We start from the raw sequence: 52,583 nt of genomic DNA, 5'->3' as shown, positions 1-52,583 counted from the left end.
GGCATCATCGCGTTGATCATCGGCGGGCCGATCCTCGGCGCGATCGTGCTCATCGCCGCCCTCGTCGTCCTCGCCGACACGCTCTACAAATACTCCAAAGGCCAAGCCTCCCTGTGGGACGTGGCGTTCGCCGCGCTGGACTGCATACCCGGCGGCAAGGGCATCACCAGCCTCGGCAAGATAGCCAAGGGGCTGAAGGAGATGAAGAACCTCCGCGGCGGCATGAAGGCCATGAGCCTCGCCGTCCGCGGCCTGGGCAAGAACGCGCGCGGCATGCTGGAGGACGGCGCCAAGGGCGCGTACAACCGGCTGAAGAGCGCGGTCCGTTCGAAGGGCAGCGACCCGATCGACTGGGCCACCGGCACGATGTTCCTGCCGGAGACCGACGTCACACTGCCCGGGAGCCTGCCCCTCGCCTTCACCCGCCGGGCCGCCTCCGACTACCGCTGCGGCTGGTGGTTCGGCCCCAGCTGGGCCTCCACCATCGACCAGCGGCTCGAAGTCGACGAGGACGGGATCGTGTTCGTCACCGAGGACGGACTGCTCCTCGGCTTCCCGCACCCGACGGCGCCACACGCTCCGGTGCTGCCCGCGGCCGGTCCCCGGCTCCGGCTGAGCCGTCTCGACGACGGCGGCTACCGCGTCGAGGATCCGCAGACCGGGGTGGCCCGTCGTTTCGGCCAGCCCAGGGGCGGCATCGCCCTCCTGGAGCGAATCTCCGACCGCAACGGCGACGCCGTCGACGTCGACCACGCGGACGACGGAACCCCACTGGCCCTGCGGCACTCCGGCGGCTACCATCTCCGGCTCACGGTCGACGACGGGCGGGTCACGGCCCTGCACCTGGCCGGCGCGGGCCGGGACGGCACGGACGTCCCCCTGCGCACGTACTCCTACACGGACGGCTGTCTCACCGCGGTAGCCGACGCCTCGGGCCGGGTCATGCGGCTGGCCTACGACGACCGGCACCGCATCACCTCCTGGACCGACCGCAACGGCCGCGGCTACGCCTACACGTACGACGCGGCCGACCGCTGTGTGGCGGAGGGCGGCGAGGCCGGCCACCTCACCCTGGCCCTGGCGTACGACGGCACCGACCCGGCCTGGCCCGGCGCCAGGATCACCACCGTCGCCACCGCCGAGGGCGCCGTCAGCAAGTACGTGGTCGACGACGGCTGTCGGGTCGTCGCGGAGGTCGACCCGCTCGGCGGGACGGCCCGCAGCACCTGGGACGAGCACCACCAGCTCGTCTCCTGGACCGACGAGTCGGGTCACACCACCGTGCGCGCCTACGACGGCGACGGCCGTCTGCTCAGCGTCGTACGCCCGGACGGCACGACGGCCCGCCTCGTGTACGACGAGGTGGGCGGGCCCGTCGAGCTGACCCGCCCGGACGGGCAGGTGACGCGCCGCGCGTACGACTCCCGGGGCAACTGCGTCGCGATCACCGCGCCCGGGGACGCCACGAACCGCTACACCTACGACGACGCGGGACACCTGTCGTCGGTCACCGACGCGACGGGGCTGGTGACCCGGGTCAGGTGCGACGCGGCCGGACGGGCCGAGCAGGTCACCGACCCGCTGGGCGGTGTCACGCGGTTCGTCCACGACTCCTTCGGCCGCGTCACCGCGATCACCGATCCACTGGGGCGCACGACCCGGATGGACTGGGCCGCCGACGGCGAACTGCTGCGCCGGACCGGGCCGGACGGAGCGGCGGAGGAGTGGACCTACGACGGCGAGGGCAACCGGACCAGCCACACCGACGCCGCAGGCGCGGTGACCCGGTTCGAGTACACCCACTTCAACCTGCTCGCCGCACGCACCTCCCCCGACGGTGTCCGGCATGTCTTCGACTACGACCCCTCACTGCGGCTGACCGGTGTGAGCCGCGCGGACGGCCGGCGCTGGACGTACACGTACGACGCCGCGGGACGGCTCCTCGCCGAGACCGACTTCGACGGCCGCACCCAGACGTACGGCCATGACGCCAGGGGCCAGGTCGTGGTGCGCGCCAACGCTCTCGGCGAAGAGGTCCGCCTCACCCGGGACGTGTTCGGGCGAACGGTCGGCAAGGACGCGGGCGGCAGGATCAGCACCTACGCCTACGACCTGAACGACCGGCTGATACGCGCCGAGGGTCCCGACGCGACCGTCACCCTGCTGCGGGACCCGGCAGGGCGAGTGGTGTCGGAGACGGTCAACGGCCGCACCAGCACGTTCGCCTACGACGCGACGGGCCGGCCACTGAGCCGTACCACTCCCACGGGGGCGACCAGCGCCTGGACGTACGACGGTCGCGGCGACCGGGCCCGCACGCGCACCGCGGGCCGGACCCTGGCCCACCTGCACGACGCGGCCGGACAGCCGCTGTCCGTCGGCGTGGACGACGTCCTGTCGCTGACGCGTGCGTACGACAGCGCCGGCAGGGTCACCGCACAGTCGGTCGTCACGGGCGACGGACGCACGGTGCGCGACCGCTCGTACCGCTACCGGGCCGACGGGCATCTCCTCGGAATCGACGGGCCGGACGGAGTGACGCGCGCCTTCGAGCTGGACGGGGCCGGACGCACCACCGCCGTCCGGGCGGAGGGCTGGACGGAGTCGTACGTCTACGGCACGGACGGAGGCCAGACGGCCGCCGAATGGCCGGACGGGCACCCCGGCAACGAGGCCGTGGGTCCGCGCGAGGCCGAGGGCACCCGGGTGCTCCGGGCCGGTGCCACCCGGTACCGGTACGACGAGCAGGGCCGGCTGGTGTGGCGGCAGCGCACACGGCTGTCCCGCAAGCCGGACAGCTGGGCGTACACGTGGGACGCCGAGGACCGTCTGACGTCCGTGCGAGCGCCCGACGGCACCCTGTGGCGCTACCGGTACGACCCAATGGGGCGCCGGATCGCCAAGGAGCGGCTGGGCGCCGACGGGACCACGGTCGTGGAGCGGACCGACTTCACGTGGGACGGCACCACACTCTGCGAACAGCTCACCACCGACGGGGCGCAGCCGCATGCCGTGGCGGTCACCTGGGAACACGACGGGATACGGCCGCTCAGCCAGTGCGAGCGCCTGCTCACCGCCTCGCACGAGGAGATCGACGCGCGGTTCTTCGCCATCGTCACCGACCTCGCGGGCGCGCCCACCGAACTCGTCGACGAAGAGGGCCGGATCGCCTGGCACACCCGCAGCACGCTGTGGGGCGTGACCGCCTGGAGCGGCGGCAGCAGCGCGTACACGGCGCTGCGCTTCCCGGGGCAGTACTACGACCCCGAGAGCGGCCTGCACTACAACTTCCACCGCTACTACGACCCCGAGACGGCCCGGTACCTCTCCCCCGACCCGCTCGGACTCGGCCCGTCGCCGAACCCGTTCCTCTACTTCCTCGACCCGCTGCTCTCCGCCGATCCGTACGGGCTCTACGAGATCGGAAAGCCGGACGCCGCGAGCCAGGCCGGCAATCTGCCGCTGATCGCGGACAAGATCGCGGCGCACGGCGACATCAAGAAGCGGGGCATCCCGGGCGTCGACGACCTGGACGTGCCGGAGCACCTAGAGGACATGATGACCGGCTCCCCGGGGCTGCGGATGCGCAGCACCCCGTCGGGCGTCCCCCGCTTCGCCTGGTGGGACGATGCCACCGGGACGATGCTGATCCGCGAGGGCGACAAGGGCACGTTCATGCAGCCGGACGACGGCTACGACTACTTCCTGAAACAGCTGAAGGAGTGAGTGGGCAGTGAGTGACGTGTTCTGGGGCGCTCCCGAGAGCAGGGCCGCGTGGCAGACGCTGCCGCAGCCGGTGCTGGAGGCGGTCGAGCGGATCGACGCGCAGCGGCTGGAGGTGGAGCGGGCGCGGGTCGCGCCGCATCTGCGGGAGCGGATCACGCGGCCCGTGTACTCGGTCGCGGACCGCTTCGCGTCCTGGGAACGCCTGGTACGCCGGATGGAAGCCGACCGGCCGAGCGGCGACGACTTCTACCCGATCAGCGCCTACGGCAACGACCTCGACTCGCGGGACAACCTGGACGAGGTGATGAACGCCCTGCCCGCGGCGGCGCGTGAAGGAAACCTCGGCACGCTGCTGGACGCGCTGGACGCCCGCTTCGACGCGGCGAGCGTCCCCGACCCGGAGGGTTCCCTGCGCCCCTGGGTCCGCCCGACTAAGGACCACTCACAGCTCCCGGACCGGTGGTGCCGCAAGCCCGTGCACACCCCTTGGGACGACTGAACGGCCCTAGAACCCCAGCCGCCGCAACTGCTTCGGGTCCCGCTGCCAGTCCTTCGCCACCTTCACGTGCAGGTCGAGGAAGACCGGGGTGCCGAGGAGTGCCTCGATCTGCTTGCGGCTCTTGATGCCGACCTCCTTCAGACGCTGGCCCTTGGGGCCGATGATGATGCCCTTCTGGCTGGGGCGTTCGATGAAGAGGTTGGCGTGGATGTCCAGGAGGGGCTTGTCGGCGGGGCGGTCCGGGCGGGGGAGCATCTCCTCGACCACGACGGCGATGGAGTGCGGCAGCTCGTCGCGGACGCCTTCGAGGGCGGCCTCGCGGATGAGTTCCGCGATCATGACCTGCTCGGGCTCGTCCGTGAGGTCGCCCTCGGGGTAGAGGGCCGGGCCCTCGGGCAGCAGCGGGATCAGGAGATCGGCCAGCAGGCTCACCTGCTTGTCGCCGACCGCCGACACCGGCACGATCTCCGCCCACTCGAAGCCCAGCTCCTTGCCCAGCTGGTCGATGGCGATCAGCTGCTCGGCGAGGGTCTTGGAGTCGACCAGGTCGGTCTTGGTGACGATCGCGATCTTCGGGGTCTTGCGGATCCCGGCCAGCTCCTTGGCGATGAAGCGGTCACCGGGGCCGAGCTTCTCGTTCGCCGGCAGGCAGAAGCCGATCACGTCGACCTCGGCCCACGTCGTGCGGACGACGTCGTTGAGCCGCTCGCCGAGCAGGGTGCGCGGCTTGTGCAGACCGGGGGTGTCGACCAGGATCAGCTGGGCGTCGGGCCGGTGCACGATGCCGCGTACCGTGTGCCGCGTGGTCTGCGGCTGGTTCGCGGTGATCGCCACCTTCTGCCCGACCAGAGCGTTCGTGAGGGTGGACTTGCCCGCGTTGGGGCGTCCGACGAAACAGGCGAAGCCCGCCCGGTGGACGGCCTCCGACGATTCCGACGGCTCGGTTGACTGGCTGCGAACGCTCATGACCCCCATTCTCCCTGATCCACGACGCCCCGCCGCACCGTGAGATATCGGTAACCACAAGGCAACGAAACGTCACGGAAACACACCCGTACGGAATCGGAAACCGGAAACGGTGACCCTCTGACGAGCCCCCACGACGTTGGAGACGCCCGTGATCCTCGCCGCCGCGCACGCCGACACCGGCGACACCGCCTGGCTGCTCGCCGCCACCGCCCTGGTCCTGCTGATGACCCCGGGCCTGGCCCTGTTCTACGGCGGCATGGTCCGTACGAAGAGCGTCCTCAACATGCTGATGATGAGCTTCGTGTCGATCGCGCTGGTGACAGTGGTGTGGCTGGCGGGCGGGTACTCGCTGGCGTTCGGGGCGGACGCGGGGGCGGGGCTCATCGGCGGGCTTGCGCACGCCGGCATGCACGGGCTCGGACCGGACAGCGTGCAGGGCACGGTCCCCACCCTGCTCTTCGCCACCTTCCAGCTCACCTTCGCGATCATCACCGCCGCGCTGATCAGCGGTGCGGTCGCGGACCGGACGAAGTTCGGGGCGTGGCTGGTGTTCGTGCCGGTGTGGGCGGTGCTCGTATACGTTCCGGTGGCGCACTGGGTGTGGGGTCCGGGTGGCTGGATCCTGCACGACCTCGGCGCCCTGGACTTCGCGGGCGGCCTGCCCGTCGAGATCACCTCCGGCGCCTCCGGCCTGGCCCTCTGCCTGGTCCTCGGCCCGCGGCTCGGCTTCAAGAAGGACGCGATGCGTCCGCACAACCTGCCGATGGTGATCCTGGGCGCCGGTCTGCTCTGGTTCGGCTGGTTCGGCTTCAACGCGGGCAGCGCGCTCGGCGCGAACGGTCTCGCGGCCGCCGCCTTCCTCAACACCCTGGCCGCCGGCTGCACGGGCCTGCTGGGCTGGCTCTTCGTCGAGCAGAAGCGCGACGGCCACCCGACCACCCTGGGCGCGGCCTCCGGCGCCGTCGCCGGCCTGGTCGCGATCACGCCGTCCTGCGGCTCGGTCTCCCTGCTCGGCGCGCTCGTCGTCGGCCTCGCCGCGGGCGTGGTCTGCTCGTACGCCGTCGGCTGGAAGTTCAGGTTCGACTACGACGACTCGCTCGACGTCGTCGGCGTCCACCTGGTCGGCGGTGTCATCGGCACCCTCCTCATCGGCCTGTTCGCGGAGAAGGCCATGACCGGCGGCGCCGAGGGCCTCTTCTACGGCGGCGGGCTCGCCCAGTTCGGCAGGCAGGCGGTGGCGGTCGTGGCCGTCGCGGCGTACGCGTTCGCGGTGACGTACGGCATCGGCAAGCTGCTCGACAGGACGCTGGGCTTCCGGGCGAGCGAGGAGCAGGAGCACACGGGCCTCGACCTTACGGTGCACGCCGAGTCGGCTTACGATCACGGGGTCCTGGGCCATGGCGCCCCGGTCGCCCACTCCGTCCTTACCGCTCAGAAGGTCAAGGCCCAGCCATGAAGCTCATCACCGCGATCGTCAAGCCCTACCGCCTCGACGCGGTGAAGACCGCCCTCCAGGAGATCGGGGTGCACGGCCTGACCGTGACCGAGGCCAGCGGGTACGGCCGGCAGCGCGGCCACACCGAGGTGTACCGCGGCGCCGAGTACCAGGTCGACCTGGTCCCGAAGGTCCGTATCGAGGTCGTCGTCCAGGACGCCGACTCCGAGGCCGTGATCGAGGCGACCGTCAAGGCCGCGCAGACGGGGAAGATCGGGGACGGGAAGGTGTGGGCGCTGCCGGTGGAGACGGTCGTACGGGTGCGGACGGGCGAACGCGGGCCGGACGCGCTCTGACGGGTGACTGGTATGTGCTCGTCGAGACGAACGCCGCACCCACCCACACGCCCCCGCCCACCCGAGTCAGCAATCCCCCGCCCCTCAACTGAGGGAGTCAATCAGGCCTTCGCCTCTCCGCGGACCGGGTCGGGCGGGCGGGCATAACCCCTAGGCGACGACAGTGACCCGCACCTCTCCGTCCGGCCCCGCCAGCAGCACCCGCGTCCCCGGCCCCCCAAGATCCCGCACCGCGGCCAGGTCCCCGGCGTCAACCCCTTCGGCCCCGCTCACAACCGCCGCCGCCTCCAGAGACTCCGCCCCCGACGCCACCGCCATCGCCACCGCCGTCCGCAGCGCGCTCAGCTTCAGCGAGGCCAGCTCCACGGTCCCCGCCACATAGGTCCGCCCCGTCGAGTCCCGTACGGCCGCCCCCTCGGGCACCCCGTTACGGGCCCGGGCCGAACGGGCCAGGGTGACGATCTTGCGGTCCTCGGGATCAAGCGCGCTGCTCTCGGTCATGCCCCGAGCATACGAACAACGTGACTCGGTCAGACACCCCGGTCCATCCGCTTCACGGCCGGTCCAGCCGCAGCCGCTCCGCTCTCGGCAGGCCGGCGACGACAAGGTCGTACGAGTCCTCGATCAGCTCTTTCACCAGCCGGGCGGGGAGGTCGCCGTCCACGGTCACGGTGTTCCAGTGGCGCTTGTTCATGTGGTATCCGGGGATGATCAGGCCCTCGTGGTCGGTGCGGAGGCGGATCGCGTCCTCCGGGTTGCACTTGAGGTTGATCGTCAACGGGCGGGCGTCCAGGCGGCTCAGGGCGAACATCTTGCCCAGCACCTTGAAGACCGAGGCGTCCGGGCCGAACGGGAAGTCCTCCTCGGCCGCGTTGAAGGAGAGGCAGAAGGCGCGGAGCCGGCCGGGGGTCACTCGGGCTCCTCCTTTTGGTCGTCGGTCACGGGCACCGGTTCCACCAGCACGGTCACGATCTTGTTTCGGCGGCCTGCGGCGGCCTCGGCGGTCAGGGCGAGCTTGCGGCCGTCGGGGAGTTCGACCTGGGCGGAGGCACCCGCGATGGGCACCCGGCCGAGCGCCTTGGCGAGCAGTCCGCCGACGGTCTCCACATCCTCGTCGTCGTACTCGTCCAGGCCGTACAGCTCGCCGAGGTCGGTGATGTCGAGGCGGGCGGTGACCCGGTGGCGGTCGTCGCCCAGGTCGGTGACGGGCGGGAGTTCACGGTCGTACTCGTCGGTGATCTCGCCGACGATCTCCTCCAGGATGTCCTCGATGGTGACGATCCCGGCCGTGCCGCCGTACTCGTCGATGACGACGGCGACGTGGTTGCGTTCCTTCTGCATCTCGCGCAGCAGGTCGCCGGCGTTCTTGGTGTCGGGCACGAAGAACGCGGGCCGCATGGCGGTGGAGACCAGGTCGGACTCGGCGTCCCGGCTGATGTGCGTCTTGCGGACCAGGTCCTTGAGGTACACGATCCCGACGATGTCGTCCTCGCTCTCGCCGGTGACCGGGATGCGGGAGAAACCGGAGCGGAGGGCGAGGGCGAGGGCCTGCCGGATGGTCTTGTACCGCTCGATGACGACCAGGTCCGTCCTCGGGACCATGACCTCGCGGACGAGGGTGTCGCCCAGTTCGAAGACCGAGTGCACCATCCGGCGCTCGTCGTCCTCGATCAGCGACTCCTTCTCGGCGAGGTCGACCAGGGCACGCAGTTCGGCCTCGGAGGCGAACGGGCCGCGCCGGAAGCCCTTGCCGGGGGTGAGGGCGTTGCCGATGAGGATCAGCAGATACGGGATCGGGCCCATGATCCTGGCCAGCGGCAGCAGCACGTACGCGGCGGCCGTGGCCGTGTTCAGCGGGTGCTGGCGGCCGATGGTGCGCGGGGAGACACCGACGGCGACATACGACACGAGCACCATCACGCCGATCGCGGCGAGCAGCGCCTCCCAGGTGGTCGGGATCGCCTGGAGGCAGGCGTAGGTGACCAGGGCCGCGGCGGCCATCTCGCAGGCGACGCGGACCAGCAGCGCCACATTGAGGTAGCGGGTCGGGTCGGCGGCGATCTGGGCGAGCTTGGCGCTGCCGCGCCGCCCGGACTTCACGGCCTCCTCGGCGCGGAAGCTGGAGACGCGGGCGATACCGGCCTCGGCGCAGGCGGCCAGCCACGCCACGACGACCAGCGCGATCGCTCCGGCGACGATCTGCGGACTCATATGAAGACGACCACCCGGCTAGGAGACCGTCGGCGCCGGGGAGGGACCGGTCAGGCCCCGCTCCGTGCGCCAGCCGTCCACGATGGCCGCCTGGAGGCCGAACATCTCGGCCTTCTCGTCGGGCTCCTCGTGGTCGTAGCCGAGCAGGTGCAGCACTCCATGGACGGTGAGCAACTGGAGCTCCTCGTCCATGGAGTGCTGCGTGTCGGCCTCGGACCCCTGCTTGGCGGCGACCTCCGGGCAGAGCACGACATCGCCGAGCAGCCCCTGCGGCGGCTCGTCCTCGTCCTTCGACGGCGGCCGCAGCTCGTCCATCGGGAAGGACATGACATCGGTCGGCCCGGGCAGGTCCATCCACTGGATGTGCAGCTGCTCCATGGCGTCGGCGTCCACGACGATCACCGAGAGCTCGGAGAGCGGGTGGATGCGCATCCGTGCGAGGGCGTAGCGGGCGATGTCGAGGATCGCCTGCTCGTCGACCTCGGTTCCGGACTCGTTGTTGACGTCGATCGACATGGCGCTGTGCTTGTCTACTTCCCCTTGTGCCCGGACTTCGAGCGGCCGCCCTTGTGCGTGCCGTTCTCCGTGCCGTGCTCGCTGTCGTACTGCTCGTACGCGTCGACGATACGGCCCACCAGCTTGTGCCGTACGACATCGCGGGACGAGAGCCGGGAGAAATGCACGTCGTCCACGCCCTCCAGGATGTCCTGCACCTGGCGCAGACCCGACTTCGTCCCGTTGGGCAGGTCGACCTGGGTGACGTCACCCGTGATCACGATCTTCGACTCGAAGCCGAGACGGGTGAGGAACATCTTCATCTGCTCGGGCGAGGTGTTCTGGGCCTCGTCGAGAATGATGAAGGCGTCGTTGAGCGTACGGCCGCGCATGTACGCCAGCGGCGCGACCTCTATCGTCCCGGCCGCCATCAGCCGCGGGATCGAGTCCGGGTCGAGCATGTCGTGCAGCGCGTCGTACAACGGACGCAGGTAGGGGTCGATCTTCTCGTAGAGCGTGCCCGGCAGGAAGCCGAGCCGCTCGCCCGCCTCGACCGCCGGCCGGGTCAGGATGATGCGGTTGACCTGCTTGGACTGCAGGGCCTGCACCGCCTTGGCCATGGCCAGGTAGGTCTTTCCGGTACCGGCGGGCCCGATGCCGAACACGATGGTGTGCTTGTCGATCGCGTCGACGTACCGCTTCTGGTTGAGGGTCTTGGGGCGGATGGTGCGGCCGCGCGAGGACAGGATGTTCTGTGTCAGAACCTGGGCCGGGGTCTCCTCCGGGCCCTCCCCGTTCTCGCTCGCCCGCAACATGGCGATCGAGCGTTCCACTGCGTCCTCCGTCATCGGCTGCCCGGTGCGGAGCACCAGCATCATCTCGTCGAACATGCGCTGGATGAGGGCGACCTCACGGGCATCGCCGACCGCGCTGATCTCGTTGCCCCGGACATGGATGTCGGCCGCCGGGAAGGCCTTCTCGATCACGCGCAGCAGGGAGTCGCCGGATCCCAGCACGGTGACCATGGGGTGCTGGGCGGGAACCTCGAACTGAGCTCGGGCCTGCGGCTGCGCGGGAGTGTGAGCTGTGGGTGTCTGAGTCATGGGCCGGCGCTTAAGGCCTGCGGTTCCTCCTCTTCACGGCCGCGTAGCTGAGGGCGGCCTCGCGGTATCAAGGGTACGACGCGGGGCCGACAACGCCGTAGGCCTTTTCACCGGGAAAGGCGCCCCTGGTGCAGCGGTGAGCCCTGCATGCGCTCCAGGACGCCGGGGCAGAATCCGGGCCGTCACTGCCACGCCTGGTCGGGGAGCCGCGTCCGCTCCACGCCACCTGTCCTTTCAGAAAGCAGGTCGCCGTGCTGTTGCGTCTGCCCACGTCGGTGTCCGAGGCCCGGGAATGCCTGGCCGAGGGGGCGATACCCGTCGGCGGCGCGACCCTCATATGGGCCGCCTGGCAGCGGGACGGCTTCCCGGAACAGGCGGTGTCCCTGCGGGAGGTGCCCGAGGCGACGGCGATCGGTAAGGGCGTGCTGGGAGGTGCGGTGCTGCTCCACCAGGTGGACGACCGGGTTCCGGAGGTCCTGCGGAAGGCGGCGAAAGGGGTCGGCACGGGGGCGGTGCGCCGGACGGCGACGGTGGGCGGGAACATCGCCGGGTCGAGCCTGCGGGACCTGCTGCCGGCGGCGATCGTGCTGGACGCGAGGGCCGAGGTGCTCACGGCGGACGGGGTGGACGAGGTGGACCTGGCCGAGCTGCAGGCCAAGTCGCCGCTGCTGCTCTCCCTGCGCTGGCGGGAGCCGGTGAAGGGGGCGTACGCGAAGGTGGCGGACCCGGCGGGCGGCGAGGTGCCGACGATTGTCGCCGCCGCGGTGGACACGGAGGGTGTGCTGCGGGTCGCGGTGCGGGAGGGGTACGTGGTCAGCGGCGGGAGTGCGGGGGCTGGGGGCGGGGTGGAGGAACTGCTCGCGGGTGCGTTGTCGGGGGTGTCGGAGGCGGGACGGGAGCTGGTGCGGGAGCGGGTCGCCGAGGTGCTCGGGGAGTAGGCGCGGGGTGACTGCCGGTTGTGCGAGTGCGGCCGAGTGGGGCTGGTCGCGCAGTTCCCCGCGCCCCTTACGGGGCACGTCGCAGCCGCGGGCAGTCGTGCAGCCGGCACCCTGCCGGCGCCGGTGAGCGGCCCCACCCCCGGGCCCCACTCACCCGCACCGCTCACGCGGACCGGCCGAAGCCGATTGTCGGTACCGCTCTCCGCAGTGGCCATGGCCGGGCCAGTTCCTCCGGCACCAGGGCCTCCAGGAACGCGTACCTCCGCAACGCCGCCGGATCCTGGCCCTCCACCGACTGGACCTTCCGCCACCACGCCCCGATCTCCGACCAGCCGGGCGCGGACAGGGAGCCGCCGAACTCCTGGACGGAGAGCGCTGCCGTGAGGCCTGCGAAGGCGAGGCGGTCGGCCAGCGGCCAGTCGGAGAGCGTGCCGGTGACGAAGCCGGCGACGAAGACATCGCCGGCGCCGGTCGGGTCGAGGGCCTCCACGGCGATCGCCGGGACCTCCGCGGACTCGCCGGTGCGTCCGTCGACGGCGTAGGCGCCCTCCGCCCCGAGAGTGACGACGGCGAGCGGCACGTACTCGGTGAGGGCATGGGCCGCGGCGCGCGGGCAGTCGGCGCCGGTGTACCGCCGCGCCTCCTCCGCGTTCGGCAGGAACGCCTCGCAGTGCTTCAGGTCGGCGAGGGCCGCCAGGTCCCAGGCGCCGCTGTCGTCCCAGCCGACGTCGGCGAAGATCCGGGCGCCCTCGGAGGCGGCCTTGGCGATCCAGGGGTTGGGTTTTCCGGGCGTGAGGGAGGCGACGGCGGCACGCGCGCGTGCCGGGTGGCCGGGGGCGTTCTGCTGGCGGAACAGGGTGCCGGCGGGTGGCTCGTGGCCGTGCGAGACCATGGTCCGCTCGCCCTCGTACGCCATGGAGACCGTGACCGGGGAGTGCCAGCCGCGCACGGTCCGGGACGGGGAGAGGTCGATGCCCTCCCCCTGGGCGAGTGCGTCCCAGCAGTACTCGCCGTAGTGGTCGTCTCCGAAGGCCGCCGCGAGGGAGGTCCGCAGGCCGAGCCGGGCGAGGGCGGTGGCCATGTTGGCGATGCCGCCGGGGCTGGAGCCCATGCCCCGGGCCCAGGACTCGGTGCCGCGCACGGGGGCGGAGTCCAGGCCGGTGAAGATGATGTCGAGGAAGACGGTGCCGGTGAGGTAGACGTCCCAGGGCGGATCGTCCGGCCTGCGCAGGGCGGCCAGCGGGTCGACCTGCGCGGCGCAGTGCGGTCCTGTTGCTCCCCTGTCGTCGTCGAGGTACTCCGGTTCCTCTCCGGCGAACGCGTTGGACGCGGTCACGGTGCGCTCCCTGGACGTGGTGCGGATCCGGCCAGTCTGCACCATGCCACCGGAGCGGCGGCCGCTCTCGCCGTACGACCGCCCGAACCAGGGCGCCTACCAGCGCGGCACGGCCGGTGTGGTCCACCCCGGCTCGGCCACCCGCATCGCCGCGGCGTCGTCGCGGTCGCGCAGCGTCCCGTCGTCGTCCAGCCACCGCTGGTGCAGCGGTCGTACCTTCTCCGGGTCCAGCTCGACGCCGAGTCCCGGCGCGTCGGAGACGGCGACCCGGCCGTCCTCGAAGGCGAGGCGTTCGGTGAGGACGTCCTCGGACTGCCAGGGGTAGTGGGAGTCGCAGGCGTGGTGGAGGTTCGGGACGGTCGCGGCCACGTGGGTCATCGCGGCCAGGCTGATCCCGAGGTGGGTGTTGGAGTGCATGGAGACGCCGACGCCGAAGGTGCGGCAGACGGCGGCGAGTTGCTGGGTGTTGCGCAGCCCGCCCCAGTAGTGGTGGTCGGAGAGGACGACCTGGACGGCGCCGCGGGTGAACGCCTCCTCGATCTCACCGAACGTCGTCACGCACATGTTGGTCGCGAGCGGCACCTGGGTGCCCGCGGCGACCTCGGCCATGGCCGGGGTGCCGAGCGCCGGGTCCTCCAGGTATTCGAGGATGTCCCCGAGTTCCTTCGCGACCTTCAGGGAGGTCTCCACGGACCAGGCGCCGTTGGGGTCGAGGCGCAGCGGGTGTCCCGGGAACGCCTGGGCCAGCGCCCGTACGGCCGCGATCTCCTCGTCGGGCGGGAAGACCCCGCCCTTGAGCTTGAAGGAGGTGAAGCCGTACCGCTCCGTGAAGCGGCGGGCCTGTTCGACGACCCCGGCCGGGTCGAGCGCGGCCCCCCAGCCGTCCGGCTCCGCCGGCACCCCCTGCGGGTGTGCGGCCCACTTGTAGAACAGGTACGCGCTGTACTCGACCGAGTCGCGCACCTTCCCGCCGAGCAGCGTGTGCACGGGCAGCCCGAGCGCCTTGCCGAGGGCGTCGAGGCAGGCGACCTCGAAGCCGGAGAGCACGGACAGCCGCAGCTTGTCGGCGGTCTGCACCCCGCGCAGCCCGCCGACGTCGACCTGCCCGGAGACCCGGGCCGTGTCCACGGCGACCTCGTCGGCGACGGTGAACAGCCCGTTCAGGTCACTGACCTGCCGGCCCCGCAGCCGCTCGGCGAACGGCCGGGCCAGCTCCAGGTACTTGGTGTCGCCGTAGGTCTCGCCGACCCCGGCCACTCCGTCGGCGGTCACCACCTCCACGATCAGCCGGGGCGTGTACGGCTGGTGCACGCCCTGCGTGTTCAGCAGCGGCGGGTCGGCGACCAGGATCGGCGTCAGGCGGACGTCGTTGATCGTGAGGTTCACAGGGACGCTCCCACCAGGTCGAGTCCGGTGGTCAGCAGGGCCTTGAGGTCGGAGAGGTGGGCGTCGGAGGGCTCGGTGAGCGGGGCACGTACCGGGCCGACGGGCCGGCCGCGCAGCCGGGCCGCCGCCTTGACGAGGGACACGGCGTATCCGGGGACGCGGTCACGGAGTTCGACGAACGGCACGTAGAAGTCACGCAGCAGCTTGTCGACGGTGCCGTGGTCGCCGTCGCCCAGGGCGGCGAAGAAGGCGTCGGCGATCTCGGGGGCGAAGGCGTGCACGGCGGAGGAGTAGGCGGGGACGCCGACGGAGGCGTAGGCGCGGGCCTGGATCTCGGCGGTGGCGGCGCCGTTGAAGAAGAGGAAGCCCTCCGGGGCGGCGAGGGTGAGCCGCTGGAGCCGGTCGAGGTCGCTGTGCCCGTCCTTGAGCCCGATGACGCCGGGGATGCGGGCGATACGCGCCAACGAACCGGCCGTGTAGGCGACCTGCCCGCGCTGGTAGGCGATGAGCGGAAGGGACGTCCGGGCCGCGATCTGCTCCAGCTGGGCGACCAGCCCGTCCTGCGGGGCGGCGACGAGATAGTGCGGCAGCACGAGCAGGGCGTCGGCCCCGGCCTCCTCGGCGACACGGGCGAACCGCACGGCCTGCGCCCAGCCGTACCCCACCCCCGCGACCACGGGCACCTTTCCGCCGGTCTCCGCCACGGCCGCGGTCACGACCTGCCGGTACTCGTCCTCGTCCAGCGAGAAGAACTCCCCCGTCCCGCAGGCCGGGAAGAGGGCACCGGGCCCGGTGGCCAGCTGCCCGGCGACATGCTCCCGGAATCCGCCCACGTCGAGAGACCCGTCGGCGTGAAAGGCGGTGAGCGGGAACGACAGCACCCCGCCCGCCATGCCGTCCCGCAGCCTCCGCACGACGACCTCCGGCTGTCCGCTCACTCGACCCATCTCCCCATGTAGACGTCATCCACGTATGAAGACAGAGACTAGATAGGCGAACCCTCCCCGTCAACGGCCCACACCGCCCCCAACCCTTTACGATCTGCACATGTCCCAGACAGCAGGCGTCCGCGAGGTCAAGTCGGCGGCGCGCACGGTGGAGTTGCTGGAGCTCCTCGCGGCCCGCGGGGACCGCCCGGCCCGGCTCCAGGAACTGGCGGACGAACTCGGCGTCCCGCGCAGCTCGATGTACGCCCTTCTCCAGACGCTGATCACAAGGGGCTGGGTGCGCACCGACACGACCGGCTCCCTCTACGGCGTCGGCATCCGTACCCTGCTGACCGGCACGAGCTACCTGGACTCCGACCCGCGGGTCCGCCTGGTACGCCCGTATCTGGACGAGGCGTCGCAGGCGCTGGGCGAGACGATCCACCTGGGCCGCCTGGACGGCCGGAACGTGGCGTACCTGGCGACCCGGGAGTCGCACGAATACCTGCGCACGATCAGCAGGGTGGGGCGACGGCTGCCGGCCCATGTGGGCGCTCTGGGCAAGGCACTCCTGGCGGAACGCCCCGACGAGGACCTCCCCGAGGGCCCGTACGAGGCCCTGACCGCCAACTCCCACACGACCCGCGCAGCCCTCACCGCCGATCTCGCCGGGATCCGCACCCGCGGCTACTCGATCGACCGGGAGGAAGGCGTCGTGGGCATCATCGGCTTCGGCTTCGCCCTGCGCTACGACACCCCGGCCCAGGACGCGATCAGCTGCTCGGTGCCGGTCGCACGCCTGACCCCGGAGCACGAGGACCAGATCGTCACGGTGATGCGCGACATCCGAACCCGCATCGAATCAGCGCCGACGGGCGGCACGACCAACTGGCGCTGACCGAACGCGTCTTCACCGACCTGCCGGCATGCGGCTCCGCCGCGTGGGCGGGACAGGACACCCCCACGGCGCGCGGCGCGTCTACCCATGCCCCCGCACCCAAAACCCAACGTGCCTCACATCACACCCCCCGCGCTTCTTCCGGCCTCCCTCACTTGATACAAATTCTCCGCGCGCTCCTGTCCGTCGACGGCCTGCGCTCAACCCCCCTTCTGAGCCGCTCCTTTCGCATGCCCTGGGAACGCCCGTGTTCGCCCGCACCACCCCCTGGCCCCTCGTCGCCCTTTTCACGGCCGGGTACCTGGCCCCCTACCTCCTCCCGACCACCGTAGGCAGGCTGGAATCGGGGCTCCCGATCTCCGCCACCCAGGCGGGAGCCATCGGCAGTGCCCTGCTGCTGAGTTCGGCGGCGGCCGGCTTCCTGCTCGCCTCCCGGGTGGACCGCATCGGCCCCCGCACCCTCGCCCGCGCCGGCCTGCTCCTCGCCGTCCTCGGCTACGGCGGCGCCGCCCTGACCACCGCCGTCCCCGCGGTCGTGGTCGGCGCAGCCCTCGGCGGCTTCGGCTCCGGGACGGTCACCGCCGTGGCCGCCACCGGCATCGCCGCGCAGCGGGACCCGCACCGCACCACCACCCTCGGACTGCTCGGCGTCTCCGCCCTCGCGGGTGCCGTCTATCTGACGGTCCCGCACCTCGGCCCCGGCCATGCGCAGCCCCTCGCCGCGATCGCGCTCAGCGCGCTGGCGGTCTGGCCACTCACCGCCCGTCTGTCCCCCCGCACCGCCCCGGCCCTGCCCCGTACCGCCGGCGGCTCCCGTCTCCCCCATCTCCGCCCGGGTCTGCTGCTGGCCGCCGCGATGCCGTGCTGGTCGGCCGCGCAGAACTCGCTGTGGGGCGTGAGCGGCCGGATCGGCCTGACGCAGGCGCATCTCGGCGAGGTGACCGTCGGCGTGGTGTTCGCGGTGGCGCTCGGCGCCGGTCTGCTCGGCGTGGTCGGGGCGGGCGCGCTCGGTCCGCGGCTCGGCCAGGCCCTGCCGATCGGTCTCGGCACCGTGCTGATCGCGGGCTGTATCGCGCTCAGCGCGTCCGCCACCGACCTGACGACGTTCGCGTCCGGCGAGATCGCCTGGAACCTGCTCTACCCGGTTGTCCTGTCGTACGTCATCGGACTGGCCGCCTCACTGGACCCGCGGGGCCGCTGGGCGGTGCTGGTCGGGTCGGCGTCGTCGCTGGGGACGGCCGTCGGCCCGATGACCGGCAGCCTGTTGTCGGCCCGGGCCGGTTTCCCCGCGATGGGAACGGTCCTCGCGGTGGGCCTGCTGGCCGTCGCCGTACCGCTGACGGCGGTGGCGCTGCGGCGCAGGACCACCACCGTCGCGACCCACCCGGCGCTCACCGACGAGACGGTACGGCTGGACATCGCGGCCTAGCCGAACTCGTAGGCCGCCACCTCGGCGAGATACCGCGCCCGCAACTCCTCGTCGTCCTCCAGGAAGGACGCGAGGAAGGAGTTGCGGGCCAGCTCCCGCAGCCGCTCCTCGGACAGGCCCAGGGTGTCGGCGACCGCGCGGAAGTTGTCGTCGGCGTAACCGCCGAAGTAGGCCGGGTCGTCTGAGTTGACCGTGCACAGCAGGCCCGCGTCGAGCATCGCCGGCAGCGGGTGCTCGGCCAGCTCGTCGACCGCCCGCAGCCGCACGTTCGACAGCGGGCACAGCGTGAGCGGGATCCGCTCCCGCACCAGACGGGCGACGAGTTGCGGGTCCTCCATGCAGCGCAGCCCGTGGTCGACGCGCTCCACGCCGAGCAGGTCCAGTGCCTCGGTGATATAGGCGGGCGGCCCCTCCTCACCGGCGTGCGCCACGCGCCGCAGCCCGAGGTCGGCGGCGGCCTCGTACACCTCGCGGAACTTGGCCGGCGGATGCCCGACCTCGGCCGAGTCCAGGCCGATCCCGGTGATCCGGTCGAGGTAGGGCCTCGCCGCCTCCAGCGTCTCCAGCGCCGAGTCGGCGGACTCGTCCCGCAGGAAGCACATGATCAGCCGGGTGGAGATCCCATGGTTCTCGACGCTCCGGCCGAGCGCCCGCCACAGCCCCTCGACGACCGTGCGCATGGGCAGCCCCCGGGCGATGTGCGCCTGCGGGTCGAAGAAGATCTCGGCGTGCCGCACGCCCTGCGCGGCGGCCCGGGCCAGATAGGCGTCGGCGAGGTCCTCGAAGTCCCGCTCGGTGCGCAGGACGGCCATCAGCTCGTAGTACAGGTTCAGGAAGGACTGCAAATCCTTGAACTGGTACGCCTCACGCAGCGCGTCCGTGTCCGGGTACGGCAACTCCACGCCGTTGCGCGCGGCGAGCCGGAACGCCAGCTCCGGTTCCAGGGTGCCTTCGATGTGGAGGTGCAGCTCAGCTTTGGGGAGGGGCATCAGAGCATGGTACGGCCGCTTCACCTGCGCTTCGGAACCGGCACCCGGAGCAGATCCCGCGCCACGGTCAGCTCGCCCTGGTATCCGGCGTCCCGCGCCTGCCGCTCGAAATTGCCGGGTTCGGAGTACCGCTGGCTGAAGTGGGTCAGCACGAGATGCCGTACCCCCGCGTCCCGTGCCACGGCCGCCGCCTGTCCGGCGGTCAGGTGCCCGTGCTCCTCGGCGAGTTCGGCGTCCTCGTCGAGGAAGGTGGACTCGATGACGATCATGTCGCAGCCCTCGGCGAGCGCGTGCACGCCGTCGCACAGCCGGGTGTCCATCACGAACGCGAACCGCTGTCCCCGCCGCACCTCGCTGACCTCGTCGAGCATGACGGTCCCGAGGACGCCCTCGCGCTGGATCCGGCCGACGTCCGGGCCCTTGATGCCGTGCGCGGCGAGCCGTTCGGGCAGTATGCGGCGGCCGTCGGGTTCGACGAGCCGGTAGCCGTACGACTCGACCGGGTGGGACAGCTTCCTGGCCTCCAGCGTGTACGCCCGGGTGACGGCGAGATCACCGTCACCGGCGACCGGTGCCTCGGTGATGCCGACGGTCTCCCGGTAGGCGGTGGCGTACCGGAGGCGGTCGAAGAAGCGCCGGCCGGAGCGCGGGTAGTGCGCGGTGACCGGGTGCGGGACCTTGTCCAGGTTGATGCGCTGGATGACCCCGGCGAGGCCGAGGCAGTGGTCGCCGTGGAAGTGGGTGACGCAGATCCGGTTGAGGTCGTGCGCGGCGACGCCGGCCCGCAGCATCTGCCGCTGGGTGCCCTCGCCGGGGTCGAAGAGGATGCCCTCGCCGTCCCAGCGCAGCAGGTAGCCGTTGTGGTTGCGGTGCCGGGTGGGAACCTGGCTGGCGGTGCCGAGGACCACCAGTTCACGGACGGACACGGCGACTTACCCGGGCGGCCAGTGCAGGCCGCGGCCGCCGAGGACGTGCGCGTGGGTGTGCCAGACGGTCTGGCCGGCGCCGCTGCCGGTGTTGAAGACGACGCGGTAGCTCTCCAGCTTGTCCTCGTCGGCGACGGCCTGCGCCTCGCGCAGTATGTCGGCGGCGACGGCGGGTTCGCCCGTGGCGAGCTCGGCCGCGTTCTTGTAGTGGACCTTGGGGATCACCAGGACATGGGTGGGCGCCTGGGGGTTGATGTCCCGGAAGGCGACGGTGGTGTCCGTCTCGCGGACGATCGTCGCGGGGACGTGGCCTGCGACGATCTTGCAGAACAGGCAGTCGTCCTGCGGCTCCCCTGCCATGTTTTCTCCTCGCCCGGTGATCAGTTCCGCGAGCATCGTATCGCCGTCGGCTGCGGCTGCGTGGGGGCTGACCGCGCCCGGGCGGCGGAGCCGCATGTCGATGCGGCCCCGCGCCCCTCGGCCGGGCCCCGCCGCCCGTGCCTACGTCGGCAACGTCGGCGGGGTCTTCGCGGGAGCCGTCTCCAGGGCCTCCAGCGCTATCCGCACCGCCTCGTCCAGCTGGGGGTCCCGTCCCGCCCCCCAGTCCTGCGGTGTCTGCACGACCTCCACATCGGGGTCCACCCCGTGGTTCTCCACGCCCCAGCCGTAGCCCTCCAGCCAGAACGCGTACTTCGGCTGGGTGACCAGCGTGCCGTCGACCAGGCGGTAGCGGCTGTCGATGCCGATCACGCCGCCCCAGGTGCGGGTGCCGACCACCGGGCCGATCCCCAGCGCCTTGATCGCCGCGTTGACGATGTCCCCGTCCGAGCCCGAGAACTCGTTGGCGACGACGACCACCGGGCCCCGGGGCGCGTCCCTCGGGTAGCTGAACGGCCGCATACCGCGCGGCAGGTCCCAGCCGACGATCCGCCGGGCCAGTTTCTCCACCACGAGCTGGGAGGTGTGCCCGCCCCGGTTCTCGCGGACGTCCACGACGATGCCCTCGCGGGCCATCTCCACGCTCAGGTCGCGGTGGATCTGCGCCCAGCCCGGCGCCTGCATGTCCGGCACATGGAGATACCCCAGCCGGCCCTCGGACAGCTCGCGCACATGGGCCCGCCGGTCGGCCACCCACGCGTGGTAGCGCAGCGGCTCCTCGTCCGCGACCGGGACCACGACGGGATGGCGCAGCTCGCCGCCGCCCGCGGGGGACACGGTCAGTTCGACGGCCTTGCCGGCCGTGCCGACGAGCAGCGGGCCGGGGCCGGTCACCGGGTCGACGGGCCGGCCGGCGACGGCCACGATCGCGTCGCCGGGGCGTACCGCGACACCGGGCGCGGCGAGCGGGGAGCGGGCGCCGGGGTCGGAGGTCTCGGCGGGCAGGATGCGGTCGATGCGCCAACTGCCGTCCGGATGGCGAGAGATGTCGGCGCCGAGGAGGCCCTGGCGGGCGCTGCGGCCGTGGCCGCCGCGCGGGGTGACATAGGCGTGCGACGTGCCGAGTTCGCCCTGGACCTCCCAGAGCAGGTCGACGAGGTCGTCGTGGGTGGCGACGCGCTCGACGAGCGGCCGGTAGCGGTCGAGGACGCCGTCCCAGTCGACGCCGCCGAGGTCCGGCCGCCAGAACTGGTCACGCATGATGCGGCCGGTCTCGTCGAACATCTGCCGCCACTCCGCGGCCGGATCGAGGGTCTGCCGTACCCGGGACAGGTCGACGGTGATGTTGGTGTCGCTGTCGTCGTCGTTGGAAGCACGGCGGTCGCTGGGTACGACCTTGAGCTTGCTGTCGGCCCACAGCAGGACGCGTTTGCCGTCGCCGCTGACCTCGAAGTGGTCGGCGTCGGAGGCGAGGTACTCGATGCGCTGCTGGGCGAGGTCGTAGCGCTCCAGCTCGGTCTTGGGGTCGGGGTCCTCGGGATGGGCGCGGGAGGCGCCGAGCACGCCGCGCACCGGGTGCCGCAGCCACAGGACGCCGTCCTTGCCGGCGCGCAGGGTGGAGTAGCGGCCGGCCTCGACCGGGAAGGGCACGATCCGGTCGGCGAGGCCCTCCAGGTCGACACGGGTGGCGGGGGTGCCCTCGGCGTCCGGGGTCTCGTCCTTGTCGGGCGTCTCGAAGGGGCGGCCGTGCCGCTGCGGGCCGAACGGCGAGGGGGTGGTCGCGGCCAGGGTGATCAGGTGCGGGCGGTCGCCTACCACGAAGGCCAGGTCGAAGACGTGCTCGTCGTAGACCGGGTCGAAGGAGCGGGTGGAGAGGAAGGCGAGGTGTTTGCCGTCGCGGGTGAAGGCGGGGTCGTAGTCGCGGAACCGCAGCGGGGTCGCCTCGGTGACGGTGAGGTCGGTGGTGTGGGCGATGCGGAGCTGGGCGAGCCCGCCGGCTCCGGGGTGCGACCAGGCGAGCCAGCCGGAGTCGGGCGAGAACGCCAGCCCGGAGACGTCGCCGTCCTCGCTGCGGTCGACCTCGCGTACCTCTCCCGTCTCGCGTTCGACGAGGAGGAGGCGTCCGTCGTGCGCGGCGACCGCGACCCGGCTGCCGTCGGGGGCGACGGCGAGGTCCAGGACCCGGCCGAGCTGCCCGGCGGCGAGCCGGCGCGGGGTGGAGCCGGGCGCGAGGCCGGTGGCGGGGGCGAACTCCAGGGCGTCGTCGCCCTCGGCGTCGGTCACCCACACCACCCACTCCTCCGCGTCCGCGCGGAAGGTGACGGGCCGCCTGGTGCGCACCCCGGGCTGGGAGGCGAGGGCGCGGGCCGGACCCGAGCGGTGGGTGACCCAGTGCACGCCGCCGCGCACCAGGACGGCGCTGCCGCGCGCGGTGTGGTCCGGCGAGGCGGAGCTGAACCAGCGGGCCGCGTCGACCGGGCGCGGCTGCCGGTCCACCCGGGCCCCGCCGAGCCGGATGTCCAGACGGCGCGGCTCGGCCCCCTCCAGATCGTCCAGCAGCCAGAGTTCACCGGCCGAGGCATAGACGACCCGGGTGCCGTCACCGGCCGCGTGCCGGGCGTAGAAACCCCCGAGGGGGCTGTGCCGGCGCAGGTCGGAGCCGTCGGCGAGGGAGGAGTAGAGCGCGCCGGTTCCCTCGTGGTCGGAGAGGAAGGCGATCCGGTCCCCGGCCCACACGGGGTACTCCAGGTTCCCGTCGAGCTCCTCGTGGAGCCGGACGAACTCCCCGGCGCCCTGGCCGTCGTGGACGTCCCTGTCGATCCACAGCTTCCCCGCCGTACCGCCCCGGTACCGCTTCCACCAGGCCGCCTCCCGCCCCATCGGCGCGGACAGCAGCACGGTGGCAGGACCGAAGGCGACATGACCGACCGGGCCGTACGGCAGGACGGTGGACGGCCCGCCGTCGAGCGGGACGGTGCGGGCCCAGCTGCGCCTCAGGCTGGCCTGGCCGTAGGTGGTGATCGCGAGGACCTGCCCGTCGGCGGTCCAGCCGCGCACCTGGGTGCGGGAACTCCCCCAGTGCGTCAGGCGGGTCGAGGAACCGCCGTCGACCGGGGCGGTGTGGATCTCGGGGGCGCCGTCGCGGGTGGAGGTCCAGGCGACGGTGGTCCCGTCGGGCGAGATACGCGGCAGCGTCACGGGGACGTTGTCGGCGCTGACCCGCCAGGCCCGGCCGCCGTCGAGGGGCGCGAGCCACACGTCGTCCTCGGCGGTGAAGGCGACCAGATCGCCGTGGAGATGGGGAAATCGGAGGTAGGACCGCGGTCCTGTCGCTGCACCCTGAGTCACCCGCTCAGCCTATGCATCCGGCACGTTCGGGGTGGCCGATTTCGATCACTTGCCCTGCACCGGCCAGCACTTGGGGTCGCCCTGGCACCAGACGGTCTTGGTGACGGTCACGGTGGGGCCCGGCCGCTGCCCGTAGGCGGGCGGCCGGTAGGTGCTGTACGCCGGTCCGGGCGTGGCGTCGCAGTTGCCGAGGCCCTTCACCCGGAACCACTCCTTGCCGCCGACCTCGGCGACGAGGTTCCCGCGCACACAGGCCCCGCTGACGGCCTTGGTGACCCGCCCGGTGACGGTGATGTCCCGGCCGTCCTTGGTCTTGCCCTGGCAGTCCACCGAGACGACGGTGGTCTCGGAGGCCGAGGGCGTCTTCGTCGACGACGAGCCGTAGTTGCCGGTGCAGGTGAGCCAGCTGACGTCGACATGCTGCCGTTTCAGCTCGGCGGTGGCGGTCTGGTCGGTGGTGTACGCGACGGTCGCGGAGTTCAGGTCGGTCGGCTCGCAGCCCACCACACCGCCCACGGCGACCACCGCGAGCCCTGCCACGGCCGCCACCCTGGTCATACGCGGCCGGCGCCAAATCGGCCTCAATGCCCCCATGGAGGGCAGCCTGCCATCGTCCCACCCGTGACGGTAGGGGGCATACGGCCACTCACGTGTTCGGAGAGGTCCCCCTGCCGGTCCCCCGGCCCGCCGCTCCTCAGGTGCGCAGCAGCAGCCACTCCTGGAGTTCCACGAGGTTGCCCTCCGGGTCCTTGAGGTGGGCGACGCGCATGCGTTCCGTCATCTGCGTCGGCCCGTGCAGCAGGACCGCGCCCCGCGCGGCGATCTGCTCGCAGTAGACGTCCAGGTCGTCGACGCGCAGCACCACCAGCGAACGGTGCCCGGTCGCCGTGTCCCCCAGCTCGCCCAGCACCTCGGCCATCACGGACCGGTCCTGCAGGGCTATCCCCGCGGACCCGGCGTGCGGGCTGAACTTCTCGTACGGCCCCTCGCTCGCCCCGGACTGCGGCTTCAGCCCGAGCACCTCGGCGTAGAAGCGGTAGCAGGCGGCGAAGTCGGAGACGAGGAGCCGGACTTGGGCGAGTTCCACGGCGCGTTTCCCCCTGGGGAGTGGTACGGGTCAGGACCACCGGCCGGTGCGGCCCAGCAGCAGGGCCGCGGCCGCGGTGCCGGCGGTCGATGTGCGCATCACGGTAGGCCCCAGGGTGCAGGCCTTCGCACCCGCCTCCTCGAAGAGCGCCACCTCGTCCCGGGCGACGCCCCCTTCGGGCCCGACGACCAGCACGATCTCGCCCTCGGCGGGCAGCTGGGCGGCGGCGAGCGGCTCACTGCCGTGCTCGAAGTCGGAGTGGAGTACGGCGGCCAGGTCGGCTTCGGCGAGAAGTGCGGCGACCTGTTTCGTCGTCGCCGCGTCCGCGATCTCCGGGAAGCGCACCCGGCGGGACTGCTTGCCGGCCTCGCGGGCGGTGGCCCGCCACTTCGCAAGGGACTTCTGGCCCCGGTCGCCCTTCCACTGGGTGATGCAGCGGGCGGCCTGCCAGGGCACGATCACGTCGACGCCGACCTCGGTCATGGTCTCCACGGCGACCTCGCCGCGGTCACCCTTGGGGAGGGCCTGGACGACGGTGATACGGGGCTGCGGGAGGGGTTCCTCTTGGACGCTGTCCAGGTCCGTCACGACTAGCCGGTCCTTGCCCTCGGCGGCCCTGACGACGCCCTCCGTCCAGCGTCCGCGCCCGTCGGTGAGGATGACGTCCTCACCGGGCCGCAGCCGTTTCACGGAGACGGCGTGCCGCCCCTCGGGCCCGTCCAGGACGACCTCGCCGCCGGAGAAGCCGGGCACCACGAGCGGGTCGAGCACGAAGACCGGGGCGGTCATCGCCCGCTCGCCTTGGCCCTGGTCGACAACGCTGTCGACGCGGCGGCGAGTTCCTGCACGAGGGTCTCCACCAGTTGCCCGGCGGGCAGCGGGCGGGCCATCCGGTGCCCCTGCCCCGCCCACAGGGCCATGCCCTGCGCGTCCCCGGCCCTGGCGGCGGCCTTGCGCAGCGGGGAGGTGAGGTGGTGGACCTCCGGGTAGGCGGCGGGCGCGTAGGGGCCGTGCTCGCGCATGAAGCGGTTGACGAGCCCGCGGGCGGGCCGTCCGGAGAAGGCCCGGGTCAGCGCGGTGCGGGTGAACAGCGGGTCGGTCAGCGCCTGCTTGTGCAGGGCGGCGGCGCCGGACTCGGGGGTGGCGAGGAAGGCGGTGCCGAGCTGGGCCGCGCTCGCCCCCGCGGCGAGCGCGGCGGCGATCTGGCTGCCGCGCATGATGCCGCCCGCGGCGACCACCGGGATGCTCACGGTCTCGCGTATCTGGGCGACCAGCGACAGCATGCCGATCCCGGAGCCGTCGTTCTCCGGCATGTCCCGGTGGGTGCCCTGATGTCCCCCGGCCTCCGCGCCCTGTGCGATCACCGCGTCGGCGCCGGCCCGCTCGACCGCGAGGGCCTCCTCGGCGGTGGTGGCGGTGACGAGGGTGAAGGTCCCGGCCCGGCGCAGGGCGTCCAGTGCCTCGGGGCGCGGCACACCGAAGTGGAAGGAGACCACCGGCACCGGGTTGTCGAGGAGTACGGCGAGCTTCGCGTCGTAGCCGTCGTCCCGGCCGCTTTCCGGGTCGCCGAGTTCGGTCCCGTACCAGGCGGCCTCCCCGGCCAGCTGATGCGCGTAGACCGCGACCGCGCCGGACTCGGCGTACTCGGGCTGGGGCATGAAGAGGTTCACACCGAAGGGGCGGCCGGTCAGCCCCCGCAGCTGCTTGATCTCCTGGTACATCCCGTCGGCGGTCTTGTACCCGGCGGCCAGGAACCCCAGCCCGCCCGCCTCGGACACGGCGGCGGCGAGCTGCGGGACGGAGACCCCGCCCGCCATGGGGGCCTGCACGATCGGAAGTGGGAAGAGATCGGTCAGTGCGGAGGACATGACGGCATGTTGTCACGTCCTCCGAACAAGACCGAATCGGGCCGCCCCTTTGCACATGCCACACATTTCGGGGCCGAAGGGGCGTGGCCCCTTCACGGCGACCCGTCAACGCCCGTTGAACGCGTCCTTCAGCCGGCTGAACAGCCCTTGCTGACCCGGCTGGAACTGCCCCAGCGGCCGCTCCTCACCGCGCAGCTTGGCCAGCTCCCGCAGCACCCGCTCCTGCTCGGGGTCGAGCTTGGTCGGGGTCGTGACCTCGACATGGACGATCAGGTCGCCTCGGCCCCCGCCCCGCAGATGGGTGATGCCGCGCCCGTGCAGCGGGATGGACTGCCCGGACTGCGTGCCCGGCCGGATGTCGACCTCCTCCAGCCCGTCCAGCGTCTCCAGCGGCACCTTGGTACCGAGCGACGCCGCCGTCATCGGAATCGTCACCGTGCAGTGCAGATCGTCGCCGCGCCGCTGGAACGTCGAGTGCGGCATCTCGTGGATCTCGACGTACAGGTCACCGGCGGGACCGCCGCCGGGCCCGACCTCGCCCTCACCGGCGAGCTGGATCCGGGTGCCGTTGTCGACACCGGCCGGGATCTTCACGGTCAGCGTCCGCCGCGACCGCACCCGTCCGTCACCGGCGCACTCCGGGCAGGGCGTCGGCACGACCGTGCCGAAGCCCTGGCACTGCGGGCAGGGACGGGAGGTCATGACCTGGCCCAGGAAGGACCGCGTCACCTGCGAGACCTCACCACGGCCCCGGCACATGTCACACGTCTGGGCGGAGGTGCCCGGCGCCGCGCCCTCACCGTTGCAGGTGTTGCAGACGATCGCCGTGTCGACCTGGATGTCCTTGGTCGTGCCGAAGGCCGCCTCGTCGAGCTCGACCTCGATCCGGATCATGGCGTCCTGGCCGCGGCGGGTACGCGAACGCGGACCGCGCTGCGACGCCGTACCGAAGAACGCGTCCATGATGTCGGAGAAGTTCCCGAAGCCACCGGCCCCGAAGCCGCCCGCGCCCGCGGCGCCGCTCTGCGAGAGCGGGTCGCCTCCGAGGTCGTAGACCTGCTTCTTCTGCGGATCGGAGAGCACCTCGTAGGCGGCGTTGATCTCCTTGAACCGCTCCTGGGTCTTCGGATCCGGGTTGACGTCCGGGTGCAGCTCGCGAGCGAGCCGACGGAAGGCCTTCTTGATCTCTTCCTGCGACGCGTCGCGGCGCACGCCGAGAACGGCGTAGTAGTCCGTGGCCACTTACGACTCCGCCAGGATCTGTCCGACGTACCGTGCCACCGCTCGTACCGCTCCCATCGTTCCCGGGTAATCCATGCGGGTCGGTCCGACCACGCCGAGTTTGGCGACTGCCTCGCCGCCCGAACCGTAGCCGACCGACACCACGGACGTGGAGTTGAGTCCCTCGTAGGCGTTCTCGTGACCGATGCGTACGGTCATGCCCGAATCCCCGGCCTCGCCAAGGAGCTTGAGGAGGACGACATGTTCCTCCAGTGCCTCCAGGACGGGCCGGATGGTGAGGGGAAAGTCATGTCCGAAGCGGGTCAGATTGGCGGTGCCGCCGATCATCAGCCGCTCCTCGTTCTCCTCGACGAGTGTCTCCAGCAGGGTGGAGAGCACCGCCGAGACCGTGCCGCGGTCCTCGGCCTCGAAGGCGTCCGGCAGGTCCTCCACCAGCCTCGGCACGTCCGAGAACCGGCGTCCCGCGACCCGGCTGTTGAGCCGGGCCCGCAGATCCGCGAGGGACATCTCGCCGAAAGGTGCCGGACAGTCGACCATCCGCTGCTCCACGCGCCCGGTGTCGGTGATCAGCACCAGCATCAGTCGCGCGGGCGCGAGCGAGAGCAGTTCCACATGCCGCACGGTGGACCGCGTCAGCGACGGATACTGCACGACGGCGACCTGCCGCGTCAGCTGGGCCAGCAGCCGCACCGTCCGCGCCACGACGTCGTCGAGGTCGACGGCGCCGTCGAGGAAGTTCTGGATGGCCCGCCGCTCGGGCGCGCTCATCGGCTTGACGCCGGCCAGCTTGTCGACGAACAGCCGATAGCCCTTGTCGGTCGGGATCCGCCCGGCGCTGGTGTGCGGCTGGGCGATGTACCCCTCGTCCTCCAGGGCGGCCATGTCGTTACGCACGGTCGCCGGGGAGACCCCGAGGTTGTGCCGCTCGGTCAGCGCCTTCGACCCCACCGGCTCCTCGGTGCCGACGTAGTCCTGGACGATGGCGCGCAATACCTGAAGCCTGCGTTCACTCAGCATCCAGCGCCACACCTCCAGAAAGTCGTCCCCGCGGCCTTTCGGGTCTTTCGTCTGGCACTCTGCGAACGCGAGTGCCAGCATCCCCGGCCCAGTGTACGGCCGTCGGGTACTGACTGGGCAAGGCCGGTCAGTACCCGGGACGTTCTGCAGCTAGCGTCGCGGCATGACGGTGACTTGGGAAGAGCTGGGTTGGGAGCGGGTGGCCGAGGGGGTCGGCCGGTGCCGGCTGCCGGGCTGGGACTGCACGGCCGGGCTCGTCCTCGGGGCGGGCGCGGTCCTGATGGTGGACGCCGGGTCGAGCCTGGCGGAGGGCGCGCGGTTGCGTACGCAGGCGCAGCAGCTGGCCGGACACCGTGTGACCCATCTCGCGCTCACCCACCCGCACTTCGACCATGTCTTCGGCGCCCCGGCCTTCGCGGGCGCCCTGGTGTACGCGGCGGCGGGCACGGAGGCCGTCTTCGCGCACGGCCGCGAGGAACTCCGCCTGGACGCGATCCGCAACGGCCTGCCGGCCCCGGAGGCCGAGGAGGCGGCGGACGCGCTGCCGCTGCCCCGCCATCCGGTCTGCGGCGAGTGGACCCTCGACCTCGGCGACGGCCGCCAGGCCCTGCTGGCCGACGTGGGCCCCGGTCATACCGCCCACGACCTCGCGGTGCTGGTCCCGGGCGACCCGGAGGTGGTGTTCTGCGGCGACCTGGTGGAGGAGTCCGGCGACCCCCAGGCGGGCCCCGACGCCGTACCGTCCCGATGGCCGGCCGCCCTGGACCGCCTCCTGTCCCTCGGCGGCGACAACGCCTTGTACGTGCCCGGTCACGGAGCGGTGGTGGACGGGGAGTTCGTACGACGGCAGCGCGACACTCTGGCCGCCCGTTTCGGCGTGTCGTGACCACGCCGCCTCCGGTTCTCCTATCGTCATCCGAATGCGCCAGTACTCCGCCGACCTGACTCCACCGTGGAAGAAGCCGAAGCCGGTACCGGAGGTAGCCGCCGAAACCGGCCTGGTGGTCGAGGAACCAGGCACGGGCTTCTGCGGCGCGGTGATCCGCTGCGAGGCGGGCACGGTGACGCTGGAGGACCGCTTCGGCAAACACCGCGTCTTCCCGCTGGAGCCGCGGGGCTTCCTCCTGGAGGGCCGGGTGGTCACCCTGGTACGCCCCGCGCCGGCCGCCCCCGTACGCCCCACCCGCACCGCCTCCGGCTCGGTCGCCGTCCCCGGCGCACGCGCGCGCGTGGCCCGAGCGGGCCGTATCTACGTCGAGGGCCGTCACGACGCGGAACTGGTCGAAAAGGTCTGGGGCGACGATCTGCGCGTCGAGGGCGTGGTCGTGGAGTACCTGGAGGGCGTGGACGACCTGCCGTCGATCGTGGCCGATTTCGCACCGGGCCCGGACGCCCGCCTGGGCGTCCTGGTGGACCATTTGATCCCGGGCACGAAGGAGTGGGGCATCGCCCAGGCGGTCACGAGCGAACACGCCCTGGTGGTCGGCCACCCGTACATCGACATCTGGGAGGCGGTGAAGCCGGCCGCCGTGGGCATCGAGGCATGGCCGCGCGTCCCGCACGGCCAGGACTGGAAGACGGGCGTGTGCCGGGCCCTGGGCTGGCCCTCGGACAACACGGGCGCGGTGTGGCAGGCGATCCTGGCACGGGTCGGGTCCTACAAGGACCTGGAGCCGGAGCTGCTGGGCCGAGTGGAAGAACTGATCGATTTCGTCACGGCTCCGTAGACGTGCTGCGGGCACTCATGCGGCTGGGGCGGCACAGACGAGCTGCGGGCAGTCGAGCCGCTGCGGCGGCGCGCGTGGGCGCAGCAGGCCCCTGCCGACGCCGGTGAGCGACACCCCTGCCTCAGCTCCGGCCCACCCGCACCTCAGTCCACCAGGTCCCGCACCACCGCGTCGGCCAGCAACCGCCCCCGCAGCGTCAGCACGGCCCGCCCCTCCTCGTACGGACCGGTCTCCAGCAATCCCTCCCCCAGCGCCCGCCGCGAGGCCGCGAGCCCCTGCTCCTTCAGCAGCGACAGCGGCACGCCCTCCCGCAGCCGCAGCTCCAGCAGGATCCGCTCCACCCGGCGGTCCTCGTCCGTCAGGACCTCACGCCCGGCCCCCGGCGACCGTCCCGACGCCAGCGCCGCCGCGTACGCCCCCGGATGCCTGACGTTCCACCAGCGCACCCCGCCCACGTGCGCGTGCGCCCCCGGTCCCGCACCCCACCAGTCGGCGCCCCGCCAGTACAGCTCGTTGTGGAGGCAGCGGGCGGTCTCCGAGGTGGCCCAGTTGGACACCTCGTACCAGTCGAAGCCCGCCGCGGACAGCATCTCCTCGGCGATCAGATAGCGGTCCGCGTGGACGTCGTCGTCGGTCATCGGGACCTCGCCCCTGCGGATCCGGCGGGCGAGCTGCGTGCCCTCCTCGACGATCAGCGCGTACGCCGACACATGGTCGGGGCCGGCCCCGACCGCCGCGTCCAGGGAGGCACGCCAGTCGTCGTCTGACTCGCCCGGTGTGCCGTAGATCAGATCGAGGTTGACGTGGTCGAAGCCGGCCGCGCGGGCCTCCGCGACGCACGCCTCGGGGCGGCCGGGGGTGTGCGTGCGGTCCAGGACACGCAGCACATGCTGCCGTGCGCTCTGCATACCGAAGGAGACCCGGTTGAAGCCGCCCTCACGCAGGGCCGCCAGATACGCGGGGTCGACGGACTCCGGGTTCGCCTCCGTCGTGACCTCCGCGTCGGCGGCGAGACCGAACTCGTCGCGGATCGCGCTCAGCATCCGTACGAGGTCAGCGGCGGCCAGCAGCGTCGGTGTACCCCCGCCCACGAACACCGTGCGGACCTCGCGCGGGTCGTCGCCGAGGACCTTCCGCGCCAGCCTGATCTCGTCGGTCAGCGTGTCCGCGTAGTTGTCGCGGGAGGCGAGGACACCGCCGGTGCCGCGCAGCTCGGTCGCCGTGTAGGTGTTGAAGTCGCAGTAGCCGCAGCGGGTCGCGCAGTAGGGGACGTGCAGGTAGAAACCGAGGGGGCGGTCGGCGGCACCGGCCAGCGCGTGCGCCGGGAGCGCGCCGTCGTCGGGGACCGGCTCGCCGTCGGGAAGTGCGGAAGGCATGTCCTCCATTGTCCCGTACGACTGTCCCGTACGACGCCGGTCACTCCGCCTGGAGGACCAGCAGCGCCAGATCGTCCTCCGGCTGCCCGCCGCCGAACTCGTGGACGAGCCGTCTGATGCGCTCGGCGATCAGCTCCGCGCTCAGGCCCGCGCAGCCCGAGAGCGCCCGCGCGAGCCCGTCGCCGTCGTCGAACTGCCGGGACCCGGACCGGCGCTCGGTGACCCCGTCGGTCACACACAGCAGGCTGTCGCCGGGCCCGAGCTCGATGGTCTCGCTGGTGTACGTCTCGTCCTCCACGACCCCGAGCAGCGTCTGCGGCCGGGCGGCGGTCTGGACCTCGCCTTCGGGGCCCAGGAGCAGCGGCAGCGGATGCCCGGCGGAGGCGAGGGTGCAGCGGACGCCGCCCCCTTCGATGGGGGTGAGTTCGCCGTACAGGAGGGAGAGGAAACGGGTCTGCGGGCCGTCGCCGGGCGGCACCGTACGGCCGCCGGCGGCGACCAGGGCGCGGGCGGCGGCGTCGGCGGCCTCGGTGGCGTCGTCGAGGAGGAGCTGGTTGAGCCGGTCGAGGACGTCGGCGACCCGGTACCCCTCACGGGCGAGCAGGCGCAGCCAGGGCCGGGCCAGGCCGATGACGACGGCGGCCTCGGGGCCCTTGCCCTGGACGTCGCCGACGGCGAAGCACCAGCGGCCGTCACCGGCCGGGAAGAGATCGTAGAAGTCACCGCTGGGGCCGCCCTTGTCGCGGGGCTCGTAGACCAGGGCGCTGCGCACGCCCGGGATCTCGGCGACCGCGCCGGGCAGCAGCCCGCGCTGGAGCACGGCGCTGATGGTGGCCTGGCGGGCGTACTGGCGGGCCGCGCCGATGGCGAGGGCGACCCGGCGGCCGAAGTCCTCGACCAGGCCGGTGATCTCGTCGGGGAAACCGGCCGGGCCGGAGCGTCCGATCACGAGCGTGCCCAGCGGGCGGCCGCCCGCGATCAGCCGGTAGGCGAGCGCCGAGCCGTGGGCGCCCTGCGGGCCGAGCGTCTCGCCGGGCCAGGGATACGCCTCGGGCCCGGACCGTAAGCCGTCCTTCGCGCAGGGCGGGTCCTTCTCCAGGGCGCGGCGCAGTTCCTCGATGCGGTTCTCGCTGCCGTGCCAGACCCGGGCCAGCCGCGGCCCGCCCGCGCCGCTCGCGTCACCCCAGCCGCCGGCCCGCCCGGTTGCCTCGTCCTCCAGCCACACCGCGCACCAGTCGGCGAGCCGCGGCACGATCAGCTGGCCGGCGAGCGCGGCCACCAGGTTCTCGTCGAGCTGCCCGGCGAGCAGGTCGGAGGCCTCGGCGAGGAAGGACAGCGCGCCTCTGTCGAGCCAGTCCCGGTCCTGGTCGGTGCGCTGCGGCTCGGGCGCGAGGATCTCGGCCACCTTCAGCTCCTGCTCGTCGGGGAGCGTGCCGCCGTGACCGGTCAGACGCGCCCACACCGTCTTCGCGCCGATCCGGTAGGTGACCCCCCAGGACTCGGCGAGCGAGGCGACCAGGCGCAGCCCGCGCCCGTACTCCGGGGTCTCGTACGGTGTCTCGCCCGGGTGGTCGCGCGGGGCGCGGGAGGGATGGTGGTCGGTGACCTCGACGACGAACGCCGCCTCCTCCCGCGCCTCCAGCCACCAGTCGACCTCGACGTCCGTGCCGGCGTGCACGACGGCGTTGGTGACGAGTTCGCTGACGACGACCATGGCGTCCTCGGCGACCCGCTGCCCCGGGTCCAGCAGGCCGCGGTCGGTCCACTCGTCGAGGAAGGCGCGCACCAGCACACGGGCGGAACCGGGCGCGAGGGGGCTGCCGGGCAGGGTCGCGCGCCCCTGCGCGTACGCGCCCGCGCTCTCGTACGCGCCCGCGCTCTCGTACGCGCCCGCGCTCTCGTGCGCGGGCGCCTCGTCGTGCGCAGGCGCCTCATGGACCTGGGAGACGGTCTCCCGTTGCGTGGGTATGGCCCCCATGTCCAGCTCCCCGAGCAGTTCGGACGAATACATACCGATCGATGCGGACAGAGTGACAGACTGGCCGCGCCCATAAGCACCGAGTTACCGAAGTGGGCCGCCATGAGTGAGAACAGTGCTACGCGTGTGCTCGAAGACGAACAGAAACCGGAACAACTCCGAGCATCCGAACTGCGCCCGCTGCTCGCCGCCATGACCGCCGCCCGCGACGGCGACTTCACCAAGGTGCCGGAGGCCGGGGAGGGGATCGTCGCGGAACTCACCGCGGTCTTCAACCAGATCATGGACCGCAGCGTTCACTGCAACACCGAGGCGCAACGCGTGAAACGGGAGCTGGTGCGCCACGGGCGCCTCGACGAACGGCTGTCGGCCAGCCCCGGCCAGGGCGCCTGGACGTCCCGCGTCACTCCTGGGCCGCGTCGGCATGCCCGTGCTGTACGCGGAGAACGGCCGGGGCATCGAGACCCTCGAACGCAACCCGGACGTCGAACTGGTCCTGATGGACATCATGATGCCGGAGATGGACGGCTACGTGACCATCGCTGCCATCCGCCGCGCCCTCGCTGGACCGGCCTGCCGGTCGTCGCGTTGACGGCGAAGGCGAGGCCGGGCGACCGGGAGAAGTCCATGGCGCGCGGCGCCAACGACTACGTACCCAAACCGGTGGACGTCGACCGGCTGCTCACCGTCGTCTGCGCCCTCCTGGATCCCGATGACTCGGAGGGCGACGAGAACGCCGGCAAGGAACGGACGGGGCGATGATCGCTGACGAGCGTGCCGGCATCCTCCTGGTCGACGACATGGAGGACAACCTGGTCGCGCTGGAGGCCGTTCTGGGATCGCTGAACGAGCCGATAGTACGCGCGCGTTCCGGCGAGGAGGCGATGAAGGCCCTGCTGCGCCGCCGTTTCGCCGTGGTCCTCCTCGACATCCGCATGCCGGGGATGGACGGCTTCGAGACAGCCGCGAACATCAAGCGTCTCGACCAGACCAAGGACGTCCCGATCATCTTCCTGACGGGAGCGGATGAGGACGCGGGATACGCGTTCCGCGGTTATGCGACGGGCGCGGCGGACTACCTGACGAAACCGTTCGATCCGTGGGTGCTGCGGGCGAAGGTCAACGTGTTTTTGGAGCTGCACAGAAAGAACCAGCAGTTGCAGGCTCTGCTGACGCGAGAACAGGCGGTTTTCGGCGAGTTGAGCAAGCGACTGGCGGTCCTGGAGGACCACTTGTCGGGAGACAGACCTCTGGACGCGGCGGCGTTGCGGGCCGAAGTCAGTGAGCTACGGCAGCTGATCCGGCCGAAGGGGCGCGGGGAACTGCACGACCAGCCCCCGCGCGCCGGCTCCTGACGACGAACCCCTACGCCTCGCGCGCCCCCGCGTACATCTCGTCGATCAGGTGCTTGTACTCCCGCTCCACGACCGGCCTCTTCAGCTTCAGACTCGGCGTGATCTCCCCGTGCTCCACGTCCAGATCCCGGGGCAGCAGCCGGAACTTCTTGATGGTCTGCCAGCGCTGCAGCCCTTCGTTGAGCTGCTTGACGTAGCCGTCGACCAACTCGACGGTCGCCGGCGCGGCCACCACCTCGGCGTAGGACTTGCCGTCCAGGCCGTTCTCCTTGGCCCATTCCAGGATCGGGGCCTCGTCGAGGGTGATCAGGGCCGTGCAGAAGTTCCGGTCGGCACCGTGGACGAGGATGTTGGAGACGTACGGACAGACCGCCTTGAACTGTCCCTCGACCTCGGCGGGCGCGATGTACTTGCCGCCGGACGTCTTGATGAGGTCCTTCTTGCGGTCGGTGATCCGCAGATAGCCGTCGGGGGACAGCTCACCGATGTCACCGGTGTGGAACCACCTGTCGGCTTCGAGGACCTCCGCGGTCTTCTCGGGCAGCCCGTGGTAGCCCTCCATGATGCCGGGGCCGCGCAGCAGGATCTCCCCGTCGTCGGCGATGCGCACCTCGCAGCCGGGCAGCGGCTTGCCGACCGTACCGGTGCGGTAGGCCTCGCCGGGGTTCACGAAGGACGCGGCGGAGGACTCCGTCAGACCGTAGCCCTCAAGAATGTGCACACCGGCGCCGGCGAAGAAGTAGCCGATCTCGGGTGCCAGCGCGGCGGACCCGGAGACACAGGCCCGCAGCCGCCCGCCGAAGGCTTCCCGCAGCTTGGAGTAGACGAGCCCGTCGGCGACCTTGTGCTTGGCGGCGAGCCCGAAGGGCACGGTGGCGGCGCCGGTACGGCGGAAGTTGTCCTGGGTGACCTTGGCGTATTCGCGGGCGACGTCGGCCGCCCACTGGAAGATCTTGAACTTGGCCGCGCCGCCCGCGCGGGCCTTCGCGGCGACGCCGTTGTAGACCTTCTCGAAGATGCGCGGCACGGCGGCCATGTACGTCGGCTGCACGACCGGCAGATTCTCGATGATCTTGTCGACGCGGCCGTCGACGGCGGTGACATGGCCGACCTCGATCTGCCCGGAGGTGAGCACCTTGCCGAAGACATGGGCGAGCGGCAGCCAGAGGTACTGCACGTCGTCGGCGCTGATCAGCCCGGTCGCGGCGATCGCCTTCGCCATGTACGACCAGTTGTCCTGCGGCAGCCGTACGCCCTTGGGACGGCCGGTGGTGCCGGAGGTGTAGATGAGCGTGGCGAGCTGGTCCTTGGTGATCGCGCCGACCCGCTCCTTGATCAGCTCGGGGTGCTTCTCCAGGTACTTGGCGCCGCGCTCCTCCAGCTCGGCGAGGGTGATGACCCAGTCGCCCGTCTCCACGCCGGCCGGGTCGATGACGACGACCTGGGTGAGCTCCGGCAGCTCGGCGCGCTTTTCGACGGCCTTGGCGAGCTGTGCCGCGTCCTCCGCGATCAGTACCCGGCTGCCGGAGTCGGAGAGGATGAACGCCGACTCCTCGGCGTTGGTCTGCGGATACACGGTCGTGGTGGCCGCACCGGCGCACAGGATGCCGAGGTCGGTGAGGATCCACTCGACGCGGGTGGAGGCGGCGAGGGCGACCCGCTGCTCGGGCTGGATGCCGAGCTCGATGAGACCGGCCGCGATCGCGTAGACCTGCTCGGCCGCCTGCGCCCAGCTCAGCGACTTCCACTCGTCCGGGCCCTGACCGGAGGCGGCGGCCACCGGGTACCGGTAGGCCTCGGCGTCCGGTGTGGCCGCCACGCGCTCCAGGAAGAGGGCCGCCACGGACGGCGGACGGTTCTCGATCAGTGTCTGCGTGTCGCTCACGACATCCTCCGGGGGCCCGCGACGGTGCGGCTGGCTCAGTGCGGCTGGGTTCACTCACGGTGCGATGGGGTTCGCACTACTTGTTTAACTCGCGAGTAACTATCGAGCAGGGATCAGAGTAAGCCGCGACCGGCCCGTACGTAAGAGGCTTCGGCCTGTCTGTTTCCCCGCATGTTCCACGCAGAGCGACACTACGCACGCGTAGGGGCCCACCGCACTTTCGTACGACGGACCCCTGTTGCACCCGTTTTGCGGCCACGACCGATTGTTACCCGCGGTTACTTCTTGCTCTTGGCCGATCCCGCGCTGTCATCGCTACTGAGAACGGCGATGAAGGCTTCCTGCGGAACCTCCACGGAACCCACCATCTTCATCCGCTTCTTGCCTTCCTTCTGCTTCTCCAGCAGCTTGCGCTTACGGGAGATGTCGCCGCCGTAGCACTTGGCGAGGACGTCCTTGCGGATGGCGCGGATGGTCTCACGGGCGATCACCCGGGAACCGATGGCGGCCTGGATCGGCACCTCGAAGGCCTGCCTGGGGATGAGCTCGCGCAGCTTGGCGACCAGGCGCACCCCGTACGCGTACGCCGCGTCCTTGTGCGTGATCGCCGAGAAGGCGTCGACCTTGTCGCCGTGCAGCAGGATGTCGACCTTGACCAGGCTGGACGTCTGCTCGCCGGTCGGTTCGTAGTCCAGCGACGCGTAACCACGCGTCTTCGACTTCAACTGGTCGAAGAAGTCGAAGACGATCTCCGCGAGCGGCAGCGTGTACCGGATCTCGACGCGGTCCTCGGACAGGTAGTCCATGCCGAGCAGGGTGCCGCGCCGGGTCTGGCACAGCTCCATGATCGAGCCGATGAACTCACTCGGCGCCAGGATGGTGGCGCGCACGACCGGCTCGTACACCTCGCCGATCTTCCCCTCGGGGAACTCGCTCGGGTTGGTGACCGTGTGCTCGCTGCCGTCCTCCATGACGACGCGGTAGACCACGTTCGGGGCCGTCGCGATCAGGTCGAGCCCGAACTCGCGCTCCAGCCGCTCCCGGATCACGTCCAGGTGCAGCAGGCCGAGGAAGCCGACACGGAAGCCGAAGCCGAGGGCGGCGGAGGTCTCCGGCTCGTAGACGAGAGCCGCGTCGTTGAGCTGCAGCTTGTCGAGAGCCTCACGCAGCTCGGGATAGTCGGAGCCGTCCAGCGGATAGAGCCCGGAGAAGACCATCGGCTTCGGGTCCTTGTACCCGCCGAGGGCCTCGGTGGCGCCCTTGTGCTGGCTGGTGACGGTGTCACCGACCTTGGACTGCCGGACGTCCTTCACACCGGTGATGAGATAGCCCACCTCGCCGACGCCGAGGCCGTCGGCGCCCAGCATCTCGGGCGAGTTCGTACCGATCTCCAGCAGCTCGTGGGTGGCGCCGGTCGACATCATCTTGATGCGCTCGCGCCTGTTGAGCTGGCCGTCGATGACACGCACGTAGGTGACGACACCGCGGTAGGAGTCGTAGACCGAGTCGAAGATCATGGCGCGGGCGGGCGCGTCGACGGTCCCGACCGGTGCCGGGATCTCCTTGACGACCTTGTTCAGCAGCGCGTCGACGCCGACGCCGGTCTTGGCGGAGACCCGCAGCACGTCGTCCGGCTCGCAGCCCACCAGGTTCGCCAGTTCCGCGGCGAACTTCTCCGGCTGCGCGGCCGGCAGGTCGATCTTGTTGAGCACGGGGATGATCGTCAGGTCGTTCTCCATCGCCAGGTAGAGGTTGGCGAGGGTCTGCGCCTCGATGCCCTGGGCGGCGTCGACGAGGAGGATGGTCCCCTCGCAGGCCGCCAGCGACCGCGAGACCTCGTAGGTGAAGTCGACGTGCCCCGGGGTGTCGATCATGTTCAGGATGTGCGTGCTGCCCTGGTCGGGGCCCTCGGTGGGGGCCCAGGGCAGACGCACCGCCTGGGACTTGATCGTGATGCCGCGTTCGCGCTCGATGTCCATCCGGTCGAGGTACTGAGCACGCATCTGCCGCTGCTCGACCACACCGGTCAGCTGGAGCATCCGGTCGGCGAGCGTGGACTTGCCGTGGTCGATGTGCGCGATGATGCAGAAATTGCGGATCAGAGCCGGGTCGGTACGGCTCGGCTCGGGCACATTGTTAGGGGTCGCGGGCACGCAGGGTCCTGTCTCTTGAGGCGCCTTATGCCTCGGGTCGGATCGATACGTAGTCTCCATGGTCCCATGGCGAGGGACCGGGGACCGGTTTGGGCCGTTCCCCGCCCCGCTGCTACTCTGGGCAGCTGTGTCTCATGCCCTCTCAGCGCGAGGCACACCCTGAAGAAATCATCGGTACGGGACCTTCACGGCCCCGCACCAGAACCTGAAAAGGCTCATTCGTGGCGAACATCAAGTCCCAGATCAAGCGGATCAAGACCAACGAGAAGGCTCGGCTACGCAACAAGGCCGTCAAGTCTTCCCTGAAGACCGCGGTCCGCAAGGCCCGTGAGGCCGCTGCCGCGGGTGACGTCGAGAAGGCCACCGAGTACCAGCGCGCTGCCGCGCGTCAGCTCGACAAGGCCGTCTCCAAGGGCGTCATCCACAAGAACCAGGCCGCCAACAAGAAGTCGGCGCTCGCTTCCAAGGTCGCGTCCCTCCAGGGCTGACACTTGATTTGACGCCGGAAGGACCTGGGCGGGCCCTCTCTCATCCGCCCCCGACCGGCCCCCAGAGCCTGTTCGCGGCCTGCGTTCGCCACGCGGGAACGGGCTCGACAGCTTGAACCCAAGGCCCCGGCACGTCGCCCTTCCCCAGGGCGGACGCCGGGGCTTTCGGTACGCCCGAGCACGCCGGCCCTGTGCCCCGCCCCGGTCAGCCCCGCCCGCGCGACCGTGCCGCCTGCGCGATGATCACAACGGCCTTCTCCAGGGCGTACCCGGGGTCGTCCCCGCCGCCCTTGACCCCCGCGTCCGCCTCGGCGACGGCTCGCAGCGCCACCGCCACCCCGTCGGGCGTCCAGCCCCGCATCTGCTGCCGTACCCGGTCGATCTTCCATGGCGGCATCCCGAGTTCCCGCGCGAGATCGGCGGGCCGACCGCCCCGCGCCCCCGACAGCTTCCCGATCGCCCGCACCCCCTGCGCGAGCGCACTCGTGATCAGCACCGGGGCGACCCCGGTGCTCAGCGACCAGCGCAACGCCTCCAGCGCCTCCGCCGTACGCCCTTCCACGGCCCGGTCGGCGACGGTGAAGCTCGACGCCTCGGCCCGCCCGGTGTAGTACCGCCCAACGACGGCCTCGTCGATGGTCCCCTCGATGTCCGCGACGAGCTGGGTCACGGCGGAGGCCAGCTCCCGCAGATCGCTGCCGATGGCGTCGACGAGCGCCTGGCAGGCCTCGGGCGTGGCGGAGCGTCCCAACGCCCGGAACTCGCTGCGCACGAACGCGAGCCGGTCCGCCGGCTTGGTCATCTTCGGACAGGCGACTTCCCGCGCCCCCGCCTTGCGCGCCGCGTCCAGCAGCCCCTTGCCCTTGACCCCGCCCGCGTGCAGCAGCACGAGCGTGATCTCCTCGGCGGGCGCCCCGAGGTACGCCTTCACGTCCTTGATCGTGTCGGCGGACAGATCCTGCGCATTGCGTACGACCACGACCTTGCGCTCCGCGAAGAGCGACGGGCTGGTCAGCTCGGCGAGCGTGCCGGGCTGCAACTGGTCCGGGGCCAGATCCCGCACGTCCGTGTCGGCGTCGGCGGCCCGCGCGGCCGCCACGACCTGCTGCACGGCGCGGTCGAGCAGCAACTCCTCCTGCCCCACGGCAAGCGTCAACGGGGCGAGCGGATCGTCATCAGCAGTCTTCTTTGCCATCACGCCAAGCATCCCACGGCCCACTGACAACGAAGCCGCGCTACCGACAGCGTGCGCAGCCGCGGGCAGTCATGCCGCCGTGGGCGGCACGGGCCGTCGTGCGGCCGGGCCGCCGTGGGCGGTCATGCCGCCGACGGGTGACGGGTGGGCGCAGCAGCATCCGTCAAGCGTGGGTAACTGCCCCCGTCCCCGGCCACCCGCACTACACCGCACCGCACCGCACTCCCTACGGCTCCTCCCGCCACCCCTCCCACTCCCCCGCGAACTCGTCCAGCTCCGCCGGGTCCAGCCGCCCCGCCTCGTCCCTCAGCAGCACCAGCCACTGTGCGTCCTCGGCGTCGTCCTCCCCCGCCAGCGCGTCCCGCACCAGCCGCGGTTCCTCACCGATCCCGAACCGCTCCCCGACCGCCACGGCGGCCTCCTCCGCCGCATCCCGGTCCGGCAGCACCAGCACATGTCTCACATCGCTCACGGCCCCATTCTCGGGCACCGCCGCCCGCTGCAACGAGCCGGAACAACCGGCTCAGCCGTTGGGCACGATCGTTCGCTGCAGAACTCCAGCGCCGGAAAGCGCCGCATGTCCAGAAAGTCCGGCGCCCGCAGATGGCCTTCGCGCATCCGCACGCCCGTGTCGATGGTGGCGGCGTCGATCACGACGTGCATGGCCGACCGCTCGACCTGCTCGGCGATGCCTGTACGCCTCGCCGCCATCCGTTACCAAAGAAACTCCCGTGACGCCCGAATCAGCCATTCCGGCTGGTGTTTCCTGGAGCTCCCACAGTCGGCACACAGCCCAGCTCGATCCCGAACCGCTCCCGGTAGACGCCGAGCACCTCCTCGTCCCGCAGCAACTCCCGCACCTCACGCGCCCCGTCCGCCGCCGTCACCGTCAAAGTCCGCCCGCTGAGCGTGATCCGCCCGCCCTCCTCGGTGACCCGGGAACAGACCAGCGACTGCGTGAAGTGCGACGACGGCGAGGTGCTGTGCCACCACGCCCCGGCCGTGAAGTCCCCGAGCACCCGTGGCCGGACCTCCAGCCGGTACTGCGGCTTCCCGTCGCGCAGCACGTCCAGATCCCCGGCCCCCGTACCCGTTTCTCCCCGCACCCCCGCTGCGTCCGGCCCGGCCCCGCTGATGCGGAAGGTGCCGCCCGGGTCCGCCTGCTCACCGCGCTCCCCGAACGCCAGCGGGAAGTGGCTGTGCGCCCCGAACCCTACGTCGGCGAGCCACTCGCCCCCGTCGACCGTCCCGACGCGCAGCGCTAGATGGTCGTACGGGATCCCGAGCCGCCCCTCATCCCCGTACACCCGCCCCGCCAGCGGCGACACCTCGAAACCCAGCGCGGTCAGCAACGCCGCGAAGGCGCCGTTGAGTTCGTAGCAGAACCCGCCCCGGCCCGCGCCCGTCACCTTGTCCAGCAGCCGCTTCTCCTCCAGCACGATCTCCTCGCCGAGGTGGATCGACAGGTTCTCGAACGGCACGGTTCGCAGATGCCGCAGATGCAGGTCGCGCAGGGCCTCGGCGGTGGGCCGGGCCGGGCGGGCGGCACCGAGGCGGTGGAGGTAGGCGTCGACCTGCGTGGGGTTCACCGAATTCATGCCCTCAGTCTCGCGCCACCGCCAACTCCCCCGCCTCCCGTCCCGTACGGCCGCCGGTCACCGCGAGCGCCCCGTCCCGGTCGGTCCGCAGCACCACCGCCCCCGCGGCCCGAAGCCGAGCCACCGTACCCGGCGCCGGGTGCCCGTACGGGTTGTCCACCCCGCACGAGATGAGCGCCACCCGGGGCGCCAGCAGCCGTAAAAGTTGCGGATCCTGGTACGCGGACCCGTGGTGGGCCACCTTCAGAACGTCCACCCGGCCCAGCCCGGCGGCCACCGGAGATCTCAACAGCTCCTGCTGAGCCGGGGGTTCGAGGTCGCCGAGCAGCAGCATCCGCAGTCCGGCCGAGCGGACCATCAGGGCGACACTGGCGTCGTTCGGGCCGTCCGGTTCCGGTGCCGGGTCCGGGGGCGGCCACAGCACCTGCCAGTCCAGCCCGCCGGTCGTGCGCCGCTCCCCCGCGACCGCGCGCGTGACGGGGATCCGGTGCTGGGCCGCCTCCCGCCGTACGAACTCGGCCTGTTCCACCGGTTCCTCGAACCCGGTCGTCTCGATCTGCGCCACCGTCCGCCCGCGCAGCACCCCCGGCAGCCCCGCGACATGGTCGGCGTGGAAGTGGGTCAGGACGACGAGCGGGACGCGGGTGATGCCGAGTTCCCGCAGACAGTGGTCGACCAGCGTCGGATCGGGCCCGGTGTCCACCACCACGCCCGTGCCCGCGCCCGCCGCGAGCACCGTCGCATCGCCCTGCCCGACGTCGCACATCGCCAGCCGCCAGCCGGGCGGCGGCCAGCCCGTGATCAGCCGGGGCAGCGGCGCCGGCCGTACCACCAGCAGCACAAGCAGCACCCCGAGCGCCCCGCACCACCACGGATGCCGCAGCAACCGCCGCCCCAGCGGTACGACGACCACCGTGGCCCCGGCCAGCAGCAGCGCCCCCGCCCAGCTCCCGGGCCAGTCCACGCCCGCGCCCGGCAACGCGGCCCCGGTCCGGGCGATCCCCGCGATCCACCCGGCCGGCCAACTCGCGCACCACGCCAGCGCCTTGGCCAACGGCATCGCCACCGGGGCCGCCGCGAGCGCCGCGAAGCCCAGCACCGTGGCCGGCGCGACCGCGATCTCGGCCAGCAGATTGCACGGCACCGCCACCAGACTCACCCGCGCCGACAGCACCGCGACCACCGGCGCGCACACCGCCTGCGCGGCGGCAGCGGCGCCCAGGCCCTCGGCCAGCCGCGCCGGCACCCCGCGCCGCCGCAGCCCCTCGCTCCACCCGGGCGCCAGCACCAGCAGCGCCCCGGTGGCCAGCACGGACAGCAGGAAGCCATAACTGCGTGCCAGCCACGGGTCGTACAGCACCAGCAGCAGAACCGCCGTCGCCAGCGCCGGGATCAGTGACCTGCGGCGGCCGGTCGCCAGGGCGAGCAGGGCGACGGCCCCGCAGACCGCGGCCCGCAGCACGCTGGGGTCCGGCCGGCACACGACGACGAATCCCAGGGTGAGCGCCGACGCGGCCAGCGCGGTCGAGCGCAGCGACAGCCCGAGGCGCGGGGCGAGGCCGCGCCGCTCGACCTGCTGGGCCAGTCCCGGCGGTCCGATGAGCAGGGCGAGCAGGATGGTGAGATTGCTGCCCGAGACCGCGAGGGTGTGCGTGAGGTCGGTCTCCTCGAAGGCCTCGTCCAGTTCGGGGGTGATCCGCGAGGTGTCCCCGACGACCAGTCCGGGCAGCAGTGCCCGCGCGTCCTCGGGCAGCCCGTCGGTCGCCTGCCGCAGTCCGGCCCGCAACCGCCCGGCCAGCCGCTGCGGCCCACTGGGCTCGCCCACCACCACCGGCGCGGGACGCTCCCGCACCCGCAGCATCGCCGCGGTCCGGTCCCCGCCGGCCCTCGCCGGCGCCAGCCGCCCGCTCACCCGCAGCCGCGTGGAGGGCAGCAGCCCGAGCCACTTGGCGCGGCCGCCGCCACCGGGCGCACGCATCCCCGCGTCGACGGCCACCAGCACCGGTGACCGCGTCGCCACCGCCGTCCCGTCGCCGCTGTCCACCCGCCGTACCTCGCCGCGCATCAGCACGGCTACCGGAGTGGCGTGGTCTCCCTGCACGCGCGGCCTGCTGACCCACGGGTCGCTCGTGAGCTCCACCTCCGCGGTCACGGTCGCGTAGGCGCGGGCCAGCCCGGGCACCGGCCCCCGGTGCACATCCGCCCCGTGCAGCCCCGCGGAGGCGGCGGCTCCGGCGACACAGAGGAGCAAGGCACCGGCGGAGGCGTTCCGCCAAGTGGGCTGGGGATTCGGGGCGTTGCCGGTCACCGTCCCGGGCCGGCGGCCCGCCCGGCCCCGCCACAGCAGGATCAGCCCGGCGACCAGACAGACGACGGCGGTCCCGGCCGTCCACCCCGGCGGCGCGTCCAGGGTCAGCGCGGCCGTCGCCCAGGCGGCCAGCGCGGGCGGCACCAGCCGCAGGTCGGCCGCCGTGTTCTGGCGGGGGTGCGCGGTTCCGAGCCGCTTGCCCGAGCCGGCGTGCACGGCCCGGCGCACGGTCACGGATTCCGGCGGGGCTCCGTCGGTCGCGGGGCTCATGGCCGTACCAGATCCCGCAGGTCGGAGAAGCGGCGGTCGCCGATGCCCTTGACCTGCCGGAGTTCGTCGACCGAGCGGAACCCGGCGTGCTCGGTCCGGTAGTCGACGATGTGCTGGGCCAGTACCGGGCCCACGCCGGGCAGCGCGTCGAGCTGCTCCACGGTCGCCGTGTTCAGGGATACCGGGGCGGACGGGCCCGTTCCCGTCGCGGCACCACCCGCGACCTGCCCCGGGGCGGCCGGCGGGGCGGGACCCCCGACGACGATCTGTTCGCCGTCCACGAGGAAACGGGCGCGGTTGAGTCCGTCGGTGTGCGTACCGGGCCGCACCCCGCCCGCCGCCCGCAGCGCGTCGGTCACCCGGGACCCGGCCGGCAGGGTGTGGACCCCGGGCTCACGTACCTTCCCGGTGACGTCCACGACGATCTCGCCGCCAGGCCCGGCGGGACCGGCAGGACCGGCGGGACCGGCGGGCGCCGCGGCGGTACCGGTGCCCGCGGCCGGCACCTTCTCCTCGTTCTTCTCGTACGGCGCCTCGGCTCGCACCACCTCGGGTGCGCTCACCGACTCGGCCCGGCCCGTCCAGAAGTGCTGCACGGCCAGGGCCGTGGCCACGACGAGGACCACCCCGAGGGCTACCGCGCCCCGGCGTTCCAGCCCGCAGCGGGTCTGCAGCCACACCGGCATCCGCTCCCGCACCGCGAGCCCGACCCGGGCACGCAGCTTGGGGAGCGCCGGTTGGCGCGGGGCCGTGGCCTCGCCGGCGAGCGCGCGGGCCGAGGACATCACGGCCGCCGCCGTGGACAGTGCGGCCGCGGCGGTACGCACCCCGGACGCGGCGGCGCGCACCCCGGAGGTGGCGGCGGTCAGTCCGGCCGCCGCTCCGGTGCCGGTGACCGTCCCCGCGTGCGGGGGATGGTGTCCCGGCTCCGGCCTGGTGACTCCCCGTTCGCCGAAGAGGAGTTCAGCCCGGCGGCGCAGTTCGTCCGCCGGGGCCGGGCGGTGGCGGGTGCGGACCCGGACCGGGAACCGGCGGTGCCGGGTACGGCCGTCGGAGGTGGGGCCCCGGCCCGGGCCACTGGTCGCATGTGTCTCGTGTGAGCGTGATCGAAGTGCCATGCGACGAGGATGGAGCTTTCCGCCGATTCATGATGATCTTGCTCAATTTCCGTGGAACACGACCCAGTTGTGGATAACTTCGCCACCCACACGAGTGAAAACAATGGGGCTGCCACCGTCGGATCCACAGGTCACCGCAGTGAGACGACCGCCCCGAGCAGCCCGGGCCCGGTGTGCGCGCCGATGACCGCACCGACCTCGCTCACATGCAGCTCGGCCAGCCCGGGCACCCGCGCCCGCAGCCGGTCGGCGAGGGCCGAGGCCCGGTCGGGGGCGGCGAGATGGTGGACGGCGATGTCCACTTCGGCACCGCCCGCACGCTCTGCGGTGAGCTCCTCGAGGCGGGCGATGGCCCGGGACGCCGTCCGCACCTTCTCCAGGAGTTCGATCCGGCCGCCGTCCAGCTGGAGCAGGGGTTTCACGGCGAGCGCGGAACCCAGCAGGGCCTGGGCCGCGCCGATGCGGCCGCCGCGGCGCAGATAGTCGAGGGTGTCCACGTAGAAGTACGCCGAGGTGCCGGCGGCCCGCTTCTCCGCCGCCGTGACGGCCTCGTCGGCGGTGCCGCCCGCCTCAGCGGCCTCGGCCGCCGCGAGCGCGCAGAAACCGAGCGCCATCGCCACCATCCCGGTGTCCACCACCCGCACCGGGACCGATGCTTCGCGGGCCGCGACGACCGCCGCGTCGTAGGTGCCCGACAGTTCGGCGGACAGATGGAGCGAGACGATGCCGGGGGCACCGGCCTCGGCGACCTTGCGGTACGTTTCGGCGAACACCTCGGGGCTGGGCCGGGAGGTGGTGACGGAGCGCCGCTTCTGCAGAGCCTGGGCCAGGGAACGGGTCGAGATCTCGGTGCCCTCTTCGAGCGCCCGGTCGCCGAGGACCACGGTCAGGGGAACCGCGGTGATGCCGTGGCGCTCCATCGTCCGCGGCGGCAGGTAGGCCGTTGAATCGGTGACGATCGCGACATGGCGGGACATGAGTCGGAGGTTACCTGGCGTAGCCCAGGGGCGGCAGCCCGCCCCCGCGCGCCCCGACCAGGACCGGCCGTGTCAAGTGGTGCTCTCCGGCCGGGGCTTCTTCTGCCAGGGGTAGGCCTGACGCCACCGGGGCGGGGTGATCGCGGGCTGCACCGGGTCCTCGTCGGGGGCGGACCGGGGTGCCTCGGGCCACGTCTGACGGTCGCCCTGACCGGCGGCGGCCTCGGGCCACGGCGGGGTTTCGGCCGCTGAGGCAGGTCGGGTCCAGTGCCGCAGGGCGTCCGCCTCGACTCCGATCTGTGTGCTCAAGGTGTCCAGATCGTCGTCGGCGAACCGGTGGGCCCGGTCACGCGCCGCCCACCGCAACGCGTCCGCGGACTCGGTGATGCGCGCGGTACGCCGGCGCAGCTCGGGCAGCCGCGCGGCTAGCGTGGCCCGGTCCGGCTCGGATTCCAGGCGCCTGAGCTCGCCGTCCAGTTCGTGCCCGTGTGCACTGAGCCGCTGGAAGAGGCCGGCGGACTCCTTCAGCGACTCGTCCTCGGCGACGCCCGCGTCCAGGGCGTCCTGGGTGGCCCGCATCGAGGTGCGCAGGGTGAGCCGCAGCTGCGCGATCTCGCCCGCCGGGCCGATCTGAACCATGGACCTGGCGCGCAGCGTGTGGTCCTCGACCGTCCGCCGGGCCTGCGTGATCGTACGGTCCACACCGCGCTTGGCAGCGCCGACCGCCTTGAACGTGACGTACGCCCCGCCCGCGATGAAGAGCAGGAAGAACACTGCGAATACGGCGATCACTGCTTCCACGGTGTTCCTCCTCCGCTCCCGACCACCCGACCGTTTCCGAGCACGCCATGGGTGGCCGCGCTCTTCAACGGTAAACGCAAAGGGCAGGCCCGGAGTTCCAGAAAAGCCCCGAACCTGCCCGTAGGGGACCACCCGGAGGCGGCCTGCGGCCGTTACGCCGTGACGATGTTCACCAGTTTCGGCGCGCGGACGATCACCTTGCGGATATCCGCGCCGCCCAGCGCCGCGACCACCTTCTCGTCGGCCAGCGCCGTCTTCTCCAGCTCCTCCTCGGAGATCGTCGGCGGCACCTCCAGGCGGGCCTTGACCTTGCCCTTGATCTGCACGACGCAGGTCACGGTCTCGTCCACCACGTAGTCCGGGTCGGCGACCGGGAAGTCCTGATGCACGACCGAGTCGGTGTGGCCCAGCTTGCGCCACAGCTCCTCGGCGACGTGCGGGGCCAGCGGCGCGATCATCAGCACCAGCGGCTCGGCGACCGTACGCGGCACCGCGCCGCCCGCCTTGGTCAGGTGGTTGTTCAGCTCGGTGACCTTGGCGATGGCCGTGTTGAAGCGCAGGCCCTCCAGGTCCTGGCGGACGCCGTCGATCGCCTTGTGCAGGGCGCGCAGCGTCCCCTCGTCCGGCTCGGCGTCGGTGACGGTGACCTCACCGGTGGCCTCGTCGACGATGTTGCGCCACAGCCGCTGCAGCAGCCGGAACTGGCCGACCACCGCGCGCGTGTCCCACGGCCGGGAGACGTCCAGCGGGCCCATCGCCATCTCGTACAGGCGCAGCGTGTCGGCGCCGTACTCGGCGCAGATCTCGTCCGGAGTCACCGCGTTCTTCAGGGACTTGCCCATCTTGCCCAGCAGCCGGCTGACCTGCTCGCCCTGGTAGTAGTAGGCGCCGTCCTGCTCCTCCACCTCGGCGGCGGGCACCGGGAAGCCGCGGCCGTCGCGGTAGACGTAGGCCTGGATCATGCCCTGGTTGAACAGCTTGTGGAACGGCTCGGCGGACGAGACGTGCCCCAGGTCGTACAGGACCTTCGACCAGAAACGGGCGTACAGCAGGTGCAGCACCGCGTGCTCGGCGCCGCCGACGTACAGGTCGACACCGCCGTGCGGCATGCCCTGACGCGGGCCCATCCAGTACCGCTCGATCTCCGGGTCGACCAGCTGCTGGTCGTTGTGCGGGTCCAGGTAGCGCAGCTCGTACCAGCAGGAACCGGCCCAGTTGGGCATGGTGTTGGTCTCGCGGCGGTACTTCTTCGCTCCGTCGCCCAGGTCCAGGGTGACGTTGACCCATTCCTCGTTGCGCGACAGCGGCGTCTCGGGCTGGGTGTCCGCGTCCTCCGGGTCGAAGGTGCGCGGCGAGTAGTCCTCTACCTCCGGCAGCTCCAGCGGCAGCATCGACTCCGGCAGCGCGTGGGCGACGCCGTCCTCGTCGTAGACGATCGGGAAGGGCTCGCCCCAGTAGCGCTGGCGGCTGAACAGCCAGTCACGCAGCCGGAAGTTGACGGTGCCCGCGCCGACGCCCTTGCGGGCCAGCCACTCGGTGATACGGGCCTTGGCCTCGGCGACCGGCAGGCCGTCCAGCTTGATGTCGTCATTGGAGGAGTTGATGATCTTCGCGTCGTACGAGGCGAAGGCGTCCTCCCACGTCGAGGTGTCGGTACCGCGGCCGTCGGTCGGCTCGACGACGCAGACGATCGGCAGCTCGAAGGCGCGCGCGAACTCGAAGTCGCGCTGGTCGCCGGCCGGGACGGCCATGATCGCGCCGGTGCCGTAGCCCATCAGCACGTAGTCGGCGACGAAGACCGGGACCTTCTCGCCGTTGACCGGGTTGGTCGCGTACGCGCCGGTGAAGACGCCGGTCTTGTCCTTGGCCTCGGCCTGCCGCTCCACCTCGGACTTGGCGCCGGCCTGCGCGCGGTACGCGGCCACGGCCTCAGCCGGCGTCGCGTGGCCGCCGGTCCACACGTCGTGGGTGCCCTCGGGCCAGGCGGCCGGGACGAACTTGTCGACCAGCGGGTGCTCGGGGGCCAGCACCATGTAGGTCGCGCCGAACAGGGTGTCAGGCCGCGTGGTGAAGACGGTGATCTTCTCGCCGTCGATCGGGAAGTCGACGCGGGCGCCCTCGCTGCGACCGATCCAGTTGCGCTGCTGCAGCTTGATGGCCTCGGGCCAGTCCAGCTCGTTCAGGTCGTCCAGCAACCGGTCGGCGTAGGCGGTGATGCGCATGTTCCACTGGCGCAGCTTGGCCTTGAAGACCGGGAAGTTTCCGCGCTCGGAGCGCCCGTCGGCGGTGACCTCCTCGTTGGCCAGCACGGTGCCCAGCCCGGGGCACCAGTTGACCGGCGCGTCGGAGGCGTAGGCCAGGCGGAACTCGCCCAGGACGTCTCCGCGCTCGGTTGCGGTCAGCTCGTTCCACGCGCGCGTGTGGCCGGGTACGGCGCGCTCACCGGACGCGAACTGGGCGATCAGCTCGGAGATCGGGCGGGCCTTCTTCGCCTCCTCGTCGTACCAGGAGTTGAAGATCTGCAGGAAGATCCACTGGGTCCACTTGTAGTAGTCCGGGTCGATCGTGGCGAACGACCGGCGCTTGTCGTGGCCGAGGCCCAGCCGGCGCAGCTGGGCCTTCATGTTCTCGATGTTGGCCTCGGTGGACACCCGCGGGTGCGTGCCGGTCTGCACGGCGTACTGCTCGGCGGGCAGGCCGAAGGCGTCGAAGCCCAGGGTGTGCAGGACGTTGTGGCCGCTCATCCGCTGGAAGCGGGCGAAGACGTCGGTGGCGATGTAGCCCAAGGGGTGGCCGACGTGCAGTCCCGCCCCGGACGGATAGGGGAACATGTCCATGATGAACTTCTTGGGCCTGGCGACCAGATCGGGGTCGCCGGACAGGTCACCCGTGGGGTTCGGCGCCGCGTAGGTGCCGTGGGCATCCCAGAAGTCCTGCCAGCGTGCCTCGATCTCGGCCGCCAGAGCGGCCGTGTAGCGGTGCGGCGCGGCCTCCGCCGACGTGGCGGCGGCAGCGGGGTTCGTCTCGCTCATGATCCTCAAAGCTCCATCGATCGTCTCTGCCTGCGGCTGTGCTTTTCTAGAAACGAAAAATCCCCTCACACAGGAGGGGACGCCGCGCCGATGCCGACCTGCCGTTTCGTCCGGCGGTCGGGACTGATCAGCGCGGCCCGCTAAGCAGAAGGCGTACGGCACGCATGGCGTCAGGGTACCGCAGCCCTTGAGCAAGCCGCGACGCGCTTCCGTATCAACGGTTGACACGTATACCCAAGGCGACAACCGGGACGAGAGTTGAACCAGGTTCAAAACTTACTTCGCGTAACAACCGCTAAGGGACACCACAACGCCCGCATTGCCCTTTGATAACAACGCAATAACTCAAACCTCGTACTGATCGGTATGGCGCCACTTAAGCTGCGGCACCGGGACCGCTTTCCCGAACTGCTCGGAGTTGCCCCCCATGAACCCTCGTCGTAGTAACAGCTCGCTCCCCAAGCCAGGCCGCTCGGCCTGGGGGGTGGCGTCCGCTGTCGTCCTGTTGCTCATACCCGTGGTCGTGCTGACCGGAGGCAGCCAGTTCCAACAGTTCCTGAACTTCGGCGCGGGCGTACTGTCGCTCGTCTCGCTGAGCTGCTCGGTGATCTGGGGTCTGATCGCGCAGGACCGCATCTTCCTCAACACCCGCCAGCGGATCATCGGGCAGGCGGTGCACCGGACGACGGCGGTCGCCTCGATCGCGTTCCTACTGGTGCACATCGTCACGAAGATCGCTCTTGACCACACCGTGGTGATCGCCGCGATCATCCCGTTCTCGCTCGGCGTCACCGGAAGCGCCGGCCTGATCGGGCTCGGCTCGCTGGCCGGACTGCTGATGATCTTCGTGGGTGTCACCGGCGCCCTGCGCAGCAACTTCGCCGCCCCGGCCGTGGTGGCGGCCCGCTGGCGGGCGATGCACATGCTGGCCTACCCCGCGTGGTGCGCCGCACTGATCCACGGCCTGTACGCGGGCCGCGCGGCGAAGCCGTTCTTCATGATCTCCTACGACCTCTGCCTGCTCGGCGTGATGGCCGCGCTGGCGCTGCGCGCCGCCCCGCGCCCGTTCAAGCGCAAGGTCGCGGACCGTCTCGTCTCCATCCTGGGCAGCTCCGAGCGCCCCGACCTGGACGAGCTGGACGCCAGCCGCGCCCGGATGAGCGAGTCCGGCCTGCCGGGCTATGACGGCGGGCGCGAACGCGAGCCGAGGCCCTCACGGGCCGGCACGGCGGCCCCGCAGCCCAACCCGCTGTTCCCGACCGGCGCCCCCGCCCCCGGGCCGGCCTCCGGCTTCGCTGCGGCCTACCGGGCCACCTCCACGCCCGGGCAGCCGCAGCCCCAGTCGCCGTTCCAGGCCGGCCAGACCGCGCGTATGGAGCGCCTCGACCTCGAGGCCACCGAGGCCGTCCGGCGTGTGGACGGCCCCGCCAGCACCTCGGGCAGCTGGCCGATCCCGTCCCCGCCGCCGGTCGGCGAGGCGCCCCCGTCGGCGTACGACCCGCTCCAGGACACCGGATACAGCATGCCGGTCTATGGCAATCCGGGCGCCGGTGGAGCGGGCGGACGTGATGTGTACGACATGGGTGAGACGAACAGCCGCTATGGCACGTACAACTCGAATGACACGTACAACAGCGGTCCCGCCAACGAACCAGCGCCCGGCGCGTCCTTCGACGCACCGGGTTCGGGCGAACCTTGGAACACGCCTTCCGGAGGCTATAGGTGAACGAGGCCCTGCCCGACGTCCCAGAAGTCCGCGT

The 52,583-nt window shown here is 71.7% G+C and carries 44 protein-coding genes and 2 pseudogenes (1 of these 46 only partly in view); 14 read left to right on the top strand and 32 right to left on the bottom strand.

The window, feature by feature from the left end; translation table 11 throughout:
- A partial coding sequence (locus ABZ396_RS34855; RefSeq protein WP_359186670.1) for an RHS repeat-associated core domain-containing protein occupies positions 1-3,726 on the top strand: 3,726 nt, incomplete at its 5' end.
- A gap of 7 nt (positions 3,727-3,733) precedes the next feature.
- A complete protein-coding gene (locus tag ABZ396_RS34850; RefSeq protein ID WP_358916104.1) occupies positions 3,734-4,225 on the top strand; it encodes a hypothetical protein in 492 nt (163 codons plus the stop codon).
- Between the two features lie 6 nt (positions 4,226-4,231).
- Here the strand turns inward: ABZ396_RS34850 and era are convergent, their stop codons facing one another.
- Entirely contained in the window at positions 4,232-5,200 is a 969-nt protein-coding gene (era, locus tag ABZ396_RS34845; protein ID WP_358916106.1) for a GTPase Era, read from the bottom strand.
- 142 nt (positions 5,201-5,342) lie between these two features.
- On the opposite strand from era, the gene ABZ396_RS34840 reads away from it, so the two are divergent.
- Positions 5,343-6,650, top strand: a complete 1,308-nt coding sequence (locus ABZ396_RS34840) for an ammonium transporter (RefSeq protein WP_358916108.1) — start codon at positions 5,343-5,345, stop codon at positions 6,648-6,650.
- Positions 6,647-6,985 carry a P-II family nitrogen regulator gene (locus ABZ396_RS34835; RefSeq protein ID WP_358916110.1) on the top strand — a complete coding sequence of 113 codons (339 nt, stop codon included), beginning with the start codon at positions 6,647-6,649 and terminating at the stop codon, positions 6,983-6,985. The genes ABZ396_RS34840 and ABZ396_RS34835 overlap by 4 nt, the downstream gene beginning before the upstream one ends.
- Positions 6,986-7,135: 150 nt before the next feature.
- Here ABZ396_RS34835 and ABZ396_RS34830 read toward each other — a convergent pair whose 3' ends face one another.
- Genes ABZ396_RS34830 through ABZ396_RS34810 form a run of 5 tightly spaced genes read right to left on the bottom strand, consistent with a single transcriptional unit; the run spans position 7,136 to position 10,794 of the window.
- Positions 7,136-7,486 carry a cytidine deaminase gene (locus ABZ396_RS34830; protein WP_358916112.1) on the bottom strand — a complete coding sequence of 117 codons (351 nt, stop codon included), beginning with the start codon at positions 7,484-7,486 and terminating at the stop codon, positions 7,136-7,138.
- A gap of 52 nt (positions 7,487-7,538) precedes the next feature.
- Positions 7,539-7,898, bottom strand: a complete 360-nt coding sequence (locus ABZ396_RS34825) for an MmcQ/YjbR family DNA-binding protein (RefSeq protein WP_358916114.1) — start codon at positions 7,896-7,898, stop codon at positions 7,539-7,541.
- Positions 7,895-9,196, bottom strand: coding sequence for a hemolysin family protein (locus tag ABZ396_RS34820; protein WP_358916116.1), 1,302 nt, complete (start codon positions 9,194-9,196; stop codon positions 7,895-7,897). The genes ABZ396_RS34825 and ABZ396_RS34820 overlap by 4 nt, the downstream gene beginning before the upstream one ends.
- Positions 9,197-9,214: 18 nt before the next feature.
- Positions 9,215-9,712, bottom strand: coding sequence for an rRNA maturation RNase YbeY (gene ybeY / locus ABZ396_RS34815; protein ID WP_358916118.1), 498 nt, complete (start codon positions 9,710-9,712; stop codon positions 9,215-9,217).
- Positions 9,713-9,726: 14 nt separating this feature from the next.
- A complete protein-coding gene (locus ABZ396_RS34810; protein ID WP_358916120.1) occupies positions 9,727-10,794 on the bottom strand; it encodes a PhoH family protein in 1,068 nt (355 codons plus the stop codon).
- Positions 10,795-11,045: 251 nt separating this feature from the next.
- Between ABZ396_RS34810 and ABZ396_RS34805 the strand changes: the two genes are divergently transcribed.
- A complete protein-coding gene (locus ABZ396_RS34805; protein WP_358916122.1) occupies positions 11,046-11,732 on the top strand; it encodes an FAD binding domain-containing protein in 687 nt (228 codons plus the stop codon).
- A gap of 163 nt (positions 11,733-11,895) precedes the next feature.
- Here ABZ396_RS34805 and ABZ396_RS34800 read toward each other — a convergent pair whose 3' ends face one another.
- The 3 genes from ABZ396_RS34800 to ABZ396_RS34790 form a co-directional block, all read right to left on the bottom strand.
- Positions 11,896-13,068: a PfkB family carbohydrate kinase gene (locus tag ABZ396_RS34800; RefSeq protein ID WP_358916124.1), complete on the bottom strand. Its 1,173-nt coding sequence runs from the start codon at positions 13,066-13,068 to the stop codon at positions 11,896-11,898.
- A 96-nt stretch (positions 13,069-13,164) separates the two neighbouring features.
- Positions 13,165-14,454 carry a glucarate dehydratase family protein gene (locus ABZ396_RS34795; RefSeq protein WP_358916126.1) on the bottom strand — a complete coding sequence of 430 codons (1,290 nt, stop codon included), beginning with the start codon at positions 14,452-14,454 and terminating at the stop codon, positions 13,165-13,167.
- Positions 14,451-15,401: a 5-dehydro-4-deoxyglucarate dehydratase gene (locus tag ABZ396_RS34790; RefSeq protein WP_358916128.1), complete on the bottom strand. Its 951-nt coding sequence runs from the start codon at positions 15,399-15,401 to the stop codon at positions 14,451-14,453. The genes ABZ396_RS34795 and ABZ396_RS34790 overlap by 4 nt, the downstream gene beginning before the upstream one ends.
- 100 nt (positions 15,402-15,501) lie before the next feature.
- Here ABZ396_RS34790 and ABZ396_RS34785 point away from each other — a divergent pair, with 100 nt between their 5' ends.
- Both ABZ396_RS34785 and ABZ396_RS34780 read left to right on the top strand, forming a co-directional pair.
- Positions 15,502-16,278: an IclR family transcriptional regulator gene (locus ABZ396_RS34785; protein ID WP_358916130.1), complete on the top strand. Its 777-nt coding sequence runs from the start codon at positions 15,502-15,504 to the stop codon at positions 16,276-16,278.
- 247 nt (positions 16,279-16,525) lie between these two features.
- Entirely contained in the window at positions 16,526-17,707 is a 1,182-nt protein-coding gene (locus ABZ396_RS34780; RefSeq protein ID WP_358916132.1) for an MFS transporter, read from the top strand.
- Here the strand turns inward: ABZ396_RS34780 and ABZ396_RS34775 are convergent.
- From ABZ396_RS34775 to hrcA, 10 genes are all read right to left on the bottom strand, one after another.
- A complete protein-coding gene (locus tag ABZ396_RS34775) occupies positions 17,704-18,696 on the bottom strand; it encodes an adenosine deaminase (protein WP_358916134.1) in 993 nt (330 codons plus the stop codon). The genes ABZ396_RS34780 and ABZ396_RS34775 overlap by 4 nt on opposite strands.
- A 20-nt stretch (positions 18,697-18,716) precedes the next feature.
- A complete protein-coding gene (locus ABZ396_RS34770) occupies positions 18,717-19,622 on the bottom strand; it encodes a ribonuclease Z (RefSeq protein WP_358916136.1) in 906 nt (301 codons plus the stop codon).
- 6 nt (positions 19,623-19,628) lie between these two features.
- On the bottom strand, positions 19,629-19,982 hold the full coding sequence (locus ABZ396_RS34765) for a histidine triad nucleotide-binding protein (RefSeq protein ID WP_358916138.1): 354 nt from the start codon (positions 19,980-19,982) through the stop codon (positions 19,629-19,631).
- A 141-nt stretch (positions 19,983-20,123) separates the two neighbouring features.
- Positions 20,124-23,348 carry a S41 family peptidase gene (locus tag ABZ396_RS34760; RefSeq protein ID WP_358916140.1) on the bottom strand — a complete coding sequence of 1,075 codons (3,225 nt, stop codon included), beginning with the start codon at positions 23,346-23,348 and terminating at the stop codon, positions 20,124-20,126.
- A 45-nt stretch (positions 23,349-23,393) separates the two neighbouring features.
- Entirely contained in the window at positions 23,394-23,906 is a 513-nt protein-coding gene (locus ABZ396_RS34755; RefSeq protein ID WP_358916142.1) for a hypothetical protein, read from the bottom strand.
- A gap of 136 nt (positions 23,907-24,042) precedes the next feature.
- Positions 24,043-24,435: a VOC family protein gene (locus tag ABZ396_RS34750; RefSeq protein WP_358916144.1), complete on the bottom strand. Its 393-nt coding sequence runs from the start codon at positions 24,433-24,435 to the stop codon at positions 24,043-24,045.
- A 30-nt stretch (positions 24,436-24,465) separates the two neighbouring features.
- Positions 24,466-25,224, bottom strand: a complete 759-nt coding sequence (locus ABZ396_RS34745; RefSeq protein ID WP_358916146.1) for a 16S rRNA (uracil(1498)-N(3))-methyltransferase — start codon at positions 25,222-25,224, stop codon at positions 24,466-24,468.
- Positions 25,221-26,303 carry a nitronate monooxygenase gene (locus ABZ396_RS34740; protein WP_358916148.1) on the bottom strand — a complete coding sequence of 361 codons (1,083 nt, stop codon included), beginning with the start codon at positions 26,301-26,303 and terminating at the stop codon, positions 25,221-25,223. The genes ABZ396_RS34745 and ABZ396_RS34740 overlap by 4 nt, the downstream gene beginning before the upstream one ends.
- 105 nt (positions 26,304-26,408) lie before the next feature.
- Positions 26,409-27,545, bottom strand: a complete 1,137-nt coding sequence (gene dnaJ / locus ABZ396_RS34735) for a molecular chaperone DnaJ (RefSeq protein ID WP_358916150.1) — start codon at positions 27,543-27,545, stop codon at positions 26,409-26,411.
- The gene (hrcA, locus tag ABZ396_RS34730) at positions 27,546-28,562 is read right to left on the bottom strand and encodes a heat-inducible transcriptional repressor HrcA (protein WP_358916151.1); all 1,017 of its coding nucleotides are present in this window, start codon (positions 28,560-28,562) and stop codon (positions 27,546-27,548) included. It abuts the gene before it with no gap.
- Positions 28,563-28,725: 163 nt separating this feature from the next.
- On the opposite strand from hrcA, the gene ABZ396_RS34725 reads away from it, so the two are divergent.
- The gene (locus ABZ396_RS34725) at positions 28,726-29,448 is read left to right on the top strand and encodes an MBL fold metallo-hydrolase (RefSeq protein WP_358916153.1); all 723 of its coding nucleotides are present in this window, start codon (positions 28,726-28,728) and stop codon (positions 29,446-29,448) included.
- Between the two features lie 34 nt (positions 29,449-29,482).
- Positions 29,483-30,289 carry a DUF3097 domain-containing protein gene (locus tag ABZ396_RS34720; protein WP_358916154.1) on the top strand — a complete coding sequence of 269 codons (807 nt, stop codon included), beginning with the start codon at positions 29,483-29,485 and terminating at the stop codon, positions 30,287-30,289.
- Between the two features lie 143 nt (positions 30,290-30,432).
- Here ABZ396_RS34720 and hemW read toward each other — a convergent pair whose 3' ends face one another.
- Positions 30,433-31,665 carry a radical SAM family heme chaperone HemW gene (hemW, locus tag ABZ396_RS34715; RefSeq protein ID WP_358916155.1) on the bottom strand — a complete coding sequence of 411 codons (1,233 nt, stop codon included), beginning with the start codon at positions 31,663-31,665 and terminating at the stop codon, positions 30,433-30,435.
- 40 nt (positions 31,666-31,705) lie between these two features.
- Entirely contained in the window at positions 31,706-33,643 is a 1,938-nt protein-coding gene (locus tag ABZ396_RS34710; protein ID WP_358916156.1) for a SpoIIE family protein phosphatase, read from the bottom strand.
- Between the two features lie 406 nt (positions 33,644-34,049).
- Here ABZ396_RS34710 and ABZ396_RS34705 point away from each other — a divergent pair.
- Positions 34,050-34,405: pseudogene (locus tag ABZ396_RS34705) on the top strand (response regulator); the annotation flags it as partial.
- The gene (locus tag ABZ396_RS34700) at positions 34,402-34,998 is read left to right on the top strand and encodes a response regulator (protein ID WP_358916157.1); all 597 of its coding nucleotides are present in this window, start codon (positions 34,402-34,404) and stop codon (positions 34,996-34,998) included. The pseudogene ABZ396_RS34705 and the gene ABZ396_RS34700, both read left to right, overlap by 4 nt.
- A 10-nt stretch (positions 34,999-35,008) precedes the next feature.
- Here ABZ396_RS34700 and ABZ396_RS34695 read toward each other — a convergent pair whose 3' ends face one another.
- Both ABZ396_RS34695 and lepA read right to left on the bottom strand, forming a co-directional pair.
- Positions 35,009-36,883, bottom strand: a complete 1,875-nt coding sequence (locus ABZ396_RS34695; protein ID WP_358916158.1) for an AMP-dependent synthetase/ligase — start codon at positions 36,881-36,883, stop codon at positions 35,009-35,011.
- 278 nt (positions 36,884-37,161) lie between these two features.
- Positions 37,162-39,036 (bottom strand): translation elongation factor 4, encoded by a 1,875-nt coding sequence (gene lepA / locus ABZ396_RS34690; RefSeq protein ID WP_358916159.1) that lies wholly within the window; start codon positions 39,034-39,036, stop codon positions 37,162-37,164.
- A 221-nt stretch (positions 39,037-39,257) separates the two neighbouring features.
- On the opposite strand from lepA, the gene rpsT reads away from it, so the two are divergent.
- Entirely contained in the window at positions 39,258-39,524 is a 267-nt protein-coding gene (gene rpsT / locus ABZ396_RS34685; RefSeq protein ID WP_358916160.1) for a 30S ribosomal protein S20, read from the top strand.
- Positions 39,525-39,729: 205 nt separating this feature from the next.
- On the opposite strand, the gene holA is transcribed toward rpsT, so the two are convergent.
- From holA to leuS, 9 genes and pseudogenes are all read right to left on the bottom strand, one after another.
- Entirely contained in the window at positions 39,730-40,719 is a 990-nt protein-coding gene (gene holA / locus ABZ396_RS34680; protein WP_358916161.1) for a DNA polymerase III subunit delta, read from the bottom strand.
- A 226-nt stretch (positions 40,720-40,945) separates the two neighbouring features.
- On the bottom strand, positions 40,946-41,191 hold the full coding sequence (locus ABZ396_RS34675) for a hypothetical protein (protein ID WP_358916162.1): 246 nt from the start codon (positions 41,189-41,191) through the stop codon (positions 40,946-40,948).
- Positions 41,192-41,259: 68 nt separating this feature from the next.
- Positions 41,260-41,409: pseudogene (locus ABZ396_RS34670) on the bottom strand (YceI family protein); the annotation flags it as partial.
- Between the two features lie 53 nt (positions 41,410-41,462).
- Positions 41,463-42,308 carry an arylamine N-acetyltransferase gene (locus ABZ396_RS34665; RefSeq protein ID WP_359186673.1) on the bottom strand — a complete coding sequence of 282 codons (846 nt, stop codon included), beginning with the start codon at positions 42,306-42,308 and terminating at the stop codon, positions 41,463-41,465.
- A 13-nt stretch (positions 42,309-42,321) separates the two neighbouring features.
- Complete coding sequence (locus ABZ396_RS34660; RefSeq protein WP_358916163.1) at positions 42,322-44,895, bottom strand: ComEC/Rec2 family competence protein; 2,574 nt, start codon at positions 44,893-44,895, stop codon at positions 42,322-42,324.
- Positions 44,892-46,013, bottom strand: a complete 1,122-nt coding sequence (locus ABZ396_RS34655) for a ComEA family DNA-binding protein (protein ID WP_358916165.1) — start codon at positions 46,011-46,013, stop codon at positions 44,892-44,894. Before ABZ396_RS34655 ends, ABZ396_RS34660 begins: the two co-directional genes overlap by 4 nt.
- A gap of 131 nt (positions 46,014-46,144) precedes the next feature.
- A complete protein-coding gene (locus ABZ396_RS34650; RefSeq protein ID WP_358916167.1) occupies positions 46,145-46,990 on the bottom strand; it encodes a DegV family protein in 846 nt (281 codons plus the stop codon).
- 72 nt (positions 46,991-47,062) lie between these two features.
- Positions 47,063-47,791, bottom strand: coding sequence for a hypothetical protein (locus ABZ396_RS34645; RefSeq protein ID WP_358916169.1), 729 nt, complete (start codon positions 47,789-47,791; stop codon positions 47,063-47,065).
- A 152-nt stretch (positions 47,792-47,943) separates the two neighbouring features.
- Complete coding sequence (gene leuS, locus ABZ396_RS34640; RefSeq protein ID WP_358916171.1) at positions 47,944-50,823, bottom strand: leucine--tRNA ligase; 2,880 nt, start codon at positions 50,821-50,823, stop codon at positions 47,944-47,946.
- A 427-nt stretch (positions 50,824-51,250) separates the two neighbouring features.
- Here leuS and ABZ396_RS34635 point away from each other — a divergent pair, with 427 nt between their 5' ends.
- Complete coding sequence (locus tag ABZ396_RS34635) at positions 51,251-52,549, top strand: cytochrome b/b6 domain-containing protein (RefSeq protein WP_358916173.1); 1,299 nt, start codon at positions 51,251-51,253, stop codon at positions 52,547-52,549.
- Positions 52,546-52,583, top strand: the 5' portion of a protein-coding gene (locus tag ABZ396_RS34630) for an NADH-ubiquinone oxidoreductase-F iron-sulfur binding region domain-containing protein (protein WP_358916174.1). The gene runs 1,573 nt beyond the window's last position; only the first 38 of its 1,611 coding nucleotides appear in the window; its start codon is at positions 52,546-52,548; its stop codon lies off the right edge, out of view. Before ABZ396_RS34635 ends, ABZ396_RS34630 begins: the two co-directional genes overlap by 4 nt.

The sequence above is a fragment of the Streptomyces sp. NPDC005866 genome (genome assembly GCF_040629895.1).
Classification (GTDB): Bacteria; Actinomycetota; Actinomycetes; order Streptomycetales; family Streptomycetaceae; genus Streptomyces.
The sequence above is the reverse complement of the archived record's forward strand: the minus strand, read 5'-3'. Positions and strand labels throughout refer to the sequence as shown.

Bases quoted from the DNA above. Each gene is read 5' to 3' on its own strand.
- era (WP_358916106.1), bottom strand. From the start codon at position 5,200: ATGGGGGTCATGAGCGTTCGCAGCCAGTCAACCGAGCCGTCGGAATCG.
- ABZ396_RS34835 (WP_358916110.1), top strand. From the start codon at position 6,647: ATGAAGCTCATCACCGCGATCGTCAAGCCCTACCGCCTCGACGCGGTG.
- ABZ396_RS34830 (WP_358916112.1), bottom strand. From the start codon at position 7,486: ATGACCGAGAGCAGCGCGCTTGATCCCGAGGACCGCAAGATCGTCACC.
- ABZ396_RS34820 (WP_358916116.1), bottom strand. From the start codon at position 9,196: ATGAGTCCGCAGATCGTCGCCGGAGCGATCGCGCTGGTCGTCGTGGCG.
- ybeY (WP_358916118.1), bottom strand. From the start codon at position 9,712: ATGTCGATCGACGTCAACAACGAGTCCGGAACCGAGGTCGACGAGCAG.
- ABZ396_RS34810 (WP_358916120.1), bottom strand. From the start codon at position 10,794: ATGACTCAGACACCCACAGCTCACACTCCCGCGCAGCCGCAGGCCCGA.
- ABZ396_RS34790 (WP_358916128.1), bottom strand. From the start codon at position 15,401: ATGGGTCGAGTGAGCGGACAGCCGGAGGTCGTCGTGCGGAGGCTGCGG.
- ABZ396_RS34785 (WP_358916130.1), top strand. From the start codon at position 15,502: ATGTCCCAGACAGCAGGCGTCCGCGAGGTCAAGTCGGCGGCGCGCACG.
- ABZ396_RS34775 (WP_358916134.1), bottom strand. From the start codon at position 18,696: ATGCCCCTCCCCAAAGCTGAGCTGCACCTCCACATCGAAGGCACCCTG.
- ABZ396_RS34765 (WP_358916138.1), bottom strand. From the start codon at position 19,982: ATGGCAGGGGAGCCGCAGGACGACTGCCTGTTCTGCAAGATCGTCGCA.
- ABZ396_RS34755 (WP_358916142.1), bottom strand. From the start codon at position 23,906: ATGACCAGGGTGGCGGCCGTGGCAGGGCTCGCGGTGGTCGCCGTGGGC.
- ABZ396_RS34745 (WP_358916146.1), bottom strand. From the start codon at position 25,224: ATGACCGCCCCGGTCTTCGTGCTCGACCCGCTCGTGGTGCCCGGCTTC.
- ABZ396_RS34740 (WP_358916148.1), bottom strand. From the start codon at position 26,303: ATGTCCTCCGCACTGACCGATCTCTTCCCACTTCCGATCGTGCAGGCC.
- hrcA (WP_358916151.1), bottom strand. From the start codon at position 28,562: ATGCTGAGTGAACGCAGGCTTCAGGTATTGCGCGCCATCGTCCAGGAC.
- ABZ396_RS34725 (WP_358916153.1), top strand. From the start codon at position 28,726: ATGACGGTGACTTGGGAAGAGCTGGGTTGGGAGCGGGTGGCCGAGGGG.
- ABZ396_RS34720 (WP_358916154.1), top strand. From the start codon at position 29,483: ATGCGCCAGTACTCCGCCGACCTGACTCCACCGTGGAAGAAGCCGAAG.
- hemW (WP_358916155.1), bottom strand. From the start codon at position 31,665: ATGCCTTCCGCACTTCCCGACGGCGAGCCGGTCCCCGACGACGGCGCG.
- ABZ396_RS34710 (WP_358916156.1), bottom strand. From the start codon at position 33,643: ATGGGGGCCATACCCACGCAACGGGAGACCGTCTCCCAGGTCCATGAG.
- ABZ396_RS34700 (WP_358916157.1), top strand. From the start codon at position 34,402: ATGATCGCTGACGAGCGTGCCGGCATCCTCCTGGTCGACGACATGGAG.
- holA (WP_358916161.1), bottom strand. From the start codon at position 40,719: ATGGCAAAGAAGACTGCTGATGACGATCCGCTCGCCCCGTTGACGCTT.
- ABZ396_RS34660 (WP_358916163.1), bottom strand. From the start codon at position 44,895: ATGAGCCCCGCGACCGACGGAGCCCCGCCGGAATCCGTGACCGTGCGC.
- ABZ396_RS34655 (WP_358916165.1), bottom strand. From the start codon at position 46,013: ATGGCACTTCGATCACGCTCACACGAGACACATGCGACCAGTGGCCCG.
- ABZ396_RS34650 (WP_358916167.1), bottom strand. From the start codon at position 46,990: ATGTCCCGCCATGTCGCGATCGTCACCGATTCAACGGCCTACCTGCCG.
- leuS (WP_358916171.1), bottom strand. From the start codon at position 50,823: ATGAGCGAGACGAACCCCGCTGCCGCCGCCACGTCGGCGGAGGCCGCG.
- ABZ396_RS34635 (WP_358916173.1), top strand. From the start codon at position 51,251: ATGAACCCTCGTCGTAGTAACAGCTCGCTCCCCAAGCCAGGCCGCTCG.